Annotated in this window: 42 protein-coding genes and 2 tRNA genes (1 of these 44 only partly in view); 31 read left to right on the top strand and 13 right to left on the bottom strand. The window is 73.3% G+C overall.

Annotation, left to right across the window (positions count from 1 at the left end):
• Positions 1 to 254 precede the first annotated feature (254 nt).
• The 4 genes from IE332_RS33250 to IE332_RS33235 all read left to right on the top strand — a co-directional run bounded on the left by IE332_RS33250 (position 255) and on the right by IE332_RS33235 (position 4,907).
• Positions 255 to 2,852, top strand: a complete 2,598-nt coding sequence (locus tag IE332_RS33250; protein WP_189923801.1) for an ATP-binding protein — start codon at positions 255 to 257, stop codon at positions 2,850 to 2,852.
• A gap of 173 nt (positions 2,853 to 3,025) precedes the next feature.
• Positions 3,026 to 3,706, top strand: a complete 681-nt coding sequence (locus IE332_RS33245) for a response regulator (protein WP_049657530.1) — start codon at positions 3,026 to 3,028, stop codon at positions 3,704 to 3,706.
• Between the two features lie 65 nt (positions 3,707 to 3,771).
• Positions 3,772 to 4,179, top strand: coding sequence for an OB-fold nucleic acid binding domain-containing protein (locus tag IE332_RS33240; RefSeq protein WP_189923799.1), 408 nt, complete (start codon positions 3,772 to 3,774; stop codon positions 4,177 to 4,179).
• Positions 4,176 to 4,907 carry a DUF3159 domain-containing protein gene (locus IE332_RS33235; RefSeq protein ID WP_189923797.1) on the top strand — a complete coding sequence of 244 codons (732 nt, stop codon included), beginning with the start codon at positions 4,176 to 4,178 and terminating at the stop codon, positions 4,905 to 4,907. Before IE332_RS33240 ends, IE332_RS33235 begins: the two co-directional genes overlap by 4 nt.
• Before the next feature lie 82 nt (positions 4,908 to 4,989).
• Here the strand turns inward: IE332_RS33235 and IE332_RS33230 are convergent, their stop codons facing one another.
• Both IE332_RS33230 and IE332_RS33225 read right to left on the bottom strand, forming a co-directional pair.
• On the bottom strand, positions 4,990 to 5,661 hold the full coding sequence (locus tag IE332_RS33230) for a potassium channel family protein (RefSeq protein WP_030060763.1): 672 nt from the start codon (positions 5,659 to 5,661) through the stop codon (positions 4,990 to 4,992).
• On the bottom strand, positions 5,661 to 6,329 hold the full coding sequence (locus IE332_RS33225) for a potassium channel family protein (protein WP_189923795.1): 669 nt from the start codon (positions 6,327 to 6,329) through the stop codon (positions 5,661 to 5,663). The genes IE332_RS33230 and IE332_RS33225 overlap by 1 nt, the downstream gene beginning before the upstream one ends.
• Before the next feature lie 247 nt (positions 6,330 to 6,576).
• On the opposite strand from IE332_RS33225, the gene IE332_RS33220 reads away from it, so the two are divergent.
• Together IE332_RS33220 and IE332_RS33215 are read left to right on the top strand one after the other, a co-directional pair.
• Positions 6,577 to 8,652, top strand: coding sequence for an APC family permease (locus IE332_RS33220; protein ID WP_189923793.1), 2,076 nt, complete (start codon positions 6,577 to 6,579; stop codon positions 8,650 to 8,652).
• A gap of 407 nt (positions 8,653 to 9,059) precedes the next feature.
• A complete protein-coding gene (locus IE332_RS33215; RefSeq protein ID WP_189923813.1) occupies positions 9,060 to 10,409 on the top strand; it encodes a class I SAM-dependent RNA methyltransferase in 1,350 nt (449 codons plus the stop codon).
• 123 nt (positions 10,410 to 10,532) lie between these two features.
• Here IE332_RS33215 and IE332_RS33210 read toward each other — a convergent pair whose 3' ends face one another.
• A complete protein-coding gene (locus IE332_RS33210) occupies positions 10,533 to 10,730 on the bottom strand; it encodes a hypothetical protein (protein WP_189923791.1) in 198 nt (65 codons plus the stop codon).
• A gap of 248 nt (positions 10,731 to 10,978) precedes the next feature.
• Here IE332_RS33210 and IE332_RS33205 point away from each other — a divergent pair, with 248 nt between their 5' ends.
• Positions 10,979 to 11,215, top strand: a complete 237-nt coding sequence (locus IE332_RS33205; RefSeq protein ID WP_189923789.1) for a toxin-antitoxin system HicB family antitoxin — start codon at positions 10,979 to 10,981, stop codon at positions 11,213 to 11,215.
• 29 nt (positions 11,216 to 11,244) lie between these two features.
• A complete protein-coding gene (locus IE332_RS33200) occupies positions 11,245 to 11,640 on the top strand; it encodes a fic family toxin-antitoxin system, toxin component (RefSeq protein WP_373313904.1) in 396 nt (131 codons plus the stop codon).
• An 84-nt stretch (positions 11,641 to 11,724) separates the two neighbouring features.
• Here IE332_RS33200 and IE332_RS33195 read toward each other — a convergent pair whose 3' ends face one another.
• Positions 11,725 to 12,585 (bottom strand): GNAT family N-acetyltransferase, encoded by an 861-nt coding sequence (locus IE332_RS33195; RefSeq protein WP_229929099.1) that lies wholly within the window; start codon positions 12,583 to 12,585, stop codon positions 11,725 to 11,727.
• Between the two features lie 281 nt (positions 12,586 to 12,866).
• Between IE332_RS33195 and IE332_RS33190 the strand changes: the two genes are divergently transcribed.
• The 6 genes from IE332_RS33190 (at position 12,867) to IE332_RS33165 (ending at position 18,539) form a co-directional block, all read left to right on the top strand.
• Positions 12,867 to 13,775, top strand: a complete 909-nt coding sequence (locus IE332_RS33190) for an ATP-grasp domain-containing protein (RefSeq protein ID WP_189923783.1) — start codon at positions 12,867 to 12,869, stop codon at positions 13,773 to 13,775.
• Positions 13,772 to 14,635: an ATP-grasp domain-containing protein gene (locus tag IE332_RS33185; RefSeq protein WP_189923781.1), complete on the top strand. Its 864-nt coding sequence runs from the start codon at positions 13,772 to 13,774 to the stop codon at positions 14,633 to 14,635. Before IE332_RS33190 ends, IE332_RS33185 begins: the two co-directional genes overlap by 4 nt.
• Positions 14,636 to 14,714: 79 nt before the next feature.
• Positions 14,715 to 15,587 carry a putative RNA methyltransferase gene (locus IE332_RS33180; protein ID WP_189923778.1) on the top strand — a complete coding sequence of 291 codons (873 nt, stop codon included), beginning with the start codon at positions 14,715 to 14,717 and terminating at the stop codon, positions 15,585 to 15,587.
• A gap of 260 nt (positions 15,588 to 15,847) precedes the next feature.
• Positions 15,848 to 17,260 (top strand): AAA family ATPase, encoded by a 1,413-nt coding sequence (locus IE332_RS33175; RefSeq protein WP_189923776.1) that lies wholly within the window; start codon positions 15,848 to 15,850, stop codon positions 17,258 to 17,260.
• Positions 17,257 to 17,646 carry a nucleotide pyrophosphohydrolase gene (locus tag IE332_RS33170; RefSeq protein WP_229929098.1) on the top strand — a complete coding sequence of 130 codons (390 nt, stop codon included), beginning with the start codon at positions 17,257 to 17,259 and terminating at the stop codon, positions 17,644 to 17,646. The genes IE332_RS33175 and IE332_RS33170 overlap by 4 nt, the downstream gene beginning before the upstream one ends.
• Positions 17,647 to 17,795: 149 nt before the next feature.
• Positions 17,796 to 18,539, top strand: a complete 744-nt coding sequence (locus IE332_RS33165) for a DUF6099 family protein (protein WP_189923774.1) — start codon at positions 17,796 to 17,798, stop codon at positions 18,537 to 18,539.
• On the opposite strand, the gene IE332_RS33160 is transcribed toward IE332_RS33165, so the two are convergent.
• Complete coding sequence (locus tag IE332_RS33160; protein ID WP_189923815.1) at positions 18,485 to 18,721, bottom strand: hypothetical protein; 237 nt, start codon at positions 18,719 to 18,721, stop codon at positions 18,485 to 18,487. The two genes, IE332_RS33165 and IE332_RS33160, sit on opposite strands and share 55 nt — an antisense overlap.
• Before the next feature lie 449 nt (positions 18,722 to 19,170).
• Here IE332_RS33160 and helR point away from each other — a divergent pair, with 449 nt between their 5' ends.
• A complete protein-coding gene (gene helR, locus IE332_RS33155; RefSeq protein WP_189923772.1) occupies positions 19,171 to 21,330 on the top strand; it encodes an RNA polymerase recycling motor ATPase HelR in 2,160 nt (719 codons plus the stop codon).
• Between the two features lie 129 nt (positions 21,331 to 21,459).
• The gene (locus IE332_RS33150) at positions 21,460 to 21,768 is read left to right on the top strand and encodes a DUF6087 family protein (RefSeq protein WP_189923770.1); all 309 of its coding nucleotides are present in this window, start codon (positions 21,460 to 21,462) and stop codon (positions 21,766 to 21,768) included.
• Between the two features lie 171 nt (positions 21,769 to 21,939).
• Here IE332_RS33150 and dapD read toward each other — a convergent pair whose 3' ends face one another.
• Complete coding sequence (gene dapD / locus IE332_RS33145; RefSeq protein ID WP_189923768.1) at positions 21,940 to 22,944, bottom strand: 2,3,4,5-tetrahydropyridine-2,6-dicarboxylate N-succinyltransferase; 1,005 nt, start codon at positions 22,942 to 22,944, stop codon at positions 21,940 to 21,942.
• Positions 22,945 to 23,135: 191 nt separating this feature from the next.
• Between dapD and IE332_RS33140 the strand changes: the two genes are divergently transcribed.
• From IE332_RS33140 to argF, 3 genes are all read left to right on the top strand, one after another.
• Positions 23,136 to 24,785, top strand: coding sequence for a 3' terminal RNA ribose 2'-O-methyltransferase Hen1 (locus IE332_RS33140; protein WP_189923766.1), 1,650 nt, complete (start codon positions 23,136 to 23,138; stop codon positions 24,783 to 24,785).
• Positions 24,782 to 27,385 (top strand): polynucleotide kinase-phosphatase, encoded by a 2,604-nt coding sequence (locus IE332_RS33135; protein ID WP_189923764.1) that lies wholly within the window; start codon positions 24,782 to 24,784, stop codon positions 27,383 to 27,385. The genes IE332_RS33140 and IE332_RS33135 overlap by 4 nt, the downstream gene beginning before the upstream one ends.
• Before the next feature lie 143 nt (positions 27,386 to 27,528).
• Complete coding sequence (argF, locus tag IE332_RS33130; RefSeq protein WP_189923762.1) at positions 27,529 to 28,530, top strand: ornithine carbamoyltransferase; 1,002 nt, start codon at positions 27,529 to 27,531, stop codon at positions 28,528 to 28,530.
• A 55-nt stretch (positions 28,531 to 28,585) separates the two neighbouring features.
• On the opposite strand, the gene IE332_RS33125 is transcribed toward argF, so the two are convergent.
• From IE332_RS33125 to IE332_RS33115, 3 genes are all read right to left on the bottom strand, one after another.
• A complete protein-coding gene (locus tag IE332_RS33125) occupies positions 28,586 to 29,119 on the bottom strand; it encodes a superoxide dismutase family protein (RefSeq protein WP_189923760.1) in 534 nt (177 codons plus the stop codon).
• Between the two features lie 84 nt (positions 29,120 to 29,203).
• Positions 29,204 to 29,659: a type II toxin-antitoxin system VapC family toxin gene (locus IE332_RS33120; RefSeq protein ID WP_229929097.1), complete on the bottom strand. Its 456-nt coding sequence runs from the start codon at positions 29,657 to 29,659 to the stop codon at positions 29,204 to 29,206.
• 50 nt (positions 29,660 to 29,709) lie between these two features.
• Positions 29,710 to 30,057, bottom strand: coding sequence for a hypothetical protein (locus tag IE332_RS33115; RefSeq protein WP_189923758.1), 348 nt, complete (start codon positions 30,055 to 30,057; stop codon positions 29,710 to 29,712).
• A gap of 29 nt (positions 30,058 to 30,086) precedes the next feature.
• Here IE332_RS33115 and IE332_RS33110 point away from each other — a divergent pair, with 29 nt between their 5' ends.
• The 4 genes from IE332_RS33110 (at position 30,087) to IE332_RS33095 (ending at position 35,683) form a co-directional block, all read left to right on the top strand.
• Positions 30,087 to 31,163 (top strand): hypothetical protein, encoded by a 1,077-nt coding sequence (locus IE332_RS33110; RefSeq protein ID WP_189923756.1) that lies wholly within the window; start codon positions 30,087 to 30,089, stop codon positions 31,161 to 31,163.
• Positions 31,160 to 31,315: a hypothetical protein gene (locus IE332_RS33105; protein ID WP_189923754.1), complete on the top strand. Its 156-nt coding sequence runs from the start codon at positions 31,160 to 31,162 to the stop codon at positions 31,313 to 31,315. Before IE332_RS33110 ends, IE332_RS33105 begins: the two co-directional genes overlap by 4 nt.
• A gap of 183 nt (positions 31,316 to 31,498) precedes the next feature.
• Positions 31,499 to 34,144: an aconitate hydratase AcnA gene (acnA, locus tag IE332_RS33100; protein WP_189923752.1), complete on the top strand. Its 2,646-nt coding sequence runs from the start codon at positions 31,499 to 31,501 to the stop codon at positions 34,142 to 34,144.
• Positions 34,145 to 34,318: 174 nt separating this feature from the next.
• Entirely contained in the window at positions 34,319 to 35,683 is a 1,365-nt protein-coding gene (locus IE332_RS33095) for a glycoside hydrolase family 18 protein (protein WP_189923750.1), read from the top strand.
• A 48-nt stretch (positions 35,684 to 35,731) separates the two neighbouring features.
• Here IE332_RS33095 and pepN read toward each other — a convergent pair whose 3' ends face one another.
• Complete coding sequence (gene pepN / locus IE332_RS33090) at positions 35,732 to 38,296, bottom strand: aminopeptidase N (protein ID WP_189923748.1); 2,565 nt, start codon at positions 38,294 to 38,296, stop codon at positions 35,732 to 35,734.
• A gap of 227 nt (positions 38,297 to 38,523) precedes the next feature.
• Between pepN and IE332_RS33085 the strand changes: the two genes are divergently transcribed.
• A complete protein-coding gene (locus IE332_RS33085; protein WP_189923746.1) occupies positions 38,524 to 39,156 on the top strand; it encodes a mycothiol-dependent nitroreductase Rv2466c family protein in 633 nt (210 codons plus the stop codon).
• Positions 39,157 to 39,236: 80 nt separating this feature from the next.
• Here the strand turns inward: IE332_RS33085 and IE332_RS33080 are convergent, their stop codons facing one another.
• A complete protein-coding gene (locus tag IE332_RS33080) occupies positions 39,237 to 40,649 on the bottom strand; it encodes an amino acid permease (RefSeq protein ID WP_189923738.1) in 1,413 nt (470 codons plus the stop codon).
• A gap of 266 nt (positions 40,650 to 40,915) precedes the next feature.
• On the opposite strand from IE332_RS33080, the gene IE332_RS33075 reads away from it, so the two are divergent.
• The 4 genes from IE332_RS33075 to IE332_RS33060 all read left to right on the top strand — a co-directional run bounded on the left by IE332_RS33075 (position 40,916) and on the right by IE332_RS33060 (position 44,278).
• On the top strand, positions 40,916 to 41,515 hold the full coding sequence (locus IE332_RS33075; protein ID WP_189923736.1) for a biotin transporter BioY: 600 nt from the start codon (positions 40,916 to 40,918) through the stop codon (positions 41,513 to 41,515).
• A gap of 59 nt (positions 41,516 to 41,574) precedes the next feature.
• Positions 41,575 to 42,060 (top strand): ribose-5-phosphate isomerase, encoded by a 486-nt coding sequence (locus IE332_RS33070; protein WP_189923734.1) that lies wholly within the window; start codon positions 41,575 to 41,577, stop codon positions 42,058 to 42,060.
• Between the two features lie 313 nt (positions 42,061 to 42,373).
• Positions 42,374 to 43,600 (top strand): PP2C family protein-serine/threonine phosphatase, encoded by a 1,227-nt coding sequence (locus tag IE332_RS33065; RefSeq protein ID WP_189923732.1) that lies wholly within the window; start codon positions 42,374 to 42,376, stop codon positions 43,598 to 43,600.
• 480 nt (positions 43,601 to 44,080) lie between these two features.
• Entirely contained in the window at positions 44,081 to 44,278 is a 198-nt protein-coding gene (locus IE332_RS33060) for a hypothetical protein (RefSeq protein ID WP_030058274.1), read from the top strand.
• A 45-nt stretch (positions 44,279 to 44,323) separates the two neighbouring features.
• Here IE332_RS33060 and IE332_RS33055 read toward each other — a convergent pair whose 3' ends face one another.
• The gene (locus tag IE332_RS33055) at positions 44,324 to 45,115 is read right to left on the bottom strand and encodes a DUF6348 family protein (protein WP_189923730.1); all 792 of its coding nucleotides are present in this window, start codon (positions 45,113 to 45,115) and stop codon (positions 44,324 to 44,326) included.
• A 190-nt stretch (positions 45,116 to 45,305) separates the two neighbouring features.
• Here IE332_RS33055 and IE332_RS33050 point away from each other — a divergent pair, with 190 nt between their 5' ends.
• Positions 45,306 to 45,920 carry a DUF6197 family protein gene (locus IE332_RS33050; protein ID WP_189923728.1) on the top strand — a complete coding sequence of 205 codons (615 nt, stop codon included), beginning with the start codon at positions 45,306 to 45,308 and terminating at the stop codon, positions 45,918 to 45,920.
• Positions 45,921 to 45,998: 78 nt separating this feature from the next.
• On the opposite strand, the gene IE332_RS33045 is transcribed toward IE332_RS33050, so the two are convergent.
• Positions 45,999 to 46,069: transfer RNA gene (locus tag IE332_RS33045), tRNA-Gly, on the bottom strand.
• Between the two features lie 205 nt (positions 46,070 to 46,274).
• Between IE332_RS33045 and IE332_RS33040 the strand changes: the two genes are divergently transcribed.
• Both IE332_RS33040 and tig read left to right on the top strand, forming a co-directional pair.
• Positions 46,275 to 46,348: transfer RNA gene (locus IE332_RS33040), tRNA-Pro, on the top strand.
• Positions 46,349 to 46,641: 293 nt separating this feature from the next.
• Positions 46,642 to 47,927 carry the 5' portion of a trigger factor gene (gene tig, locus IE332_RS33035; RefSeq protein ID WP_189923726.1) on the top strand. It continues 103 nt past the right edge of the window, so the window shows 1,286 of its 1,389 coding nt (coding positions 1-1,286); the start codon lies at positions 46,642 to 46,644; the stop codon falls past the right edge of the window.

Genomic DNA, 47,927 nt, shown 5'->3' with positions numbered 1-47,927 from the left:
GACGCCGCCGAACAATCATTCCAAAAAGCCCCATCCGGATCCCGGATGGGGCTTTTTGCGTTTCCGGGAAAGCGGGCCGGACCCCTGCCGAGTGACCCCCGCCGAGTGGCTGGTGCACCGTCAATATGCCGCTAAAACCGCCTGATCAGCGGACTGATCCGCGGAAAATCGCTGCTCACGCCGTAGTCTCGAAGGGCAGGGGAACAGGTGTCCGGGGGTGGCTCCCGGACACGGCCGGATCAAGAATGGTGCTCATGGGACGAGGCAGGCTGCGCATCTACCTCGGGGCGGCCCCCGGGGTCGGCAAGACGTACGCCATGCTCGCCGAGGCGCACCGGCGGCAGGAACGCGGTACGGACGTCGTGGTGGCGTTCGTGGAGGACCACGGCCGCAGGCGCACCGCGGACATGGTCGCCGGGCTGGACGTCGTGCTGCGGCAGCAGGTGCTGCACCGGGGCGCGCGGTTCTCCGAGATGGACCTGGACGCGGTCCTCGCCCGCCGGCCGCAGGTGGCCCTGGTGGACGAGCTGGCCCACACCAACGTCCCGGGGTGCCGCAACGAGAAGCGCTGGCAGGACGTCGAGGAGCTGCTGGCGGCCGGGATCGACGTGATCTCCACCGTCAACGTGCAGCACCTGGAGTCGCTGGGCGACGCCGTCGCGGGCATCACCGGGGTGCGCCAGCGCGAGACCGTCCCGGACGAGGTGGTCCGGCGGGCCGATCAGATCGAGCTCGTGGACATGTCCCCGCAGGCGCTGCGGCGGCGGCTGGCGCACGGGAACGTGTACGCGCCGGAGAAGATCGACGCGGCGCTCGCCAACTACTTCCGTCCCGGGAACCTCACCGCGTTGCGCGAACTCGCGCTGCTGTGGACCGCCGACCGGGTGGACGAGTACCTGCAGAAGTACCGGGCCGAGCAGGGCATCGAGGGCACCTGGCAGGCCCGGGAGCGGATCGTGGTGGGCCTGACCGGCGGGCCGGAGGGGGCGACGCTGATCCGGCGGGCCGCCCGGATCGCGGCCCGCGTGTCGGGCGGTGAGCTGCTCGCCGTGCACATCTCCCGCTCGGACGGCCTCGTGGGTTCGGGCTCGCCGCAGATGCTGATCGAGCAGCGGGCGCTGGTGGAGAGCCTCGGCGGCTCCTTCCACGCGGTGCTGGGCGACGACCCGGCCGCCGGCCTGCTGGACTTCGCCCGGGGCGTGAACGCCACCCAGATCGTGCTGGGCACCAGCCGCCGGCCCGGCTGGCAGTACCTGTACGGGCCGGGCGTGGGCACCACGGTGACCCGGGAGGCCGGGGACATCGACGTCCACATGGTCACCCACGAGAACGCGGGGCACGGGCGCGGCAGGATTCCGGTCCGCCGGATCACCGACCTGGGCCGGACCAGGACGATCGCCGGCTGGCTGATCGGGCTGGGCGGTCCGCCGCTGATGGCGATCGTGCTGACCGCGATCGGCGGGCTGGGGCTCTCCACCGACATGCTGCTGTTCCTGTCGCTGACGGTGTGCGCGGCGCTGGTCGGCGGGCTGCTGCCGGCGATCGGTTCGGCGCTGGTCGGCTCCTCGGTGCTCAACTACTACTTCACGCCGCCGCTGCACACCTTCACCATCAACGAGCCGCAGAACATCATGGCGGTGGCGATATTCACCATCGTCGGCATATCGGTGGCCTCCGTGGTGGACCTGGCGGCCCGGCGCACCCACCAGGCGGCCCGCAGCCAGACCGAGGCGCAGACGCTCAGCGCGCTGGCCGGCACGATGCTGCGCGGCGCGCCGAACGGCGACGGGGTGCTGACCGCGCTGATGGAGCAGGTCCGGGAGACCTTCGGGCAGGAGAGCGCGGCGTTGCTGGAACGCCCGGATCCGCTCGGCCCGTGGGTGCCGGTGGCCACCGCCGGGCCGCGGCCGCCGGAGCGGCCGGAGGAGGCCGACGTGGACGTCCCGGTCGGCGAGAGCCTGGCGCTGGTGCTGCGCGGCCGGGTGCTGCCGGGGGCGGACCGGCGGCTGCTGGGGGCCTTCGCCGCGCAGGCCGCGGTGGTGCTGGAGCGCCGCCGGCTGGCCCGGGAGGCCGCGGCGGCCCGCCGGGAGGCCGAGGGCAACCGGATCCGGACCGCGCTGCTGGCCGCCGTCTCGCACGACCTGCGCACCCCGCTGGCGGGCATCAAGGCCTCGGTGAGCTCGCTGCGTTCGGCGGACGTCGACTGGGCCCCGGAGGACGAGGCCGAGCTGCTGGCCGGGATCGAGGACGGGGCCGACCGGCTGGACCACCTGATCAACAACCTGCTCGACATGAGCCGGCTGCAGACCGGGACGGTCACCCCGCTGATCCAGGAGACCGACCTGGACGAGGTGGTGCCGTTCGCGCTCGGCGGCGTACCGCTGGAGTCCGTCCGGCTGGACGTGCCGGAGACGCTCCCGATGGTGCGGGCCGACGGCGGGTTGCTGGAGCGCTCGCTGGCCAACCTGGTCGAGAACGCCGTCAAGTACAGCCCGGACGGCGTCCGGGTGCTGGTGAAGGCCGATGTGCTGGAGCAGCCGGGGCTGCCGGACCGGGTCGAGCTGCGGATCGTCGACCGCGGACCGGGGGTGCCGGAGGAGGCCAAGGAGCGGATCTTCGCCCCGTTCCAGCGTTACGGCGACGCGCCGCGCGGCGCCGGGGTGGGCCTCGGGCTCGCGGTGGCGCGCGGCTTCGTCGAGGCGATGGACGGTAGCGTCACCGCCGAGGACACCCCCGGCGGCGGCCTCACCATGGTCGTCAGCCTGCCCGCCGTCGAACGGCCGCCCGAGCCGGAGGAACCGGGTGCGTCGCACGGCGACGGGAGTGATCCGCTGCCGGAGCTGATCACCTGAGAACCGGCGGCGCACCGGTCGGGCCCGTCGCCCCCGGTACCGCCCGCCGTCCCGAGAGCCACTCCTCCCGCGATCGATCCGGTTCGTCGATCCGGTTCATCGATCCAGTCCCACAGTCCGCAAGCCCAGACAGCCCCGAAAGTTCAGACAGCCCCGAAAGGCGGAGCCCGCACATGACCCGGGTCCTCGTCGTGGACGACGAACCACAGATCGTCCGCGCGCTGGTGATCAACCTCAAGGCCCGCAAGTACGAGGTGGACGCGGCCCATGACGGCGCGAGCGCCCTGGAACTGGCCGCCGCCCGCCATCCGGACGTGGTCGTCCTCGACCTGGGCCTGCCCGACATGGACGGGGTCGAGGTGATCCGCGGCCTGCGCGGCTGGACCCGGGTCCCGATCATCGTGCTGTCGGCCCGGCACGCCTCGGACGAGAAGGTCGAGGCCCTGGACGCCGGCGCCGACGACTATGTGACCAAGCCGTTCGGCATGGACGAGCTGCTCGCCCGGATGCGGGCCGCCGTGCGGCGGGCCGAGCCGGTGGCCGGGGAGGCCGACTCGCTGGTCGTCACCGAGAGCTTCACGGTCGACCTCGCGGCCAAGAAGGTCAACCGGGACGGCGCCGACGTCCGCCTCACCCCGACCGAGTGGCACCTGCTGGAGGTGCTGGTCCGCAACGCCGGGCGGCTGGTCAGCCAGACCCAGCTGCTGCAGGAGGTGTGGGGCCCGGCCTACCGCACCGAGACCAACTACCTGCGGGTCTACCTCGCGCAGCTGCGCCGCAAGCTGGAGCGCGACCCCTCGCACCCGCGCCACTTCATCACCGAGCCGGGAATGGGATACCGGTTCGAGAGCTGACGGCCGGTGCCCCCGGTGGCTGAACGACCTGCCGCCGGGGCCCCGGAACCCGGTACCCTTCGGGCATGAGTGGTGACAACAGCAGCGGCCAGCCGCAGGGGCGGTTCCGCCGCATGCTCAGCAGGCTGACCTCCTCGGCCGAGGAACTGGACGCCGAGGATCTGCGCCAGGAGAGTGCCGCGGAGTCGGGTTGCACGCCGATCGCCGGCTGCGGCGACCGCGAGCTGGTCACCGTCGCGGGCACGCTGCGCACGGTGACGCTCCGCCCGCGGGCCGGGGTGCCGGCGCTGGAGGCCGAACTCTTCGACGGCACCGAGCCCCTGGACGTGGTCTGGCTCGGACGCCGCTCGATCGCGGGCATAGAGCCCGGCCGCAGGCTGGTCGCCAGCGGTCGGATCAGCCACGCGCGCGGGCGCCGCGTGCTGTTCAACCCCCGCTACGAGCTGCGTCCGGTCGGACACGGGAGCGAATGAGCGTGAGCAACCTGCCCGGCGGCGAGACCGCCGCCCAGCTCGACCCGGTCGTCGACGCGGCGGCGGAGGAAGCCGCCCGCAAGGCCGCCTCCAAGGAGGCCGCCGACACCGTCCTGAAGGCCTTCGGCGGCGTGCGCGGCATGATCGACATGACGCTGCCCGGCCTGGTCTTCATCGTCACGTACAACCTCACCCACCAGGTCAGCACCTCGGCGTGGGCGGCGCTCGGACTGAGCGCCCTGTTCGTGGTGGCCCGGCTGGCGAAGCGGGAGACCATCCAGCACGCCTTCAGCGGGGTGTTCGGCGTCGCGCTGGGCGCCTGGATCTCGATGAAGAGCGGCAAGGCCGAGGACTTCTACCTGCCAGGCCTGCTCTGGAACGTCGGCTACTGCATCGCGCTGGCGACGTCCGCGCTGGTGCGCTGGCCGATGATCGGCGTGATGCTCGGCCCGATCACCGGTGAGATGTTCACCTGGCGCAAGGAGAACCCGGGCCGACTGGCCGCCTACACCAAGGCGACCTGGGCCTGGGTGCTGATCATGGGCCTCAAGCCGCTGGTCCTCTTCCCGCTGTACTTCACCCACAACGTCAACCTGCTGGGCTGGCTGAAGGTCGCCCTCGGCATCCCGCCGCTGCTGCTGGCGATGTACGTGACGTGGCAGATCCTGCTGAAGGCGCCGCCGCCGATCAAGGCGCAGCTGGACGACGAGGAAGAGCCGGTGAAGTAGCCGCTCCCGCGAAGGCCGAGGGCCCGCACCCACCCCTGGAATCCGGGGAGTGGTGTGCGGGCCCTCGGCCGTGCTCGCGCTGCTACTGGGCGCCGGAGGTGGCCGACAGCAGCTCCTCCAGCTCCTCCTCGCGCTCCTGCGCGGCGACGAAGAGCAGCTCGTCGCCGCCCTCCAGGGTGTCGTCCTTGCCCGGCACCAGCACCCGGCCCTCGCGGATGATGGTCACCAGCGCGGTGTCCTGCGGCCAGGCGACGTCACCGACCCGGGTGCCGACCAGCTCGGTGTCGGAGGCCAGGGTCAGCTCGACCAGGTTGGCGTTGCCCTGGCTGAAGCGCATCAGCCGGACCAGGTCGCCGACGCTGACCGCCTCCTCGACCAGGGCGGACATCAGGCGCGGCGTGGACACGGCCACGTCCACGCCCCAGGACTCGTTGAAGAGCCACTCGTTCTTGGGGTTGTTCACCCGGGCGACCACCCGCGGCACCGCGTACTCGGTCTTGGCGAGCAGCGAGACGACCAGGTTGACCTTGTCGTCACCGGTGGCGGCGATCACCACGTGGCAGCGCTGCAGGGCGGCCTCGTCCAGCGAGGTGATCTCGCAGGCGTCGGCCAGCAGCCACTCGGCCATGGGCACCCGCTCCACCGAGATGGAGTTGGGGTTCTTGTCGATCAGCAGGACCTCGTGGCCGTTCTCCAGCAGCTCGCCCGCGATCGAGCGGCCCACGGCACCGGCCCCGGCAATGGCGACGCGCATCAGTGACCCTCCTCCTTCGGCCCCTGTGCGAACGCGGCCTCGACGGCCGTCAGGTCGCCCCGGCGCAGCATCACGTGCACCAGGTCGCCCTCCTGCACCACCATCTGCGGCGTGGGCAGGACGCCCTCGCCGAGCCGGGTGACGAACGCCACCCGGGCGCCGGAGGCCTCCTCCAGCAGGCCGATCCGGTGGCCGACCCAGCGCGGGTCGTAGGCGACCTCGGCGAGCTGCACGCCGCCGCTCGGGTCCTGCCACAGCGGCTCGGCGCCGCTCGGGAGCAGCCGGCGCAGCATCTGGTCGGCGGTCCAGCGGACCGTCGCGACGGTGGGGATGCCCAGGCGCTGGTACACCTCGGCGCGGCGGGGGTCGTAGATCCGGGCCGCGACGTTCTCGACGCCGAAGTTCTCCCGGGCCACCCGCGCGGCGATGATGTTGGAGTTGTCGCCGCTGGAGACCGCGGCGAACGCGCCGGCCTCCTCGATGCCCGCCTCGCGCAGGGTGTCCTGGTCGAAGCCGACGCCGGTCACCCGGCGCCCGTTGAACCCGGCGCCCAGCCGGCGGAACGCGGTCGGGTCCTGGTCGACCACGGCCACCGAGTGGCCCTGTTTCTCCAGCGCTCTCGCGAGGGCCGAGCCCACGCGGCCACAGCCCATGATGACGATGTGCACCGGCGCTACCTCACCCGTTCCGTCGGGGTACTGACCTGCGCAAACACCGTTCATCTCCCTTTCCCGCCGGGCCTTGCCGGGCGAGCGTTCTCGTGGGGTGCCGGCCTCGGCAACATCCGACAACCCGAGTGTTGCCCACCGACTCGTATCCGACACGCTAGCCGGTCCGTAGAACGCAGTCGCGACGAAGGGGGGGACAAACGGCGGAGCCTTGTCCGGGGAACCCCTACGATTCCTTACCGTGCCTATGCCGAAAGACCTTCCGAAACGCATCCTGATCGGGCGCGCGCTGCGCAGCGACAAGTTGGGCGAAACACTTCTTCCCAAGCGGATCGCGCTGCCCGTGTTCGCCTCGGACGCGCTCTCCTCGGTCGCGTACGCCCCCGAGGAGATCCTGCTCACGCTCTCAGTCGCGGGCGCCTCGGCGATCCACTTCTCGTGGCAGATCGGCGTCGTCGTCGCGGTCGTGATGCTCGCCGTGGTCGCCTCGTACCGACAGAACGTGCACGCCTATCCCAGTGGTGGCGGCGACTACGAGGTCGCGACCGTCAACCACGGGCCGGCCGCCGGTCTGGTGGTCGCCAGCGCGCTCATGGTCGACTACGTGCTCACCGTGGCCGTGTCGACCACGTCGGGCGTCGCCAACGTCGTCTCCGCCGTTCCCTCCCTACGCGGCCATGAACTGGTCGTGTCGGTGATCGTCGTCATCGTGCTGATGGGGATGAACCTGCGCGGTGTGCGCGAATCCGGTTCCGCCTTCGCCGTTCCCACCTACGCCTTCATGATCGGCGTCATAGGGATGGTCGGCTACGGGTTCGTCCGGCACTTCGTGCTCGGCCAGGACATGCCCGCCGAGAGCTCCGGCTTCACGCTGGAGGCCACCCCGGGCAACGCGTCGCTGGGTGGCATCGCCCTGGTGTTCCTGCTGCTGAAGTCGTTCTCCTCCGGCTGTGCCGCGCTCACCGGCGTGGAGGCGATCTCCAACGGCGTACCGGCCTTCCGCAAGCCGAAGAGCAAGAACGCCGCCACCACCCTGCTGATGATGGCGAGCATCGCCGTCGTGATGTTCATGGGCATCATCTGGCTGGCCCGGCTGACCGGCGTCCAGATGGCCGAGAACCCGGCCGAGCAGCTCGGCGGCGCCGGGGAGGGCTACCACCAGAAGACCGCGCTGGCCCAGATCAGCGAGGCCGTGTTCAGCAACTTCACGCCCGGCTTCTACTTCGTCGCCGCCGTGACCGGCCTGATCCTGGTGCTGGCCGCCAACACCGCCTTCAACGGCTTCCCGGTGCTCGGCTCGATCCTGGCCCAGGACCGCTACCTGCCGCGCCAGCTGCACACCCGCGGGGACCGGCTGGCGTTCTCCAACGGCATCATCCTGCTGGCGATCGCCGCGATCCTGTTCGTCATCGCCTTCGACGCCGACCCGAACCGGCTGATCCAGCTCTACATCGTCGGCGTCTTCGTGTCGTTCAACATGAGCCAGTCCGGCATGATCCGGCACTGGACCCGGCTGCTGCGCACCGAGACCGACCCGGCCAAGCGCGCCCACATGCAGCGCAGCCGGGCGATCAACACCTTCGGCCTGGTGATGACCATGGCGGTGCTGATCGTCGTCCTGGTCACCAAGATCAGCCACGCCTGGATCGCGATCGCGGCGATGGTCGTGCTGTTCGTGATGATGAAGGGCATCCGCCGCCACTACGACCGGATCTCCGAGGAGCTCATCGCCGCGGAGGAGCCGGACGACGTGGTGCTGCCCACCCGGGTGCACGCCATCGTGCTGGTCTCCAAGCTGCACAAGCCTGCGCTGCGCGCCCTCGCGTACGCCAAGCTGGCCCGTGCGCACACCCTGGAGGCCATCACGGTCAACGTGGACCCGGCCGACACCGCGGCGCTGCGCCAGGAGTGGGACGAGCGCGGCATCGAGGTGCCGCTCAAGGTGCTGGACTCGCCGTTCCGCGAGATCACCGGGCCGGTCCTGGACTACGTGAAGAACCTGCGCCGCAGCAGCCCGCGCGACGTGGTGTCGGTCTACATCCCCGAGTACGTGGTCGGCCACTGGTACGAGCACCTGCTGCACAACCAGAGCGCGCTGCGGCTCAAGGGGCGGCTGCTGTTCAAGCCCGGTGTGATGGTCACCTCGGTGCCCTGGCAGCTGGAGTCCTCGGAGCGGCGCAAGCCGCAGAAGGCCTGGTCGGCGCCGGGTGCCGTCCGGCGTGGCGAGCCTCGGGCCCCGAAGGCCGTAAAGTCGAAGGATTCCGTCTCCACCGGTACGAACGCCGGTGGCACCTCCGACCGCAGCAAGGACTCCTCCCAGTGACGCGCAACACTCCGTCCCGCTCCTCGGGCTCTTCCGGCAAGGGCTCCCGCCGGGGCGGCTCCCAGCCCGGGCAGGTCTCCCGGCCGCGCTGGGGCCGGCCGTCCCGTCCGGAGGCCACCGACCGCGACGGCCTGACCGCGCGCACCGCGCCGGTCGTGCCGGGGGAGCGGGAGCCGGAGGAGGACCGCCGACCGGGCCAGGGCCAGGCCGGCAAGGGCTCCTCGGCGAAGGGGTCCGCCGCCAAGGGCGCGGCCGGCAAGGGCGCCGCCGGTAAGGGCTCCACGGGCAAGGGCTCCGCCGGCAAGGGTGCCGCGGCGAAGGGTGCGGGCAGGGACGCGAGCGGGCCGGGCGCCGAGGGCGGGGCCCGGAAGGCGCCGCGCAAGCAGGCCGTCCGGCCGCCGAAGGCGCTGCGCACCGCCGCCGCGCGGCCCTCCCGGCCCGAGACGCCGTCCGGCGAGCCGCTCGCCGGACAGCGCTACGAGGTCGAGGTCGGCCCGGTCGCGCACGGCGGCGGGCACTGCGTGGCCCGGCACGAGGGGCGGGTGCTGTTCGTGCGGCACGCGCTGCCCGGCGAGAAGGTCGTCGCGCTGGTGACCGACGGCACGTCCACCTCGCGGTTCCTGCGGGCCGACGCGGTGGAGATCCTGGAGCCCGCCAAGGACCGGATCGAGGCGCCGTGCCCGTTCGCCGGGCCCGGCAAGTGCGGCGGCTGCGACTGGCAGCACGTGACCCCGGGCGGGCAGCGCAAGCTCAAGGCGGCGGTGCTGACCGAGCAGCTGGCCAAGCTGGCCGGGCTCACCCCGGCCGAGGCGGGCTGGGACGGCAGCGTCGAGCCGGTCGGCGGCAAGCTCCCGTCCGGCCAGGTGCCGGCCTGGCGCACCCGGGTGCAGTACGCGGTGGACGCGGAGACCGGCAAGGTCGGCCTGCGCAAGCACCGCTCGCACGAGGTGCAGCCGGTGGACCGCTGCCTGATCGCCGCCGAGGGCGTCACCGAGCTGGGCATCGAGTCCCGCGACTGGCCGGGCGTGGCGAGCGTCGAGGTGATCGCCGCGACCGGTTCCTCGGACCGCCAGGTGGTGCTGACCCCGCGCGACGGTGCCCAGCTGCCGCTGGTCGAGCTGGACAAGCCGGTGTCCATCGCCCGGGTGGACGAGCAGGGCGACGTGCACAAGGTGCACGGGCGCGGCTTCGTCCGCGAGCGGGCGGCCGGGCGGACCTGGCGGGTCAGCAACGGCGGCTTCTGGCAGATCCACCCGGAGGCGCCGGACACCCTGGTCGACGCCGTGCTGGACGGGCTGGACCCGCAGTGGGGCGAGAGCGCGCTCGACCTCTACTGCGGCGTCGGCCTGTTCGCCGGCGCGCTGGCCGACCGGGTCGGCGAGGAGGGCGCGGTGCTCGGCATCGAGTCCTCCAAGCAGGCCGTGGTCGACGCCCGGCACAACCTGGCCGCGCTGGACAACGTGCAGATCGAGTGCGACCGGGTCGAGACGCTGCTGCCGCGCACCGGCATCACCGCCACCGACCTGATCGTCCTGGACCCGCCGCGCGCGGGCGCCGGGCGCGAGACGGTGGCGCACCTGGTCGGCCTGGAGGCGCGCCGGATCGCGTACGTGGCCTGCGACCCGGCGGCGCTCGCCCGGGACCTGAAGTTCTTCCGCGAGGGCGGCTACCGGCTGGTCTCGCTGCGGGCCTTCGACCTGTTCCCGATGACGCACCACTTCGAGTGCGTGGCGATCCTGGAGCCGGCCGGGGAGTGATTCCGGGGACGGCCCGTTGGGCTGTCCGGTTGACCGATCGGTGGAGATTCCGGTGGAGCAGCCGGTGAGGAGGCGGTATCCGCTCGGCGGGTGCCGCCTCCTCGGCGTTGCCGGCCGGGCCGGTCAGGGCTCGTTGTGCTCCTCCTCGTCGGCGTCGTGCGGGAGGTCGATGCCGTGCTGGGCCGCGAGCCGGATGAGTGAGGCGATCCGGCCCTCGTACGCCTGGACGCCGTCGGCGTCCCCTTCGGCCCGTGCCGCCGCGAGGTCCTGCCGGGCCTGGGCGAGCTGCTCGCGCAGCTCCTGGTCGAACATGGCTGTCATCTGCCGGCCTCCACACCGGTCGGTGCCGCTCAGTGGAACGCTCAGGGGAGATCAGAGTCCCGGATGGTGCAGGACTCTTCAAGTCTCACTCGTCCTGGTGGGGTGGGGCGGCGACGGGCGGGTATGGGAGGTGGGCGGCCCGGAGCGGTGGTCGGTGACGGGGAGGTTGCGTGGGGGCGTGCGGCAGGTGTGCGGGCGGTGTGCGCGCGCCCTTGTTGTGCTAGCACTTCGGCGCTAGCTTGAAGGGCATGGCCAAGAAGCAGCTGAACGTCCGCGTGGACGCCACGACCGCGGAGATCGCCCGGGAACGGGCCGAGCAGCAGGGGATCAGCATGAACCAGTACATCGAGCGCCTGGTCCAGCAGGACATGGGCGAGTCCGGCCGGGCCTTCGTCGACGCGGCCGCGCAGTTCATGAAGGAGTACGAGACGTCCTTCCTCGCCGAGTTCGGGGAGCCGGGCGACCTCCAGGACGTGCGCCGTTGAAACTGGAGGTCGACCTCTCGTGGCTGCTCATGACCGCCGAGCAGTACACGCCCGGTGACCCGCAGGTCACCGACTACGGCTCGCTGCTCGCGGCCGTCACCCGGCATCAGGCCGAGATATTCGACATCGCCGTCTACCCCGAACCGCACGACCGCGCCGCCGCCCTGATGCACCAGCTGATCCGGGTGCCGGCCCTGGAGAAGACCAACGAGCTCTTCGCGACCGCCGTCGCGTACGCCTACCTCGTCGCCAGCGGCTGCACCGTCGCCACCACCGCCCGCGAGGTGCGCAGCCTCTCCCGGGCCATCCGCGAGGGGCGGCTCGGGGTGTCCGGCGTCGCCGAGCGGCTGGCGGCGTGGGTGGTGGACGAGGCCGAGGGGGAGGGCGTCAGCGGGGCTGACGACGAGGAGGAGGACGACGACTGACCTCCGTCCTCCCGTGCGTCGCGGCGGGGGCGTGACGGCTGCAGCCCTACCCGGGCGTGACCGCTGCGCCCCGCCGCCGTCCGGTCAGGCCTGCGGTGCGGCGGCGGGCTCGGCGATCAGGGCCGTCGCGAACGGGCGGAAGCCGGCCCGGCGGTAGATCCGGGCGACGTCCTCGTCGGCGGCGGACAGGAACACCGTCCCGACGCCGTTGGCCCGGGCGTGCGCGACCAGGACCGCGGTGACCGCGAGGCCCAGGCCGCGCCGACGGGCGGTGGGCAGTGTGCCCACGCCGACCACCTCGCCGACCGGGCCCACCGGGTTGTACTGGCCCGCGCACAGCACCGAACCGCCCTCCAGCGCGGCCGCCTGCACGGTGACCCCGTCGGTGATCCGCTGCGCGATCCGCGCCACCGCGCCGTCGGCCGCCAACCCCGCCACGCTCTGCGCCAGTTCGGCCGCACCGGCCGCGCCGATCGCGGTGCCCGGGGTTCCGAAGGCCACACGCGGGACGGCCACCGCCTCCGCCAGCTCGGGCGCGTCCGGGCCCAGCACCCGCACCTCGACCTGCTCCGGCAGCACCGGCGCCGGGGCCGGCTCGTCCCGTGCGCCCAACACCAGCAGCGGGTGCTCGTGCACCGTCAGGCCGGCCGCCTCGACGGCCGCGCGCAGCTCGGGATTCCGCTCGGCCACCCACTCGAAGGCCTCCGGCGCGCCCACCTCGCGCTGCCGCTCCAGCACCCGGCGGACGTCCTCGGCCGTGGCCGCCGGGCCGGTGTGGCCGGGCGTCGGACGGGCGTAGTAGTGCCAGCCGGTGTCGCCCTCGCGGACGAAGAGGGTCAGCGGGCCGAAGTCCTCGGCACGGGCGGCGCTGCGCGGTGCGGCGTCGTAGTAGCGCTCGATCTCGTCGAGCAGCGGGCGGTCGGGAGCATGATCGTCAGAAGTCACGGCGTGCATCAAAGCAGGGGCACGGGCGGGCTGCCACCGATTTGCCGCGCGTCGGGGCGGGGCGTCGGGGTAGGGGCCGGGGTGGTGGAGCGGGGCGTTCGGGCGGGGTTCGGCGGGGTGCGGACGGGGGCTGGGCGGGGCGCGGGCGGGGATTGTTGCCGAACGCTTACCGGCCCGCAGCGATCTTGTGCGGACAAAGCGTGCATGCTGATGCTTTTACAGCTCTGCCGAGGGGGACGGCGGACGTCTGCATTCGGCGAGGCAAGGGGGAAGACAGGCCCATGAGGCTCTGCTTTCTGGTGGAGGAACACTACCGGCGCGACGGCATGCCGCTCGACGTGGCGCGTCAGCTCACCGCGTGGGGGCACCGGGTGGACGTGCTGCGCCCCGGGGACTCGCTGATGGCGATCTCCGAGGCGGTCCGGGCCGGCAGCCACGACGCCTGGGTGCTCAAGACCGTCTCCGGCGGTCCCGGGCTGACCCTGCTGGAGGCGGCCGCCGCCGTCGGCCTCACCACGGTGAACGACGTGCGATCCATCCGGGGCGTCCGGGACAAGGCGCTCGCCGCGGTCATCGGCCGCACCCGCGGGCTGCCCGTCCCGGTGACGTACGCGGCGGCGCGCTGGGAGCGGCTCGCGGAGATCCCGACCGCCGAGTACCCGCTGGTGGTCAAGCCGGCCGACGGCAGCTCCGGGCGCGCCGTCCGGCTGGTGCGCAGCCCGGACCACCTGCTGGAGGTCGGGCCCGAACTGGCCGGCGAGGGGTTGCTGATCGCCCAGCCGTACGTGCCGAACTCGGGCACCGACCTGAAGGTGTACTGCGTCGACGGCGAGCTCTTCGCGACGGAACGTTCCTCCCCGCTGCACCCCGGGCAGGGCGTCCGGGAGCGGCAGGTGCCGCTGCCGGGGAGCGTCGCGCGGATCGTCGCGCAGGTCGGCGAGGTGTTCGGGCTGGACCTGTACGGGGTCGACGTGCTGCTCGGGCCGGACGGGCCGGTGGTGGTCGACATCAACGACTTCCCGAGCTTCCGGCAGGTGCCGGACGCCGTGGCCCGGGTCGCCCGCGCGGTGCTGAGGCTCGCCCGCAGCGGGACCGCCGTGTCGGTGCCCGGCGAGCCCGCCGCCCTGGTGTCGGCGGGCGGCGCCGATCGGTACGGGCAACTGGGCTTCGGCGAGGGGGAGTTGCTGTGAAGGTCGGGCTGATCACCGGGAACCCCGGGCACCCGGTGCTGGCGGCGACCGCGGCGCTGCTGGTGGAGGGCGGGCACGAGCTGGTGGTCGTGCCGCCGGTCGGGGCGTCTGCCGAGGCGCCGGTCGGCGCGTCCGCCGGGCCGTTCGCGGACGTGGCGGACGGCCCCGTGGACGTCTGTCTGCTGAAGGCCCGTACGCCCCGAGCGCTGTCGCTGGCACGGGAGTTCGAGCAGCGGGGCGTACCGGTGGTGAACTCGGCGGCGGCCACCGGACTCTGTCAGGACCGGGTGCGGATGGCCGACCTCGCGGCCGCCGCCGGACTGCCCTTCGCGGCCACCGTCGCCGCCGGGCCGCTGCGCGAACTCGCCGCCCCGGCCTACCCGTTCGTCGTCAAGAGCCGGCACAGCAGGCGGCACGACCTGGTCGCCCGGGTCGACGGCCCGGACCGGCTGCGCGAACTCGCCGAGCAGTGGCCCGAGGAGCCCGTCGTCACCCAGCCGTTCGTCCCCGGGACCGGCTGGGACCAGAAGCTGTGGGTGGTCGACGGGCGGGTCTTCGCCGCCCGCCGACGGTCCGAGCTCGCCACCGGATCGGGGGAGCCGGGCCGGGCCGAGGACTGGGAACCGCCCGCCGCGCGGGCCGCGCTCGCGCTGCGCGTCGGCGAGGTGTTCGGGCTCGACGTGTACGGGGTCGACCTGCTCGACGGGCCGGCCGAGCCCGTCATCGTGGACGTCAACGCCTTCCCCGGGATCCGCGGCCGGGCCGGCGCGCCCGAGGCGCTCGCCGCGCTCGCGCTGCGGGTCGCGGCGGAGCGGGGGCGGACGCCGGTGGGGCGGTTGGCGGTGCCGTCGGGGTCGTGAGGGGCGACCGGCGGGTCGGGGTGGTTAGGCTGGCTGGCGCCCCGACCGGCCGGGGCGTACGGCGAGAGAAGACGGAACGTTGCTGCAGGACATCGAGCGCTACCTGGCCTGCCCCCTCTGCGCGCAGGACCTCACCCGGCACGACCGCAGCCTGCGCTGCCCCTCCGGGCACAGCTTCGACCTCGCCAAGCAGGGCTACGTCAGCCTCCTCGCCGGCGACGCCCACACCGGCACCGGGGACACCGCCGGGATGGTCGCCGCCCGCTCCGACTTCCTCGCCGCCGGGCACTACCGGCCCATCGCGGACGCCCTCGCCGAGGCCGCAGTCGCGGCTGCCGCGGCGACCGCCGGTGATCGTGCAGGAGGCCCCGCCGCTGAGTCCGGTGGTCTGGTCGCCGACCTCGGCGCCGGCACCGGGCACTACCTGGCCCACGTCCTCGACGCCCTGCCCGACCGGGTCGGCGCGGCCCTCGACATCTCCAAGTACGCGCTGCGACGCGCCGCCAAGGCACACCCGCGGATCGGCGCCGTCGTCTGCGACGCCTGGCGCCCGCTGCCGCTACGCGACGCCTCCGCCGAGCTGATGCTCAACGTCTTCGCGCCGCGCAACGGGCCCGAGATCCGCCGGGCGCTGCGCCCCGGCGGCACCCTGCTGCTGGTCTCGCCCACCGCCCGCCACCTACGCGAACTCGTCGACGCGCTGGGGCTGTTGTCGGTGGACGAGGAGAAGCAGCGGCGGATCGACGAGAAGCTCGGGCCGTACCTGACGCCCGCGGACCGGCGGGAGGTCGAGTTCACCCTGCGGCTCGGCCCGCAGGACGTGCGCACCGTCGTCGGCATGGGGCCCAGCGCCTGGCACACCGACCCGGAGCGGCTGGAGGCCTCGCTCGCGGCCCTGCCGGACCCGGTCGAGGTGACCGCCTCGGTGACGGTGGCCGCCTACCGGCGCTGAGCGCCCGGGACTCGTTCGGCGTCGCTGCTGCGTGCCTCGGCGTTCTTCTGCGTGCTTCGAGGGCGCTTCGGCGTCGCTTCCGGGTGCGGTGGGTGGTCATCGGGGCGGGGTAGGGGCGCCACGTTGGGATGAATCTGGGGTGCAGGCACGTTTCCGCCGGTCGGCCTGCGGCTAACGTCCGACGGGTGAACCGCGACGCCACCAGGCCCGCCGGGCCGGCCCCCCTCCGACCGGACACCCCGGGGCCCGGCCGGTCGCCCGTGCCACGCCCCACCGTCGAGGAGCTCCGGCTCACCTCGTTCAAGTCCTACCGGCGCGCGGTGCTGCCCCTCGCGCCCCTGACCGTGCTCCACGGGCCCGCCGGGGTCGGCAAGTCCAACGCGCTCGACGCGCTCGCGGTGCTGTCCCGGCTCGCGCTCGGCGAGGAGCTCGCCGACTCGCTGGACGGGCTGCCCGACCGCGCCGGCCCGCTCGCCCTGCCCGTCCGGGGCGGCCTGCACGGCTGCGTTCCGCACGGGCGGGACGCGATCATCCTCGGCTGCACCGTCCGCTCCCCGCACGGCCGGATCCGGCTCGACGTCGTGATCCGGACGGACGGCCCGGTCCGGATCGCCCGGGAGTCGCTCACCCTCGACGGCCGGACCCTGATGGACACCGGCGAGCAGGACGTCCGCAACCGGCGGGTCAACGTCTGCTGGCACAACGACACCCGTCAGGGCGACATCCGGGCGCCCTTCCCCAGCGGCACCATGATCACCGCGCAGCTGCCGCTGCGGGTCGCGGGCTCGTCGGCCGGTGAGTGCCTGGTCCTGGCCGCCACCGAGGACCTGCTCACCGCGCTGCGCGAGGTCTTCCCGCTGCACCCCGTCCCCGCCCTGATGCGCGGCTGGGCCCGGGCCGACCCGCAGGCCAGGCTGCGCGGCAACGCCGCCAACATCTCCGCCGTCATCGCCCGGCTGGGCGACGAGTGCCAGCGCCGGTACGGGCAGCTCCTGCGCGTCGTGCAGTCCGCCGCGCCGCATCCGCTGCTGGGGCTCACCGTGGCCGAGCGGACGGGCGACGAGGGCGTGCGGCGGGTCCTGGCCGTCTTCGACGAGGGTGTGCTCGGGCGCACCGGGGCCGACCAGGCCTCCGACGGCATGCTGCGGCACCTCGCGTTCGCCGCGGTGCTGCTGACCGGGGCCGGGGTGCTCGACCTCGACGTGGCCGCCGAGGTGCCGTGGGCGCACCGGCAGCTCACCGTACTCGCCGAGGACCTGGGGGCGGGGCTGTCCACCGAGCAGACCGCCACGTTGCTGCGGCTGGCACGGGACATGGCGGACCGCAGCCAGCTGCGGGTGGTGGCGGCGCTGCAGGAGCCGGGGGCGGTGCGGGAGGCGCTGGGCGGCGATCCGCGGCCGGGCGGGGTGGCGGTGGTGGAGTGCCGGCGGGATCCCGGCTCGGGGTTCACGGTGCTGCGGCCGGAGCCGGCCCGGCCGCCGGCCCGGGTCCCGTTCCAGGGCGGGCGCGGGGAGGGGGCCGACGGTGCCGACGGGGTTGACGGAGCTGACAGTGCCTACGGGGCCGGCGGTGCCGACGGTGCGGGGGAAGGGGCGGGGACGGCGGTGGACGGGTTCGGGGTGGAGGGGTCCGGGCCGGTGGCGGGCGGCGATGGGGTAGACCTGGAGGGGTGAGCGAACGAGTGACGGGACCGGGGGAGCCGACCCTGGAGGCCCTGAGGCAGCGGCTGGTGGACTTCGCGGCGGCCCGGCGGTGGGAGCCCTTCCACACGCCGAAGAACCTGGCGGCGGCGCTGAGCGTGGAGGCGGGGGAGCTGCTGGAGATCTTCCAGTGGCTGACGCCCGAGCAGGCCGCCGCGGTGATGTCCGAGCCGGAGCGCGCGCACCGGGTGCGCGACGAGGTCGCGGACGTGCTGGCGTATCTGCTGCAGTTCTGCACGGCGGTCGGGGTGGACCCGCTGGAGGCCCTCGCGGCCAAGATCGAGCGCAACGAGCACCGCTTCCCGGTGCCGGAGGAGCCGACGGACGTCAACTCGGACGTGAGCGATCAACCCTTGTGAGGGACGAGGTTATCCACAACCCCCGACTTTTCCACAGCTTCTGACAAGGCGGATGCGGGTTTCCGCGCTTCCTCGCACGCTGTCGCCGTGACCATCCGGCCGCCTCCTCGGCGGCCGGGGCGACAGCGAGCGAGAGAGGAGCGGTGGCCATGGAGGCGCTGCGACTGATCAAGACGGCCCGGCACGCGCTGGCCGAGGCCCGGCACGTACCGGATGTGCTGGCCGAGGCGCGGCAGGCCGCGCTGCTCACCGAGGCGGTGGGTGCCCGGCTGGCGGAGTCGGCGGACGAGGAGCTCACCGGGCTGGGCCAGCAGCTCGCCGAGGCCGGGGCGCACGCGGCGGTCTGCCTGGACCGCTCCGTCGTCCGGGCCGCCCTGGTGAGCGGCGGCCGGGCGGCGCGGCTCACCGGACTCGGAGAGCCGGCCGCGGCCCTGGGCGCGCTGGAGGGGCTGCTGCAGGAGGTCGGGGAGACGCTGGTGGTGCTGGCCTGCGGGGCCGAAACCGAGAGCCTCTACTGGACGTGCATCGACGGCGTCGACGCGGTGTCGGAGTGCAAGGAGCTGGCCGGGCGGCTGCGCGAGGCAGCCGGCCGGGCCGATGGCGCGGAGCGGGCGGCGCTCGGCGGGGCGGAGCCCGAACGGGCCGACTGCGGCTCCCCGTTACTCGTCGTCAGGCTCGGCCCGCCGGATGACCACGACGCACGGGACGGTAGCGAGTCACGTGATGGCGGCGGGGCACGGGAGGTCGACGACGGCCGCCCGCCGGGGGAGAGTCGCCCGCCGGACGACGACGGCCCGCCGGGTGGGGGCGGGCCGTCGGAGCGGGAGCGGGCGGCCGGCTACCGGGTGCCCGGCACGGTCGGAGCCTCGGAGGTGTCCGTGCCGGTCGGATAGGTGGCGGGCTCGGTGTCCCGGAGGCCGGAGGACTGCAGCGCGGCGAGATCCGCGGTGACCGAGGCGAGCAGTTCCTGCATCTGCTCCAGCAGGCTCTTGGGGGCGTCGGGCCCGGCCCAGGCGCCGTCGGCCGAGCCCGTCGGGCTGCTCGGGGGCTGCGGCGTGGCAGAGGGTTCGGACATGGCGGGACCTCTTCGGATCGGTGGTGCGGTGTGCCGCAGCGACCAACGAACCGCGCCGGTGGCGGGTCACCGGGCACCACCCGATGCGGTCCGACTCCGGTACGCCGTAAGCCTCCCGGGTGAGCCCGGGTTGCCGCCGCGCCGTGGCCTGGGCTAGGCGGTGGCCCGGTGCGGTGCGGTGCGGTGCGGTGCGGTGCGGTGCGGTGCGGTGCGGTGCGGTGCGGTGCGGTGCGGTGCGGTGCGGTGCGGCCCGGAGGCACAGGGCACGCGGACCGCACGCCCCGGCGCAGCGCGCCACGACTCAACGATGAGGAAGAACGGAGGTGGAGGAAGGCGGCGAAGGGGGAACACCCACCCCTTGCCACTCTCAAGGTATAGCGCAAGGGGGGTCTTGCGGCAAGGCCCCCGTGGTGGCGCACAATCGCAGGCCTCAGATCGGAGTTGATGCCATGACCCCCCTGACCACCAGCGCGTTCGACCTTCCCGACCGCCTCGCCGCCAAGGCCGACCCGGCACTGATCGGCGACGACGAGCGGCACTTCGCGGCCATCGCGGAGAGCCTCGAAGCGACGATCGCCGAGCTGTCCGACCGCCTCGACGCCGTGCGCCGGGCACCGGGCGGCAAGGGCCGGGAGGCGATGGACCGGGACATCGAGGTCCACAGGCTGACCGGTCGCCTGCGGGCGCTGCGCCGCTTCGGCCTGGACCTCTGTCTCGGCCACGTCGTTCGCGCGGACGACGTGGAGCCGGTGTACATCGGGCGGCTCGGCCTCACCGACAGCGAGGGGCGCCGGCTGCTGGTGGACTGGCGCTCGCCCGCGGCCGAGCCCTTCTTCGCGGCGACGCACGCAGATCCGATGGGGCTGGTGAGCCGCCGTCGGTACCGCTGGACCGGTGGCCGGATCGGCGACTACTGGGACGAGGTGTTCACCACCGAGGCCCTGGAGGGGCACGCCGCCCTGGACGACCAGTCCGCCTTCATCGCGAGCCTCGGCGGCAACCGCTCGGCCCGGATGCGGGACGTGCTGGCCACCATCCAGGCCGACCAGGACGCCGTCATCCGGGCCGGCTCCCGGGGCGCCCTGGTGGTCGACGGCGGTCCGGGCACCGGCAAGACCGTCGTCGCGCTGCACCGTTCCGCGTACCTGCTCTACTCCGACCCGCGCCTCGGCCACCGGCGGGGCGGTGTGCTGTTCGTCGGCCCGCACCAGCCGTACCTGTCGTACGTCGCCGACGTCCTGCCCAGCCTCGGCGAGGAGGGCGTGCGGACCTGCACCGTGCGGGACCTGGTCGCGGAAGGGACGAAGGCGGGGGCCGAGGCCGATCCGGAGGTGGCCCGGCTGAAGTCCACGGTCGACATGGTGAAGGCGATCGAGAAGGCCGTCCGCTTCTACGAGGAGCCGCCCACGGAGGGCATGGCGGTCACGACCCACTGGTCCGACCTCTGGCTGAGCGCCGACGACTGGGCCGACGCCTTCGCCGCGCCGGACCCGGGCACCCCGCACAACGAGGCGCGCGAGCAGATCTGGGAGGAGCTCACCACGATCCTGCTGGACAAGCTGGGCGAGGACGAGGAGGAGGTGTCGCCCGAGCTGTTCCGCCGCTCGCTGCGGCAGGACCGCGAGCTGGTGGAGACCCTCAACCGCGCGTGGCCGCTGCTCGAAGCGGCCGACCTGGTCGGCGACCTCTGGTCGGTGCCCGCCTACCTGCGGATGTGCGCTCCCTGGCTCGACCCCGAGGAGGTCCGCAAGCTGCAGCGCAAGGAGGCGCCCCAGGCCTGGACGGTGTCCGACCTGCCGCTCCTGGACGCCGCCCGGCAGCGGCTCGGCGATCCGGAGGCGGCGCGGCGGCAGCGCCGGCGCGAGGCCGCGGTCGCGGCCGAGCGGGCCCGCATGGCCGACGTCATCGGTGACCTGCTCCAGGCCGACGACGACGGCGAGGGCGCGGTGACGATGCTGCGCGGGCGGGACCTCCAGGACAGCCTGGTGGACGAGACCGCCCTGCCCGTCGCCGATCCGGAGCCGCTGGCCGGCCCGTTCGCGCACGTCGTGGTGGACGAGGCCCAGGAGCTGACCGACGCGGAGTGGCAGATGCTGCTGCTGCGCTGCCCGTCCCGGAGCTTCACCATCGTCGGGGACCGCGCGCAGGCCAGGCACGGCTTCACGGAGTCGTGGCTGGAGCGGCTGGAGCGGATCGGGCTCGACCGCGCCACGGTGGCCTCGCTGAGCATCAACTACCGGACGCCGGAGGAGGTCATGGCCGAGGCCGAGCCCGCCATCCGGGCCGCCCTGCCGGACGCCAACGTGCCGACCTCCGTCCGCAGCAGCGGCATCCCCGTGGTGCACGGGGCGGTGTCGGAGCTGGACGCGGTCCTGGACGGCTGGCTCGCCGAGCACGCCGAGGGTGTCGCCTGTGTGATCGGCGCCCCCGACTTCCGGGCCCGGCCGCGGGTGCGGTCGCTGACCCCGGAACTGTCGAAGGGGCTGGAGTTCGACCTGGTCGTCCTGGTCGATCCGGAGGCGTTCGGCGGGGGCGTGGAGGGCGCCGTCGACCGCTACGTCGCGATGACCAGGGCGACCCAGCGGCTGGTGGTCCTCAGGAGCTCGTGAGACGGGAGTGAACAGCGGTGAACAGGAGGGACCAGAGGGGCGCCGAGCGTGCGGAGGGGCCGTACCGCCCGTCGCCCGGTCGAGTGACGCGGGTGTCGGCAGACGGCTCCCGGACGCCAGACTGGGGCGATGGACGAGGAGGAACCGCTGGCGTCGTGGGCGGCCAGGCGGGAGCAACGGCTGCGGCCGGTAGGGCAGTTGCGGGCCGTCCGGCTCGCGGACGGACGGCCGGGCGGTGCCCACGTGGCGCCGGGCGAGCCGCGGCTGATCGTGCGCTGGGACGGCTACCAGTGGCTGCCGGAGACGGTGGCCGAGGACTACGCGGCCGCCCAGCGGATCCTGCACGGCGTCGAAGGCGACGGCCTGCGGCGCCCCGGGTACCGGGCGCCGCGGCCGACCAAGCCACCGGGGCGCCACCGCAAGCCCCGTGGGGTGTGAGGCACCGCGGGGAGCCGCTCGTCGCCCGGTTGCTGCGCGTGACGCGCGGCGGGTGGCGCGGGTGCCGGGCCGGGCGAGCCTCGGCGCCCCGCGGGCGCCTGACGACGTCCGACGACGCGAGCGGGGCCCGGCGCCACCCGGCGCCGGACCCCGACCGTCGTGGCCCGTACGTCAGTTGTGGGCGTGCAGGTCCGCGTTCAGGCCGCCCCAGGAGCCGGAGCGGGCGATGACCTCGACCGCGCCGGTCTGCGAGTTGCGGCGGAACAGCAGGTTGTCCTGGCCGGACAGCTCGACGGCCTTGGCCACCGTGCCGTCCGGGGTGGTGACCCGGGTGCCGGCGGTGACGTACAGGCCGGCCTCGACCACGCAGTCGCTGCCGAGCGAGATGCCGATGCCCGCGTTGGCACCGAGCAGGCAGCGCTCGCCGACCGAGACGACCTGCTTGCCGCCACCCGACAGGGTGCCCATGATCGAGGCGCCGCCGCCGATGTCGCTGTGGTCGCCGACGACGACGCCCGCGCTGATCCGGCCCTCGACCATGGAGGTGCCCAGCGTGCCGGCGTTGAAGTTGACGAAGCCCTCGTGCATCACGGTGGTGCCGACGGCCAGGTGCGCGCCCAGCCGGACGCGGTCGGCGTGGGCGATGCGCACACCGGTCGGGGCGACGTAGTCGGTCATCCGCGGGAACTTGTCGATCCCGAACACGGCCAGCTGGCCGCCCTGGGCGCGCACCGCGAGGCGGGCCTGCTCGACCTTGTCCACCGGGACGGGGCCGATGCTGGTCCACGCGACGTTGGCCAGCAGGCCGAAGATGCCGTCCAGGTTCAGGCCGTGCGGCTTGACCAGGCGGTGGCTGAGCAGGTGCAGGCGCAGGTACACGTCGTGCGTGTCGAGCGGCTTCTCGTCCAGCGAGGCGATGGTGGTGCGCACGGCGACCACCTCGACGCCGCGGCGCGCGTCGGCGCGCAGCGCCTCGGCCGCGCCGGTGCCGAGCTCGGCCTCGGCCTGCTCGGCGGTCAGGCGGACGGTGCCGGCCGGGCCGGGCTCGGCGGCCAGAACGGGGGTGGGGTACCACGTGTCGAGGACGGTGCCGTCGGCGGCGATGGTGGCCAGGCCGGTGGCCACGGCGCCGTTCGCCGGGGAGGTGGATTCGAGCGAGGTGGATTCAGCAGTCACATCGTGCACGTTAACCAATGCGGGGCCCCGGTGCCGAACACGCCCACCGTCCGGACCCGCCCGCCGTCCGGACCTGCCCGGCGTCCGGGCCCGCCCACCGTCCGGACCTGCCCGGCGGACTTCCCGGCCTCGGGGCCCCGGGCGGGAAAACCCCGTGCTCAGCGCCGTTTCGCTGAGCAATACTTCGGCGGGTGTTCATGTCGATCTCCACCACCGGCAGCGCCGAGGACCCGGCCACGGATCTCGGGTTCCTGCTGCACAAGCATCCCGGCAAGGTCCAGCGCTTCACGACGTCGCACGGTGAGGCCCACGTCTTCTACCCCGAGGCGGGGGACGAGGTCTGCACGGCGGCGCTGCTGCTGGACATCGACCCGGTCGCACTGGTCCGCAAGGGCCGGGGCGACGGCAGGGGGCGCGGCGGCTCGCCCGACTTCGCGCTCGCCCAGTACGTCAACGACCGCCCGTACGCCGCGTCCTCGCTCCTCGCGGTGGCGCTGCGGACGGTGTTCCGGTCCGCGATGAAGGGCGCCTGCCCGGCCCGTCCCGAACTGCCGGGGCGGGCGCGTCCGCTGCGGATCGAGCTGCCCGCCGTGCCCGCGAACGGCGCGGGCGAGGGCGGCGGCCCGGCGATGGTGGCCCGGCTGTTCGAGCCGCTGGGCTGGCGGGTCGAGGCCGTGGCGATCCCGCTGGACGAGTCGTTCCCGGAGTGGGGCGACTCCCGGTACGTGCGGATCGCGCTCGTCTCCGAGGCGGTGCGGCTCGCCGACGCGCTCCAGCAGCTGTACGTGCTGCTGCCGGTGCTGGACGGCGCCAAGCACTACTGGGTCGCCCCGGACGAGGTGGACAAGCTGCTCGCCGCCGGCGAGGGCTGGCTGGCCGCCCACCCGGAGCGTGCTCTGATCACCCGTCGCTACCTGGCCCGGCGCTGGTCGCTGACCCGGGCCGCGATGGAGCGCCTGGAACTGGCCCGGCTCGCCGAGGCGGACGACCGTGAGGTCGAGGAGGTCGACAACGCGGTCGACGACCGGCCCGAGGAGGAAGGCGCCCGGCCCGAGGAGGAGGGCACTCAGGGGAGCGGGGAGCGGCCGGCGGAGCCCGAGCGGCCCCGTCCGCCGTCCCTCGCCGAGCAGCGCCGTGCCGCGATCCTCGACGCCCTCCGCGAGACCGGGGCCGCCCGCGTCGCGGACCTCGGCTGCGGCCAGGGCGAGCTGATCGGCGAGCTGCTGAAGGACGCCCGGTTCACCGGGATCCTCGGCGTGGACGTGTCCGTGCGGGCACTGCAGGCGGCGAGCCGCAAGCTGCGCCTGGACCGGCTGCCCGAGCGGCAGGCGGCCCGGGTGACGCTGGCGCAGGGCGCGCTGACGTACACCGACGCCCGGTTGAAGGGCTTCGACGCGGCAGTGCTGTGCGAGGTGATCGAGCACCTGGACCTGCCGCGGCTGCCCGCCCTGGAGTACGCCGTGTTCGGCGCGGCCCGGCCCCGGGCCGTGGTGGTCACCACGCCGAACGCCGAGTACAACGTCCGCTGGGAGAGCCTGCCGGCGGGCACCGTCCGGCACGCCGACCACCGCTTCGAGTGGTCCCGCGCCGAGTTCGGCGCCTGGGCCGAGAAGGTCGCGGCCGCCTACGGCTACACCGTGGTGCTGCGCCCGGTCGGCCCGCAGGACGAGGAGGTCGGCGCACCGACCCAGCTCGCCCTGTTCACGGCCACCGTCGACGGGCCGGCCACTGCCGTCGACGCGCCGCCCACTGCCGTCGACGCGCCGCCCATCACCGTCGACGCGCCGGCCACCACCGGAGCAGCCACCACCACGACGCCCGAAGGAGGCGAACCCCGATGACCGACGCCACGGTCGACGCGACGACCGAGAGCACCGCCCCCCGCCTCCTGCCCGTCACCGACGTCTCGCTCGTCGTCCTGATCGGCACCAGCGGCGCGGGCAAGTCCACCTTCGCCCGCCGCCACTTCCTGCCCACCCAGGTGGTCTCCTCCGACTTCTGCCGGGGCCTGGTCGCGGACGACGAGAACGACCAGTCCGCCTCCGCCGAGGCCTTCGACCTCCTGCACTACATCGTCGGCAAGCGCCTGGCGGCGGGCCGGCTGACCGTCGTGGACGCCACCAACGTCCAGCCCGAGGCCCGCCGGCAGCTGGTCCGGATCGCCCGTGAGCACGACGTGCTGCCGATCGCGATCGTCCTGGACGTTCCGCCGGGGGTGTGTGCCGAGCGCAACCGGTCCCGCCCGGACCGCCAGCTGCCCGCCCATGTCATCCCGCGCCAGAACCGCGAGCTGCGCCGCTCCCTGCGCGGCCTGGAGCGCGAGGGCTTCCGCAAGGTGCACATCCTGCGCGGCGAGGCCGAGGTGGCGGCGGCCGAGGTCGTGCCGGAGAAGCGCTACAACGACCTGCGCCACCTCACCGGTCCGTTCGACGTCGTGGGCGACATCCACGGCTGCCGTTCGGAGCTGGAGACCCTGCTGACCCGTCTCGGCTACTCCCTGACCCGGGACGCCGAGGGCCGCCCGGTGGACGCCGCGCACCCGGCGGGCCGTACCGCCGTCTTCGTCGGGGACCTGGTCGACCGCGGCCCCGACACCCCGGGCGTGCTGCGCCTGGTGATGGGCATGGTCGCGGCGGGCCACGCGATCTGCGTGCCCGGCAACCACGAGAACAAGCTCGGCCGGGCGATGGACGGCAAGAAGGTCACCGTCTCGCACGGCCTGAAGGAGTCGCTGGACCAGCTGGCGGGCGAGTCCGAGGAGTTCCGGGCCGAGGTCCGGGAGTTCATGCGCGGCCTGGTCAGTCACTACCTGCTGGACGGCGGCGCGCTGGTGGTCTCCCACGCCGGTCTGCCGGAGAAGTACCACGGCCGCAACTCGGGCCGGGTCCGCTCGCACGCGCTGTACGGGGAGACCACCGGCGAGACCGACGAGTACGGCCTGCCGGTGCGCTACCCGTGGGCGGAGGAGTACCGCGGCCGGGCGCTGGTGGTCTACGGCCACACCCCGGTGCCGACGGCGGGCTTCGTCAACAACACCCTCTGCCTGGACACCGGCTGCGTCTTCGGCGGCAGCCTGACCGCGCTGCGCTACCCGGAGCGCGAGCTGGTGAGCGTGGAGGCGGAGCGCGAGTGGTACGCCCCGGTGCGTCCGCTGATCACCGACGCGCCGGGTGCGCGCGAGGGCCGTCCGCTGGACCTCGCCGACGTGGCCGGGCGCCGGATCGTCGAGACCCGCCTGCACGGGCGGGTCGCCGTCCGGGAGGAGAACGCGGCGGCCGCACTGGAGGTGATGAGCCGCTTCGCGCTGGACCCGCGGCTGCTGGCCTACCTGCCGCCGACCATGGCGCCGAGCGCCACCTCCCGCCGGGACGGCTACCTGGAGCACCCGGAGGAGGCGTTCCTCGCCTACCGCGCGGACGGCGTGCGCCACCTGGTGTGCGAGGAGAAGCACATGGGCTCGCGCGCGGTGCTGCTGGTCGCCCGGGACGGTGCCGCGCTGGAGCGCCGCTTCGGTGTGGCCGGCCCGGGTGCGATCTGGACCCGTACCGGCCGGGCGTTCCTCGACGACGACGGGCTGACTGCCGCCGTGCTGGGGCGGGTCCGGTCGGCCGCCGAGCGGGCCGGGCTGTTCGAGGAGCTGGGTACCGACTGGCTGCTGCTGGACGCCGAGCTGATGCCGTGGTCGCTGAAGGCGGTGGAGCTGCTGCGCCGCCAGTACGCGGCGGTCGGCGCGGCGGCGGGCGCGGCCCTGCCGGAGGTGCTGTCCGCCCTGGAGCGGGCGGCCGGGCGCGGCCTGGACCTCGCGGACCTGACCGCCCGCCAGCGGCAGCGCTCCGCCGACGCGGGGGCGTTCACCGAGGCGTACCGGCGGTACTGCTGGCCGACCGAGGGCCTGTCGGGCATCCGGCTGGCGCCGTTCCAGCTGCTGGCCGCCGAGGGGGCGAACCTGGCGGTGCGTCCGCACGACGAGCACCTGGCCTGGATCGACCGCCTGGTGGCGGCCGACGACGGGGAGGAGCCGGTGCTGCACCGCACCGGCCGGGTCCTGGTGGACACCGAGGACGAGGCCTCGACGGCGGCCGCCACCGCCTGGTGGGAGGAGCTGACCGGTGCGGGCGGCGAGGGCATGGTGGTCAAGCCGCTGGCCTCGCTGGTGCGGACCACGCGTGGTGAGGGCCGTCCGGGCGGACTGGTGCAGCCGGGGATGAAGGTGCGGGGGCGGGAGTACCTGCGGATCATCTACGGCCCGGACTACACCGAGCACCTGGACCGGCTGCGTCAGCGCTCGCTGGGCCACAAGCGCTCACTGGCGCTGCGCGAGTACGCGCTGGGGCTGGAGGCGCTGGACCGGCTGGCGGCCGGGGAGCCGCTGTGGCGGGTGCACGAACCGGTGTTCGCGGTGCTGGCGCTGGAGTCCGAGCCGGTCGACCCGCGGCTGTAGCGGCGCGGAGCCTGCGGAACCGGGCAGAGGGGAGTCCCGTCCGACGGGACTCCCCTCTCTCATCCCCATGTCTGTATAGAAATTCCAAGTATCGTATACACTTGCCAGCCTTCCCCCTCGTCCCGTCACCCCAGGAGCCCGGTATGGCCTTCAACCTCCGGAACAGGCACTTCCTCAAGGAGCTCGACTTCACGCCCCAGGAGTTCCGCTTCCTGGTGGACCTCGCCGCCGGGCTCAAGGCGGCGAAGTACGCGGGCACCGAGCAGCCCAGGCTGCGGGGCAAGAACATCGCGCTGATCTTCGAGAAGACCTCGACCCGCACCCGCTGCGCCTTCGAGGTGGCCGCCCACGACCAGGGTGCCACCACCACGTACCTGGACCCGGCGGCCTCGCAGATCGGCCACAAGGAGTCCATCAAGGACACCGCCCGGGTGCTCGGCCGGATGTTCGACGGGATCGAGTACCGCGGTCACGGCCAGGAGGTCGTCGAGGAGCTCGCCGAGCACGCCGGTGTCCCGGTCTGGAACGGCCTCACCGACGAGTGGCACCCGACCCAGATGCTGGCCGACGTGCTCACCGTCACCGAGCACACCGTCAAGCCGCTCACCGACGTCGCCCTCGCCTACCTCGGCGACGCCCGCTCCAACATGGGCAACTCACTGCTGGTCACCGGGGCCCTGCTCGGCATGGACATCCGGATCGTCGCCCCGCGCGCCCTCTGGCCGACCGAGGACGTGCAGAAGTCGGCGCGGGCCCTGGCCGAGTCGACCGGCGCCCGGATCACGCTGACCGAGGACGTGGCCGAGGGCGTGGCCGGCGCCGACTTCCTCTACACCGACGTCTGGGTCTCGATGGGCGAGCCCAAGGAGGTCTGGGCCGAGCGGATCGAGCTGCTCAAGCCCTACCAGGTCTCCATGGACACCGTCCGGGCCACCGGCAATCCGGCCGTGAAGTTCCTGCACTGCCTGCCCGCCTTCCACGACCTGGGCACGGTGGTCGGGCGGCAGATGTTCGAGGCCACCGGCATGACCGAGCTGGAGTGCACCGACGAGCTGTTCGAGTCGCCGCACTCCATCGTCTTCGACCAGGCCGAGAACCGGCTGCACACCATCAAGGCGGTCCTGGTCGCCACCCTCGGCTCCTGAGCAGCCGCCCGAGGAACGGCCTGACGAGCCGAGGGGCAGCCTGAGGAGCCCCCGGTCAGCCGTCCAGCTTGACGCAGCCCACCCGGTCGCCCGCCGCGTGCGGGCCGGCCGGCGTGCCCGCGTGCAGCACCAGCGAGCGTGCCCCGCCCGGGCGCGGCTGCCAGTCCACCGCCGCCGTCGCGGTGCCCCTGCCGTGCCCGTCGGTGCGCAGCACCAGGCGCAGCTCGTTGCGCCCGTTGGCGTACGCCGGGTCGGTGGACGGCTGCACCGGGTCGACCACGTGCTGGTAGTGGGGGCCGGAGGAGGCCGGGTCGGCCCCGCAGCTGCCGGTGTGCAGGTGCGCCGGGAACTCGTGGTCGGGGGCGAGCCCGGACACCGTCAGGGTGAGCACCGTCCGCCCGGGCACCGAGCGGTCGGTGGCGACCCGGACGTGCGAGCCGTACGGCACCAGGTCGTCCGCGTAGCTGACCGCGGTCGGCGGGACGAAGGCGGTGGCCGGGTCGAAGGCGGCCTCGACGACGGAGACCCGCGAGGTGGCGGGGGCGAGCAGGGCCAGCGGCAGCAGGGCGGCGGCGAACGGAGCGGTCATCGGCGGACCTTCTGGAGCAGGGGGGCGGTCGCCCTGCTCAACGAGGCCGGGCCGCCCGGGACACCCCGGTGGGCGCGCCGCCGCTCACTGCGGCTCGCGCCGGATGCCCCGGATCTCGCAGCGCGGCCCGCTGGCCCGCATCAGCCGCAGGTCGGCGGTGACCAGCGGCGCGCCGTACCGCTCGGCGACCGCGACGTACGCGGCGTCGTCCGGGGTCAGGTTGTCCTTGAGTTCCCAGATCCGGCCGAGCAGCGGTGCCACCTCGACCTTGCGGATCGCCACCGCGGCCAGCTCGCCGGTGAGTTCGGCGACCCGCTCGGCGGTCAGCTCCTTGGCCAGGTAGAGGCCGCGCAGCGACTGCATCACCTCGACCGTGATGTGCTCGGGCGCCAGCCATTCCCCGTCGGCGGCGAGTTCGGCCCGGGCGGCGGCCCCGCGCGGGCCCTCGTCGGCCAGCGCCAGCATCAGCGCGGACGCGTCCACCACGATCATCTTCAGGTCCCCTCCGCCGGTCACGGGACCGGGCACGTCACCGGTCACGTCACCGATCACCGTACCGGGCCCGCCGGTTCGGGTGGCGGGGGGCCGGTTCAGCCCCCGAGCAGCAGCCCGGCGAGCACCGAGGCGGCGTTGGCGGTGGCGGAGGCGGCCCAGGGGAGTGCGGTGCGCGGCGCCAGTCCGGTGAGCGGGGCGAGCAGGGCGCCCTCGGCGAGGCAGACGCCGGCCTCGCCGAGCCCGAAGGCGGTCCAGTACGCTGCGGCGGGCCCGGCGGCGTACGGCTGCAGGGACCACCAGAGCAGCGGGTGCGTCGCCAGGTTGACCAGGACGGCGGCACCGGCGGCCCGGGAGGGGCGCAGTCCGCCGGCCCGGGTGAGCGCGACGGTGTAGACGGGCACCTCGACCAGCAGGGTCAGGGCGAGGGCGAGGGCGTAGGGCACGGCGGGGATCGTGCCACGGGGAGGGGCGCATGACCACCGGGGCGGTACCCGCGTCGGCGTCGACGGTCGGAGGAGCCGACGGAGCAGGCGCGTCCGGGCCGGTCTGGCCGGCGCCGGGCCCGGCCGTCCGGCTGGGCGCCGCGCCGTTCGCGGGTTTCGCGCTGTCGGCCGTCCTGGCGCTGGCGCTGGCCCTGCGGGCGCCGACCGGTCTGGCGGTGCTGGGCCTGGCCGCCTTCGGTCTGCTGCACAACGTGCTGGAGCTGCGCTACGTGGCGGGCCGTTTCGCCGCCGTGCTGGCCGGGCCGCTGCTGCGGCTGCTGCTGGCGCTGGTGACGGGCATCGTGCTGTGCCGGCTGCTGCCGCCCTCCCGGCTGTCCCAGTCGGCGGAGATCCTGCTCGCTTACGGCCTGCTGGCGGCGGCCTGCCGGTACGGGCTGCGCGGGCGGCCGTGGCTGCTGACCGCGAGCGCGGTGCTGCTGGCGGCGGCCGGCGCGGTCTCGCTGGCCTTCCCGGCGTACCACTTCGTGGCGCTGGCGCACCTGCACAACGTGGTGCCGCTGCTGTTCCTGGCCGAGTGGTCGCGTCGGCTGCGGCGCGGGCGGGCGGCGTTCCTGGCGCTGCAGGGCGTCTGGGTGCTGCTGGTGCCGGCGTTGTTGCTGAGCGGGCTGCTGGACGGGCTGCTGAACGGCCCGCTGTCGGGGCGCCCGGGCGGCTGGACGGACCGGCTGGCCGCCGCGTACACCCCGCCGGCCTGGCTGACGCCGGAGGCGGGGCTGCGCTTCCTGGCGGTGTTCGCCTTCCTCCAGACGATGCACTACGTGGTCTGGGTCTGGTTCCTGCCGCGGTACGCGCCGGAGGCGGCGGAGCGTTTCGAGGCCCGGGTGCCGGTGCTGCGCGGCGGCCGGGCGTGGTTGCTGGGCGCGGGGGCCGGGGTGCTGCTGGCGGTGCTGTTCGCGGTGGACTACGCGCAGGGCCGGTCGTTGTACGCGGCGCTGGCGAGCTACCACGCGTACCTGGAGTTCCCGGTGCTGCTGACGCTGGTGCTCGGCGCCGGCGCGCGGTCCGGTACGGAGTGGAGCGTGGATGGAGTGGAGGTGAAGAGATGAGGACGATCCTGCTGGCGGACATCGCCCCCTCGCCGACCGGCGGTTCCGGTGGTGAGCTTGTGGTGGTGCTGCTGATGGCGGCCGCGGTGGTGGCGGGTGCGGTCTGGCTGATCAGGCTGGAGCGCAAGCGGCGCGGCCCGGACGGCGAGTGAGCCACGGCATGCACTATGGTTTATCTCGACATCGAGATAACTCACCCTTACGATATATCTCGACATCAAGATACTTGCCGAGAGGCGCTCACCGGCGATGCGGGCAAGGTAAGCCTAAGTAAGGCTGACCTTACCACCGCGTGGCGGCCGGATATCGCACGAAGCACCCAGAAGGAGTCAGTCGTGTCCGCGAACAGCTTCGACGCCCGCAGCTCGCTGCAGGTGGGCGACGAGTCGTACGAGATCTTCAAGCTCTCCGCCGTCGAGGGTTCCGAGCGGCTGCCGTACAGCCTCAAGGTGCTGCTGGAGAACCTGCTGCGCACCGAGGACGGCGCGAACATCACCGCCGACCACATCCGCGCCCTCGGCAACTGGGACGAGAACGCCCAGCCGAGCCAGGAGATCCAGTTCACCCCGGCCCGCGTGATCATGCAGGACTTCACCGGCGTGCCGTGCGTGGTCGACCTCGCCACCATGCGCGAGGCCGTGAAGGAGCTGGGCGGCGACCCGGCCAAGATCAACCCGCTCGCCCCGGCCGAGCTGGTCATCGACCACTCGGTCATCGCCGACAAGTTCGGCACCAAGGACGCGTTCACCCAGAACGTCGAGATCGAGTACGGCCGCAACAAGGAGCGCTACCAGTTCCTGCGCTGGGGCCAGACCGCCTTCGACGAGTTCAAGGTCGTCCCGCCGGGCACCGGCATCGTCCACCAGGTGAACATCGAGCACCTGGCCCGCACCGTCATGGTCCGCGGCGGCCAGGCCTACCCGGACACCTGCGTCGGCACCGACTCGCACACCACCATGGTCAACGGCCTGGGCGTGCTGGGCTGGGGCGTCGGCGGCATCGAGGCCGAGGCCGCGATGCTCGGCCAGCCGGTCTCCATGCTGATCCCGCGCGTCGTCGGCTTCAAGCTGACCGGCGAGCTGCCGGCCGGCACCACCGCCACCGACCTGGTGCTCACCATCACCGAGATGCTGCGCAAGCACGGTGTGGTCGGCAAGTTCGTCGAGTTCTACGGCGACGGCATCGGCTCCATCCCGCTGGCCAACCGCGCCACCATCGGCAACATGTCGCCGGAGTTCGGCTCGACCTGCGCGATCTTCCCGATCGACGCCGAGACCATCAGCTACCTGAAGCTCACCGGCCGCGACGAGCAGCAGCTCGCCCTGGTCGAGGCGTACGCCAAGGAGCAGGGCCTCTGGCACGACCCGTCGGTCGAGCCGGTCTACTCCGAGTACCTCGAGCTGGACGTCTCCACCGTCGTCCCGTCGATCTCCGGCCCGAAGCGCCCGCAGGACCGCGTGATCCTGGCCGAGGCCGCGAGCAAGTTCGCCGAGGCGCTGCCGACCTACTCCGCCGAGGCCTCGAAGCCGACCACCGTCACCGCCCCCGACGGCTCGACCTACGAGATCGACAACGGCGCGGTCGTGATCGCCTCGATCACCTCCTGCACCAACACCTCCAACCCCTCCGTCATGCTGGGCGCCGCCCTGCTGGCGAAGAAGGCCGTGGAGAAGGGCCTGCACGTCAAGCCCTGGGTCAAGACCACCCTGGCGCCCGGCTCCAAGGTCGTCATGGACTACTACGAGAAGGCCGGCCTGCTCCCGTACATGGAGAAGCTGGGCTTCAACCTGGTCGGCTACGGCTGCGTCACCTGCATCGGCAACTCGGGCCCGCTGCCCGAGGAGGTCTCGGCCGCCGTCAACGAGGCCGACCTCGCGGTCGTCTCGGTGCTCTCCGGCAACCGCAACTTCGAGGGCCGGATCAACCCCGACGTCAAGATGAACTACCTGGCCTCCCCGCCGCTGGTGGTCGCCTACGCCCTCGCGGGCAACATGAACATCGACATCACCAAGGACGCCCTGGGCCAGGACGCCGACGGCAACGACGTCTTCCTCGCCGACATCTGGCCGTCCGAGCAGGAGGTCGCGGCCACCGTCGCCGGCTCCATCGACGAGGCGATGTTCGACAAGGGCTACCAGGACGTCTTCGCCGGTGACCACCGCTGGCAGTCGCTCCCGGTCCCGACCGGCAACACCTTCGAGTGGGACGCCGAGTCCACCTACGTCCGCAAGCCCCCGTACTTCGAGGGCATGGCCAAGACCCCGAGCCCGGTGACCGACATCGCCGGTGCCCGCGTCCTGGCCAAGCTGGGCGACTCGGTCACCACCGACCACATCTCCCCGGCCGGCAACATCAAGCCGGGCACCCCGGCGGCGCAGTACCTGACCGCCAACGGTGTCGAGAAGCGCGACTTCAACTCCTACGGTTCCCGTCGTGGCAACCACGAGGTGATGATCCGCGGCACCTTCGCCAACATCCGCCTGCGCAACCAGATCGCGCCGGGCACCGAGGGCGGCTACACCCGCGACTTCACCCAGGCCGACGCGCCGGTGTCGTTCATCTACGACGCCTCGCAGAACTACCAGGCCGCCGGCACCCCGCTGGTCGTCCTGGCCGGCAAGGAGTACGGCTCCGGCTCGTCCCGTGACTGGGCCGCCAAGGGCACCGCGCTGCTCGGCGTCAAGGCCGTCATCGCCGAGTCCTACGAGCGCATCCACCGCTCGAACCTGATCGGCATGGGCGTCCTGCCGCTGCAGTTCCCGGAGGGCGAGAACGCCGACTCCCTCGGCCTGACCGGCGAGGAGACCTTCTCCTTCACCGGCGTGACCGAGCTCAACGAGGGCCGCACCCCGAAGACCGTCAAGGTCAAGGCCGGGGATGTGGAGTTCGACGCGGTCGTCCGCATCGACACCCCCGGTGAGGCGGACTACTACCGCAACGGCGGCATCCTGCAGTACGTGCTGCGCTCGCTCATCGGCTGAACTCCGGTTCAGTAGCTCCTGAAGGGGGCCGGACCCGCGACTCCGCGGGCCCGGCCCCCTTTTGCATGCTGCGCCGACCCGGCCCGCCCCCTTGTGCGGTGAACGGCGGATGGACTAAACCTCTGTCCCATCTGGTCCAGACCATTTGACGCCGCTTCAGAGAACGGGTCCGGTATGCCAACTCGCGCCTCAGCCCTGCTCGCCGCCGCCACCGTCGCCGCGCTGCTCGCCGCCCCCGCCACCGCCGACGCCGCCGACGGACGGCACGGCCCGACGTTGAAGGGCCAGCGGGTCGGCTACTTCACCCAGTGGGGCGCCGACAGCTCCGCCAAGCGGGTCCAGGAGTCCGGCCAGGCGGCCAGGCTCACCGTCGTCAACTACGCCTTCGGCAACGTCTCCGCCGACGGCACCTGCTTCGAGAGCGACGACGCGGGCCAGGGCGACGCCCGCAACGACTACCAGCGCGCCTTCTCCGCCGCCGAGTCGGTGGACGGCGTCGCCGACGCCCCGGGCCAGAAGCTGAAGGGCCACTTCAACCAACTGCGCAAGCTCAAGGCGAAGAACCCGCAGCTGCGCACGGTCATCTCGCTGGGCGGCTGGAGCTGGTCCAAGTACTTCTCGGACGCGGCCGCCACCGACGAGGCCCGGAAGAAGTTCGTCTCCTCCTGCATCGACCTCTACCTCAAGGGGAACGTGCCGGTCCTGGCCGGCTCCCCGGAGGGCGGCAAGGGCGCGGCCGCGGGCGTCTTCGACGGCATCGACATCGACTGGGAGTACCCGGGCGGCGGCGGGGACGCGGGCAACGTGGTCCGCCCCGAGGACGGCCGCAACTACACCCTGTTGATGCGGGAGTTCCGCACCCAGCTGGACGCGCTGTCCGGCTCCGGCACCAGCGCCGGCACCAGCGCCGGCACCAGCAGCAGCTCCGGCACCGGCGGCAAGAAGGGCAGGCACTACCTGCTCACCGCCGCCGTCGCCGCCAACGAGACCGTCGCCGACCGGCTCGAACTCCCGGAGCTGAGCCGGTCGGTGGACTGGCTCAACGTGATGACCTACGACCTGCACGGCCCCTGGGAGGGCACGGGCCCGGCGAACCACCAGGCCAACCTCTACTCCGACCCGGCCGACCCGGACCCCCGCCGACGCAGCGCCGACACGGCCGTGACGCACTACCAGGAGCGCGGCCTGCCCGCCCGGCAGCTCGTCCTCGGCGCCCCGCTCTACGGCCACGGCTGGACGGGCGTCGCCCCCGGCGACCGCGGCGGCCTCTACCAGAGCGCCACCGCCGCCGCGCCCGACCACTCGTACCAGGAGATCAACGCGCTGCCGGGCAAGGTCTACGTGGACCGCGACCACGGCGCGTCCTGGAAGTACGACGGCACCACCTTCTACAGCTACGACACCGCCGAGGTGCTCACCCGGAAGGCGCGGTACGCGCGCTGGAACGACCTGGGCGGCGTGATGGTCTGGTCGCTGGACGGCGACGACGCCCGGGGCAGCGCGATCGCCGCCCTGGACCGCGGCCTGCGCCGCGACTGACCCGGCGGCCCCTACGGCGGGCCCCCGGACGTCAGGACGTCAGGACCGTCAGGCCCGGTCGCAGGCCTGTGCCCGCAGGGCGCGGGCCAGGTCGTCCCGGCGCTCCAGCACCAGGCGGCGCAGCGCCGGCGCGGCCTGCGGGTGCCCGTCCAGCCAGGCGTCGGCCTCGGCCAGGGTCGACTCGTCGGTGTGGGCGCTCGGGAAGAAGCCGGCGACGAACCGCATCGCGACCTCGATGGTCCGCTCGGCCCAGATCCGCTCCAGCAGCTTGAAGTACGGAGCCGCGTAGAGGGCGGTCAGATCGCGGTGGGCGGGCACCGCGAAGCCCGCGATGTTGGCCTCGACGAGGGCGTTCGGCAGCTCGTCCGAGTCGACCACGGCCGACCAGGCGGCGGCCTTGGCCTCCGGGGTGGGCCGGGCGGCCAGGCAGTGGGTGTACTGGCGCTTGCCGCCGGCGGTGTTGTCGGCGGCCAGTTCGGCGGCCAGCTCCTCGTCGGAGGCCTGCCCGGCGGCGGCCAGGGCCAGCCACAGCGACCAGCGCAGCTCCTGGTCGACCTCCAGGCCGTCGATCCGGGCGCTGCCGGCCAGCAGGCCGCGGACCAGGCCGAGATGCTCGGCGCCGCCCGCGGTCTGGGCGAGGAAGCGGGCCCAGGCCAGCTGGTGGTCGCTGCCGGGGACGGCGTCGCGCAGCTCGCGCAGGGCGCCGTCGGCGAGCAGTCGGCCGCCCTCGGCGCGCCAGGCCGGGTCGGCGTACAGGTCGACGGCGGTCTTGGCCTGGAGGTGCAGCGACTGCAGCACGCCGATGTTGCCCTCCTGGCCGGCGAAGCGCAGCACCAGGGCGACGTAGTCGCGGGCCGGCATCAGGCCGTCCCGGGTGAGGTTCCAGACGGCGGACCAGGCCAGGGCGCGGGACAGCTCGTCGCGGATGTCGCCGAGGCCGGTGCGCAGGGTCTCCAGGGAGTCCTGGTCGAAGCGGATCTTGCAGTAGGTCAGGTCGTCGTCGTTGAGCAGGACCAGCGCCGGGCGGGGGCGGCCGGCCGCCCCGGTGACGACGGTGCGGGCGCCGGTGACGTCCAGCTCGATCCGCTCGGTGCGCACCAGGGCGCCGTCGGAGTCCCGGTCGTACAGGCCGAGCGCGATCCGGTGCGGGCGCAGCACTTCGCCGTCCTGCAGCACGGCGAGCTCGGTGATCCGGCCCTCGGCGTCGGTGGTGACCTGCGGGGTGAGCGAGTTCACGCCGGCGGTCTGCAGCCAGGCGGCGGCCCAGGCCTTGAGGTCGCGGCCGCTGGTCTCCTCCAGGATGTCCAGCAGGTCGGTGAGCTCGGTGTTGCCGAAGGCGTGCCGCTTGAAGTAGCGGCGGGCGCCCTCGAAGAAGGCCTCCGAACCGGCGTACGCCACCAGCTGCTTGAGGACGGAGGCGCCCTTGGCGTAGGTGATGCCGTCGAAGTTGAGCTTGGCGTCCTCGAGGTCCCGGATGTCCGCGGTGATCGGGTGCGTGGTGGGGAACTGGTCCTGCCGGTACGCCCAGGCCTTGCGCTGGTTGGCGAAGGTGACCCAGGCGGAGGAGTAGCGGGTGCGGGCGCCGATCAGGCCGTAGGAGCCCATGAAGTCGGCGAAGGACTCCTTCAGCCAGAGGTCGTCCCACCAGCGCATGGTGACCAGGTCGCCGAACCACATGTGCGCCATCTCGTGCAGGATGACGTTGGCCCGGGCCTCGTAGGCGGCGTCGGTGACCTTCGAGCGGAAGACGAACTCCTCGCGGAAGGTCACGCAGCCGGGGTTCTCCATCGCGCCGATGTTGTACTCGGGGACGAAGGCCTGGTCGTACTTGCCGAAGGGGTACGGGTAGTCGAACTCCTCGTGGAAGAAGTCGAGGCCGAGCTTGGTGACGCCGAGGATCTCCTCCGCGTCGAAGTACGGGGCGAGGGAGCGCCGGCACATCGCGGAGAGCGGGATCTCCAGGGTGGTGCCGTCGGCGAGCTCGCGGCTGTAGTGGTCGCGGGCGACGTGGTACGGGCCGGCGACGACCGCGGTGAGGTAGGTGGAGATCGGCTTGGTCGGCGCGAACTCCCAGGTACGCGCGGAGTCCTCGGCGGTGACGGACTCGTGCGGCGCGTTGGACCGGACGTCCCAGGCGGCCGGGGCGGTCACGGTGAAGGTGAACGGGGCCTTCAGGTCGGGCTGTTCGAAGGTCGCGAACACCCGGCGGGCGTCGGCCGGCTCGTAGTGGGTGTAGAGGTAGGTCTCGCCGTCCACCGGGTCGACGAAGCGGTGCAGGCCCTCGCCGGTGCGGCTGTAGGCGCAGTCGGCCTCGATGGTCAGCTCGTTCTCGGCGGCCAGGCCGTCCACGTGCACCCGGGCGCCGTCGTAGGCGGTGGCCGGGTCGAGGGCGCGCCCGTTGAGGGTGACCGAGCGGACGGCGGGGGCGAGCAGGTCGAGGAAGGTGCCGGCGCCGGGCTGGGTGCAGCGGAAGGCGACCGTGGTGGTGGAGCGGAACGTGGCGGCCGCCGGGTCGGGGGCCGAGGTCACGTCGAGCCGGACCCGGTAGCCGTCCACGGCCAGGATGCTGGCCCGCTGCTGGGCTTCGTCGCGGCTGAGGTTCTTGCCCGGCACGGCGGTACTCCTTTGTCCGGCTCGCACGGTGGTGCGCGGATGGGTGGTGCGGTCTCGGCGCACGGGTGTCGGCCGCGCACGCGGGGTCATCCTTTCACGCGTTCCGCCGTCGGTACCATTGCACAGGCCGACGCGCCCGGGGCGGAATCAGCGGCGTCGAGCGGGCGTTGGGGTCCTGCGGGGGAGTTCACCCCTGCCTCGGATCACCTCACGAAGGACGACACGCAGTGACCACTGCCGTTGAGCGCAAGACCGCCGACTTCTGGTTCGACCCGGCCTGCCCGTGGGCGTGGATGACCTCCCGCTGGCTGATCGAGGTCCAGCAGCTGCGCCCGGTCGACGTGCGCTGGCACGTGATGAGCCTCTCGGTGCTGAACGAGCACCGGGACCTGCCGGACAACTACCGCGAGCTCCTGAACAACGCCTGGGGCGCGGTGCGGGTCTGCATCGCCGCCGCCGAGAAGCACGGCGAGGAGGTGCTCGGCCGGCTCTACACCGAGCTGGGCGTGCGCTTCCACAACCAGGGCCTGCCGCAGGACCGGGAGACCATACAGGCCGCCCTGGTGGCCGCGGGCCTGCCCGCCGAGCTGGCCGACGCGGCCGGCACGGACATCCACGACGAGGCCCTGCGCGCCTCCCACAAGGAGGGCATCACCCTGGTCGGCGAGGACGTCGGCACCCCGGTGATCGCGGTCGAGGGCGCGGACGGCGAGCGGGTCGCCTTCTTCGGCCCGGTGGTCACCCCGGCCCCGAAGGGCGAGGCCGCGGCCCGGCTCTGGGACGGCACCCTGCTGGTGGCCTCCACCCCGGGCTTCTACGAGATCAAGCGCACCCGGACGGCCGGCCCGTCCTTCGAGTAGTCCCCGGCCCCGGCCCCGAGCCGGAGCGCGGCAGGGCCCGGTACCGCGAGCGGTACCGGGCCCTGCGCGTGGACGGCGGCTCAGCGGGCGGCGGCGTCCCGGCGCTGCTTGAACAGACCGGCGGTGACCAGCGCCGCGACCAGCACCCCGGCCGCGTACAGCTGCTCCCGGTTGCCCTCGGTGGTGGTCATCAGCGCGAGGATGCCGGCCACGGCGGCCATCGCGACCCAGGTCAGGTACGGGTAGCCCCACATCTTCACGGTGAGCAGCTCGGGAGCCTCGCGCTCCAGCCGGCGGCGCATCCGCAGCTGGACCGCGCAGATGAACAGCCAGACCACCAGGATCGCCACGCCGGTGGTGTTCATCAGCCAGGTGAACACGGTGTCCGGCCAGAACTTGGCGGCCAGCACGGCGCCGAAGCCGAACAGGCAGGAGGCCAGCACGGCCCGGCGCGGCACCCCGCCGCTGACCTTGGCCAGCGCCTTGGGGCCCTGGCCGCGGCCGACCAGCGAGTACGCCATCCGGGAGGCGCCGTAGATGTTGGCGTTCATCGCGGACAGCAGCGCGACCAGCACCACCACCTGCATGATCGCCCCGGCGCCGGGCACCCCGAGGTGGCGCAGCACGGTGACGTACGGGCCGTCGGCGACGACCGCCGGGTCCTGCCAGGAGACCAGGGTGACCACCAGGGCCATCGAGCCGATGTAGAAGATCGCGATCCGCCACACCGCGGTGCGCACGGCGTTGGCGACGTTCTTCTTGGGGTCGTCGGACTCGGCGGCGGCGATGGTGACGGTCTCCAGACCGCCGTACGCGAAGACCGAGGCCAGCAGGCCGACGATCAGGCCGTCGACGCCGTTGGGCAGGAAGCCGCCGTGGCCGGTGAGGTTGGCCGTGCCGGGGGCGCCGGGGCCGAGCACCCCGGCGACGCCGAGCCCGCCGAGGACCAGGAAGGCGACGATCGCGGCGACCTTCACGGTGGCGAACCAGAACTCGAACTCACCGAAGTTCTTCACCGCGGTGAGGTTGCTGGCGCAGAAGAAGACCATGAACAGGGCGACCCAGACCCAGGACGAGACGCCCGGTATCCAGCCGTTGACGATCTTCCCGGCGGCGGTGGCCTCGGCGGCGACGCCGCAGCAGAGCATCACCCAGTACATCCAGCCCGCCGTGATCCCGGCCCACGGGCCGATCTCCTTCTCGGCGTGCACCGAGAAGGAGCCCGAGGCGGGGCGGGCGGCGGACATCTCGCCGAGCATCCTCATGATCAGCATGACCAGCAGGCCGGAGAGCACGAAGGCCAGGATGATCGCCGGGCCGGCGGCCGCGATGCCGGCGCCGGAGCCGACGAAGAGGCCGGCGCCGATCACGCCGCCGAGGGCGATCATCGACAGGTGGCGCTGCTTCAGCCCGTGGGAGAGCTGCTGGCTGCCCGGTGCCGGGGTGGCGGCGTCGGTGGTCCCGGGCGCCGGGGGCGCGGAGGTGGGGGCCATAGGGGTGGTTCCAGACTGTGCGGTATGCGGCATGAGCTGTCCAATATCCGGTGGGGCCTCTGTTCATGCCAACCACCTCCGGTTCGGGACCACATTGCGGACCGGGCCGGAACGGAGGGTGCCCGGGTGGTCACCCCGTGTCGCTTCGGGCCGGTTCCGACAACGCCCCGGGGTGGGGGTTTGTCCGAAACCGTGCAGGTCGCGCAGTGGATCACCGCGTAGGTTCACAGGTGTTCACTCACCTGGACCCCACGGAGGGACCCCCGATGGCCACTGCCACCACCCCGATACCGCGCCGCGCCGTCCTCGCCGACCTGCTGCCCGCCGCCTCCACCCGCCTCGGCGGCCAGGTCCGCGACCTGGCCCTGGTGGCCGGCGGCGCCGCGCTGACCGGCGTGGCCGCCCAGCTGTCCGTCAACGTCCCCGGCTCGCCGGTACCGGTCACCGGCCAGACCTTCGCCGCCCTGCTGGTCGGCACCGCGCTCGGCGCCCGCCGCGGCGTCGCCTCGCTCGCCCTCTACCTGCTCGCCGGCATGGCGGGGATGCCCTGGTTCGCCGAGGGCACCTCCGGCTGGGCGATGCCCTCCTTCGGCTACGTGCTCGGCTTCGTCCTCGCCGCCGCCCTGACCGGCGCGCTGGCCCGCCGCGGCGCCGACCGCAGCCCGGTCAACACCGCCGTCACCATGGTCCTGGGCAGCCTCGCCATCTACGCGGTCGGCGTCCCCTACCTGGCCTTCGCGCTGGACGTGCCGCTCGCCCGCGCCGCCGAGCTCGGCCTCTACCCGTACCTGGTCGGCGACGCCCTCAAGGCCGCCTTCGCCGCCGGGGCCCTGCCGCTCGCTTGGAAGCTCCTCGGCAAGCGCTGAGGGCCCGCCGTGATCGGGCCGCTCGCGCCCGGCTCGCACCCGCGTGCCACACTCATGGCATGCGCGTGTACCTGGGCTCCGACCATGCCGGATACGAACTGAAGAACCACCTCGTGGAGTGGCTCAAGGGGGCCGGCCACGAGCCGGTCGACTGCGGGCCGCACATCTACGACGCCGAGGACGACTACCCGCCGTTCTGCCTGCGCGCCGCCGAGCGCACCGCCGCCGACCCCGAGGCCCTGGGCATCGTGATCGGCGGCTCGGGCAACGGCGAGGCGATCGCCGCCAACAAGGTCAAGGGCGTCCGGGCCGCACTGGCCTGGAGCACGCAGACCGCCGAGCTCGGCCGTCAGCACAACAACGCCAACGTGATCTCCATCGGCGGCCGGATGCACACGGAGGAGGAGGCCACCAAGTTCGTCGAGGTCTTCCTCGCCACCCCGTACAGCGGCGAGCCGCGGCACACCCGCCGGATCGAGATGCTGAGCGAGTACGAGACCACCGGCGAGCTCCCGCCGATCCCGGCCCACCACCCCCAGGGCTGATCCCACCCCCCCCGTCCGCCAACGGCCGGCCGCACGCTCCCGTGCGGCCGGCCGCCGCCGTCCCCGGCCGCCGCAGTCCCGGGCCCCGGTCGCCCTGTGGGATCGGACACAGGCCCCGGCGCGCGGACGGCCCCGCGCGCGGGGCGCACGCGCCGACCACGAGATTCGTACGCCCAACCGGTGTACGCCTCCTGACGACGCGCCCGTGACCACCCCGATCGGCCGAAACCCACTGAGCGCCCCGCACCCCGGCGCACCCGCCCGCGTCCGAGCCGTCGACGCCGGGCCGTGCCCGTGGATAGGGTCGGACCCCATGGCTGGCAGACCGCCGGGCGCACCGCCCCAGACGACTGCGACGAGGCCCGGCGCCACCACGGCGTCCGACCCCGTGACGGCCCGGTTGCGCAAGAAGCTCCGCCGGGTCCGCCGAAGGCTGCGCAACGCCGGTGTGGACTACTTCCGCGGCGGCGCCGCCGACTGGCCGGTGCTCTGCGCGCTCGCCCTGCTCGTCCCCCTGCTGATCCTGCTCAACATCTGGATGCCCGACTGGGCCCCGCCCACCTCCCTGGTCCTGCCGATCCTGGCCGGCGCGCTGCTGCTGCGCCCCGGCAGCCTGGTGGTGCTCTACGCGCTCGCCGCACTCGGCCTCTCCGCCGAGTCCGTGATCCACACCGGCCAGCGGGTCGCCAGCGACAACCCGGAGGCCTACGTCTACGGCGTGACCCCGGGCGCGGCCCTGGTGGTCGGCGCCGCCGGGGTGGGCGGACTGCTGCTGGCCCAGTTCCGGGCCAGGGTCGGCGTGCCCTGGTGGGGCGGCTCCACCATGCTCTTCGACCTGCGCGAGCGCCTTCGGGTGCAGAGCCGGGTGCCCGCGCTGCCGGCCGGCTGGCACGCGGACATGGCGCTGCGCCCGGCCGGCGGCCAGTCCTTCTCCGGGGACTTCGTGGTCGCCGCTCGGACCGGCCCCGGCCAGCGGCTGCTGGAGGTGGTCCTCGCGGACGTCTCCGGCAAGGGCATGGACGCCGGCTCCCGCGCGCTGCTGCTCTCCGGCGCCTTCGGCGGCCTGGTCGGCTCGCTGCCCGCGCACGACTTCCTGCCCGCCGCCAACGGCTACCTGCTGCGCCAGTCCTGGGAGGAGGGCTTCGCCACCGCCGTCCACCTGGTGCTGGACCTGGACACCGGCGAGTACGAGCTGCTGTCGGCCGGGCACCTGCCGGGCATGCAGCGCCTGGCCGGCGCCGGGCGCTGGGAGGTCAAGCAGGCCGAGGGCCCGCTGCTGGGGATCTACGACGGCGCCAAGTTCGAGGGCGTGCGCGGCCGGCTGAACCGGGGGGACGTCCTGCTGCTGTGCACCGACGGCATGGTCGAGGCGCCGGGGCGGGACCTCACGGAGGGCATGGACCGGCTGATGGGGGAGGCCGACCGGCTGGTGCCCGGTGCCGACCGGGGCGCGGGTGCGGGCGCCGCCGCCGCGCTGATCGAAACCGTGGCCCGGGACATCAACGACGACCGCGCGGTGCTGCTGCTCTGGCGCGACTGAGCCGCGACCCGCTCGCGTGCACATGCCGCGGGCATCGGCTGTCAAGCCAGGCAGCTGATCTTCGGCCAAATCGGACGGCCCGCCGACGGACCGGACCAGCGGCTTCCGCTACCCGCCCCCGACCGCTTCCCGGCCGCTCAGCACGGCCCCGCCGACGATCCGTCAGCGCGGCTCGGCTATCGTCCCGGTCGGCGGAAACTCGTCTCGCATCGCAGGATATCGGCGCTGGGCTGACTGTCAGACCTTTACGCAATCGGCACGGTCGACCACACTGAGTCCGGGCGGGACTGTTCAGGATTCGGGGGATAGGGGGCGTCACATGCGGCACGACAGACAGCGGTCGACCGTGGCCTCCCTCACCGGCGGTGTGTCGGACGGTCCGCGATTCCGCCTCGGGACCGTGGGACATGCCGGGGTCCGGCTTTCGCTGGTGTCGCCGGGTGGTGGCACCCCGCTATGAAAACGAGGAAGTGAGTCCGGGTGGCACTCTCCGTCTCCGCGCTGGTCCTGTTCGCGATCCTGAGCATCATCTTCATCCGCAACAAGCAGATGAAGATCCCGCACGCGATCGTCGCCGCCCTGTTCGGCTTCATGCTGCACGAGACCACGGTCGCGACCTCGATCAACTCCCTGCTGGCCAACCTGGCGCACAGCATCTCCAGCATCACCGGGGGCTGATCCGACCGCATCGCCCGCTCATCGGTCGGAGCGGGCGAGCAACCTTCACCGCCCGGCCCGTCTGGCCTCCCGCCAGCGAGCGAACAGTCCCCGGGGGCGTGCGGCCGCCGGGGCCGGGGCGCGCATCGGCGCGGGTGCCACGGCGCCCGTCGGCGTGGTCCGCCCCGGGGCCGTCCGCTCGGCCGTCAACAGGACGAACAGCCGTGCCCAGCACAGCCGTTCGCCCCGCGGCCAGTCCAGCGCGCGCAGCGCGGCCGACGCCGCCTCCGACACCTCGCCGCCCACCCGGACCTCGGCGACGTCGTCCCCGGCCTTCCCGCCCAGGAAGAGCTTGACCCCGACCGGCCCCGGACCGGTCAGTTCCGCGCGCAGGGCGGGGGCCAGCGCCGGGAGCACCCGGTTCTCGGCGAGCCACCCCGCCAAGTGCTCGTTGCCGAAGCCGAACACCGCGGCCGGCCCCTGGACCGCGCGCCAGCCCGGGAGTTCGGGCAGGTCCGGGTGGTCGGCGTGCACCCCGCGCCCCTCGGCGAGCTCGACCAGCACCGAGGCGGTGGTGGTCGCCCACATCTTCACCGCGTTGGCGAGCTTCTCCTCCTCGGTCTTGCCGAGGCCGGCCGCGCAGTCCCACACCACCGGCGCGTCCGCCCGGCCGAGTTGCAGTACGAAGCCGAGGTCCACGTGGCCGGCGCCGTCGTCCCCGGGGTGCTCGCGCACCGCCACCGCCGTGGTGCCGGGGCCGCGCACCACCTCGCCGTCCAGCCTGAACACCTGGCCCAGTCGCGCCATCTCCCGGACCACACAGCGCTGTATGACGGCCAGTCGCTCCTGCGGACCCACCGCGACTCCTCCACCTTGGGAGCGCGGCGGCTGAGCTCGCGCTCGAACTGCACTCGAACGCCGCCGAGGCTATCGGCCCGACACCCAACCGGGAAACCATTCGGACTTCCCGGCCCTCCGGTCGCGGAATTGTTCTGAATGCCCCACTTTGGGCAGCGGAACCCGCACGCCTTCCGCCCGGAGAGCCCGCATGCCCCGCACCACCGACCCGACGCCCCCTCCGCCCCCGGCCCGGCCGCACCCGCTCCGGCAGCACCCGCCCGGCCCGCACCCGTCCGGCCCGTTCCCGTCCCGCCCGTTCCCGCTCCGCCCGGACGCCTCCGGCCTGGTCGCCGAGATCGAGGCCTACCTCGCCTCGCTGCCCGCCCCCGCGCGCGCCCCCGGACCGTACGTCTGCCCGTACGGCCGTACCGCGAGCCCCTGGTTCGCCGGCCACCCGGTGCCCCGGGCGACCCTGCTCGACCGGGCGCTGCGCCGCCCGGCCCGTCCGGTCCCGGTCACCGCGGCCGACCACCTCCGGCTGGCCTCCCGCTACATCGGCGTCCACGGCTGGCTGCAGGGCGCGATGTGGGACGAGGGAGGTCGGGTCTGCCTGCTCGGCGCCCAGGCCGCCGTGCTGGCGCACGGCTACGGCACCCCGGCCACGGTCCGCACCGCCCGGGTCCAGCTGATGGAGGTGCTGCACGGCACCGGACGCCCGGCGCGCTCCCCGGACGAGTTCAACGACCGCCCCACCACCCGGGAGGGCGACGTCCACCTGCTGCTCGACCGGGCCGCGGCCAGGGCCGCCCGCCTCGGACTCTGAGCGGGGCGGGGGAGGGGCGCACGGGCCCCGGAAACGCAACCGGCCCCGGCGCGGAATGCGCGCCGGGGCCGGACGAGGAGCGGGCGACGAGAATCGAACTCGCGTGACTAGTTTGGAAGACTAGGGCTCTACCATTGAGCTACGCCCGCGTGACCCCCCAGCCGTCACCGGCCGGAAGTTCGGGCAACAGCGTACCTGGTCCGGCCGCCCGCGTGCACACTCCATTTCGGGAACCCCCGTCGCGCACCCCCGCGCGCCCGTCCGCCCGCGTCGCCCCGCGCCCGCGCGGAATGGCCCGCGCGCAATACCCGGCGAGCCGAACAGGCCCGCCGTGTACGCTTCCTCTCGGCACCACGGGGTGTGGCGCAGTTTGGTAGCGCGTCCGCTTTGGGAGCGGAAGGCCGTCGGTTCGAATCCGGCCACCCCGACAGTGCGGCAGGGTCTCGCCCACCGGGGCGGGGCCCTGTTCTGTTCGGCCGGTACGGTGGCGCCTGGCGTCCGCCTTTCGTGGTACCGGTAGGATGGGGCGCTGGCGGTAGTCCCTGCGGCGTCAACCCAGGTCAACCGCACGAGGGCGAGGAGTCAAGCTCACCGTCCACCCCACGGGAGATGCAGCTCCAACCGCCCATCGCCCGTCTCGCCCGACCCACCCTTCCGGCTCCGGCCGGGCGGCGCGGCCGGGCGGAGACAACCTGACCGCAAGCCCCTAGGAGACCTAACCGTGAAGAGCGCCGTCGAGACTCTGAACCCCACGCGGGTTCGACTCACCGTCGAGGTGCCCTTCGAGGAGCTCAAGCCCAGCCTCGACGCGGCGTACAAGAAGATCAACCAGCAGGTCACGGTTCCGGGCTTCCGCAAGGGCAAGATCCCGGCTCGCGTCATCGACCAGCGTTTCGGCCGTGGCGCCGTGCTGGAAGAGGCCGTCAACGACGCCCTGCCGCGCTTCTACACGCAGGCCGTCGACGAGGGCAAGATCGAGGTCCTCGGCCAGCCCGACATCACCAACATCGAGGGTGTCGAGACGATCGCCGACGGCGGTGACCTGAAGTTCACCGCCGAGGTGGACATCCGTCCGGAGATCACCCTTCCGGAGTTCTCCTCCATCGAGGTGACGGTCGACCCGATCGTCGTCGCCGACGAGGACATCGAGAAGTCGCTGGAGCAGCTGCGCGAGCGCTTCTCGTCGGTCAAGGACGTCGAGCGCGCCGCGGCCGCCGGTGACATCGTGGTCGTCGACCTCGTCGCCAAGGTCGACGGTGAGGTGCCGGACGACGGCACCGCCACCGGCGTGAGCTACGAGATCGGCTCGGGCCGTCTGATCGACGGCATCGACGAGGCCGTCGTCGGCCTGTCGGCCGGCGAGGAGAAGACCTTCGAGACCGAGCTCAAGGGTGGCACCCAGGCGGGCAAGACCTCCGAGGTCACCGTCACCGTCACCACCGTCCAGGAGAAGGAGCTGCCGGAGCTGGACGACGAGTTCGCCCAGCTGGCCAGCGAGTTCGACACCCTGGAGGAGCTCCGCGCCGACTCCCGCAAGCGCCTGGAGCGCATGAAGGAGTACGACCAGGCCACCCAGGCCCAGGAGAAGGTGCTGGACGCCCTGCTGGCGCTGGTCGAGATCGAGTACCCCGAGAAGCTCCTCGCGGACGAGATCCAGACCCGCAAGCACAACGTCGAGCACCACCAGCTGGAGCCGATGGGCCTGAACCTCGAGGCTTACCTGGAGACCCAGGGCAAGACCCGCGAGGAGTGGGACGCGGAGATCGAGGAGCAGGCGAAGAAGGGCATCAAGACCCAGTTCGTCCTGGACCAGATCGTCGCCGACGAGGAGCTGGGTGTTAACCAGGAGGAGCTGACCGAGCACCTCATCCGCCGCGCCGCCGGCTCGGGTCTCACCCCCGACCAGTTCGCGCAGCAGGTCGTCCAGGGTGGCCAGGTGCCGCTGCTGGTCGGCGAGGTCGCCCGTGGCAAGGCGCTGGCCACGGTGGTCGAGGCCGCCAAGGTCGT

Origin of the sequence: Kitasatospora xanthocidica, from assembly GCF_014656195.1 — a bacterium.
Lineage (GTDB): Bacteria > Actinomycetota > Actinomycetes > Streptomycetales > Streptomycetaceae > Kitasatospora > Kitasatospora xanthocidica.
The sequence above is the reverse complement of the archived record's forward strand: the minus strand, read 5'-3'. Positions and strand labels throughout refer to the sequence as shown.

Excerpts from the sequence above, each read along its gene's own strand:
- IE332_RS33250 (WP_189923801.1), top strand. The coding sequence starts at position 255 with ATGGGACGAGGCAGGCTGCGCATCTACCTCGGGGCGGCCCCCGGGGTC.
- IE332_RS33245 (WP_049657530.1), top strand. The coding sequence starts at position 3,026 with ATGACCCGGGTCCTCGTCGTGGACGACGAACCACAGATCGTCCGCGCG.
- IE332_RS33240 (WP_189923799.1), top strand. The coding sequence starts at position 3,772 with ATGAGTGGTGACAACAGCAGCGGCCAGCCGCAGGGGCGGTTCCGCCGC.
- IE332_RS33235 (WP_189923797.1), top strand. The coding sequence starts at position 4,176 with ATGAGCGTGAGCAACCTGCCCGGCGGCGAGACCGCCGCCCAGCTCGAC.
- IE332_RS33230 (WP_030060763.1), bottom strand. The coding sequence starts at position 5,661 with ATGCGCGTCGCCATTGCCGGGGCCGGTGCCGTGGGCCGCTCGATCGCG.
- IE332_RS33220 (WP_189923793.1), top strand. The coding sequence starts at position 6,577 with ATGCCGAAAGACCTTCCGAAACGCATCCTGATCGGGCGCGCGCTGCGC.
- IE332_RS33210 (WP_189923791.1), bottom strand. The coding sequence starts at position 10,730 with ATGACAGCCATGTTCGACCAGGAGCTGCGCGAGCAGCTCGCCCAGGCC.
- IE332_RS33205 (WP_189923789.1), top strand. The coding sequence starts at position 10,979 with ATGGCCAAGAAGCAGCTGAACGTCCGCGTGGACGCCACGACCGCGGAG.
- IE332_RS33200 (WP_373313904.1), top strand. The coding sequence starts at position 11,245 with ATGACCGCCGAGCAGTACACGCCCGGTGACCCGCAGGTCACCGACTAC.
- IE332_RS33190 (WP_189923783.1), top strand. The coding sequence starts at position 12,867 with ATGAGGCTCTGCTTTCTGGTGGAGGAACACTACCGGCGCGACGGCATG.
- IE332_RS33165 (WP_189923774.1), top strand. The coding sequence starts at position 17,796 with ATGGAGGCGCTGCGACTGATCAAGACGGCCCGGCACGCGCTGGCCGAG.
- IE332_RS33160 (WP_189923815.1), bottom strand. The coding sequence starts at position 18,721 with ATGTCCGAACCCTCTGCCACGCCGCAGCCCCCGAGCAGCCCGACGGGC.
- helR (WP_189923772.1), top strand. The coding sequence starts at position 19,171 with ATGACCCCCCTGACCACCAGCGCGTTCGACCTTCCCGACCGCCTCGCC.
- IE332_RS33150 (WP_189923770.1), top strand. The coding sequence starts at position 21,460 with ATGGACGAGGAGGAACCGCTGGCGTCGTGGGCGGCCAGGCGGGAGCAA.
- IE332_RS33135 (WP_189923764.1), top strand. The coding sequence starts at position 24,782 with ATGACCGACGCCACGGTCGACGCGACGACCGAGAGCACCGCCCCCCGC.
- argF (WP_189923762.1), top strand. The coding sequence starts at position 27,529 with ATGGCCTTCAACCTCCGGAACAGGCACTTCCTCAAGGAGCTCGACTTC.
- IE332_RS33125 (WP_189923760.1), bottom strand. The coding sequence starts at position 29,119 with ATGACCGCTCCGTTCGCCGCCGCCCTGCTGCCGCTGGCCCTGCTCGCC.
- IE332_RS33110 (WP_189923756.1), top strand. The coding sequence starts at position 30,087 with ATGACCACCGGGGCGGTACCCGCGTCGGCGTCGACGGTCGGAGGAGCC.
- IE332_RS33105 (WP_189923754.1), top strand. The coding sequence starts at position 31,160 with ATGAGGACGATCCTGCTGGCGGACATCGCCCCCTCGCCGACCGGCGGT.
- IE332_RS33095 (WP_189923750.1), top strand. The coding sequence starts at position 34,319 with ATGCCAACTCGCGCCTCAGCCCTGCTCGCCGCCGCCACCGTCGCCGCG.
- IE332_RS33080 (WP_189923738.1), bottom strand. The coding sequence starts at position 40,649 with ATGGCCCCCACCTCCGCGCCCCCGGCGCCCGGGACCACCGACGCCGCC.
- IE332_RS33075 (WP_189923736.1), top strand. The coding sequence starts at position 40,916 with ATGGCCACTGCCACCACCCCGATACCGCGCCGCGCCGTCCTCGCCGAC.
- IE332_RS33070 (WP_189923734.1), top strand. The coding sequence starts at position 41,575 with ATGCGCGTGTACCTGGGCTCCGACCATGCCGGATACGAACTGAAGAAC.
- IE332_RS33065 (WP_189923732.1), top strand. The coding sequence starts at position 42,374 with ATGGCTGGCAGACCGCCGGGCGCACCGCCCCAGACGACTGCGACGAGG.
- IE332_RS33050 (WP_189923728.1), top strand. The coding sequence starts at position 45,306 with ATGCCCCGCACCACCGACCCGACGCCCCCTCCGCCCCCGGCCCGGCCG.